Genomic DNA, 54,588 nt, shown 5'->3' with positions numbered 1-54,588 from the left:
CAGGAGAAGCCATTAACCGTTAGAACAGATAATGGCCCTCAGTTCATTAGCCATGCTTTCGGAACGTTCTGTGAGTCCAATCAGATTATTCATGAACGTACACCGAATCGAGCCCCCAACAAGAATGCCTATGTCGAGTCTTACCATAGCACCTTAGAGCGAGAGTGCTTTAAACGAAACATCTTTATGAGTTACAAGGAAGCATTTGCAGAAGTAGATCGGTTTGTCACTTTTTACAACGAGCGTCGAATTCATTCGAGCTTGTATGACTATTCTCCCAAAGAATTTCTCGAGAAGTTAAAGAAAAATGAAGTAAAGCCGTTTAAACTCGCAATTTAATAAGTAATCTGTTGCTTTAGTCGACTAGTGTCCAGTATTAGGGGGTTAGACCGAATTGTTGTACAGCATACAACATCTTCAGCTTTGCTTGCTCAAAACAAGGAAATTGTTGTACGTTGTACAACTTCCTTTCCGAATCCCCCACTTCTCCCATAAATCAGGACACAAAAATAACCATGCTAAATACGGGGGAATAATCGGGGGAATCTTCACTACCCCAAACCATAACCAAAGATAAATAAGGGGTAAGCGAAGCTTACCCCTAAACATATAAATTCTTATCTGTCAAAAAAACTCCCTTCTCAGGGAACTTCCTCTTCTTGTATTATTTGAAAAAAGCCGGTAAATACGCTTTATTCTTCTCCAGCATTTCTTCCATAAGCGTCTTAGCTACTGCCACTGACGGCACCAAGGGATGATGAACCAATGCTTGTAGAACGAGATCTCTACTGCCTGTAACGGCTGCTTCAATGGTGAGGCGTTCATATGTTTTGACTGCATGAATAAGGCCTTTGATATGTTCGGGAACTTTGGTCAAGCCCATTGGAATAGGTCCATTAGCTGTAATGACACAATTCACTTCAATACAAGCATCTTTCGGCAAAAAGTCGATGATGTTGTCGTTCATAACGTTCAGCGTTTGGATATCCCGCTTGTCATTGTAAATGGAATCCATGAGATTGACAGCTGCTTCGGAATAATAAGCGCCCCCGCGTTTCTCCAGCTGTTTTGGCTTCTCCTGCAAGTCAGGATCTTGATAAAGCTCGAACAATTCATCCTCAACGCGTTTCACAACTTCCGCCCGAGTACCGTTTTCTTTGAGCGATGCCAGCTGTTCTTCGAGCATGATATCCGTCATGTAAAAATATTTCAAATAATAGGAAGGCAGGGCTTGAAGCGAACGCAAGAAATCCGCATCCCATTCGCTTGCCGGGACGTTTTTGCCGCTATATTCTTCTTTGCGATCCAGCAATTCAGCTAATTTATCCTCGCCTCTGATTTCAGCGCGTGTTACCCAGTGAAGATGGTTTAACCCAACGAACTCGGTGTATATCTGTTCAGGAGCAGCATCATACTTGTTCATTAACCACTTCTGCAAGCCGATCGGCGCATTGCAAAGGCCTATGCTTTTCACGTTGGAGTACTTATGAATAGCCTCAGTCACCATACCTGCAGGATTCGTGAAGTTCAGCAGCCACGCTTTAGGGCTCAGTTCTTCGATGTCCTTACAAATATCAAGCAGTACAGGAATCGTGCGAAGTGCTTTCATCATCCCGCCCGGTCCGGTCGTTTCCTGACCAATAACGCCGTATTTATTAGGAATATGCTCATCCCATTTACGGGCTTCCAAAAGACCTACGCGCATTTGCGTACTTACGAAATCGGCATTTTCGATCGCTTTTCTGCGATCCAAGGTTAAGTGCACCTCGATCGGCAAACCGGACTTCTCGATCATTCTTTTCGCCAGATTACCGACGATTTCCAGCTTGTGCTTACCTTCTTCCACATCCACAAACCAAAGCTCTCTTACAGGCAGCTGGGCATATCTTAAAATAAAACCTTCTACGATTTCCGGCGTATAAGATGAACCTCCGCCAATGATGGCAATTTTTAATGCATCTCTCATTGCACTCACTTCCTAGTCTTGTCTAATAATTTGTATGGTTTGATAATCGGACACGGTCCGGAGTTTCTCGTAAACTTCTGTTGTAACGGGGCTGCCTGCGGCTTCCATCGCCATCCAAACAGCGCCAACCACAGGTTCGACGTTCAATTTCACAATTGTGGCTTTGGGGGCGACTTCGCTTACTGCCTTTTCAATATATGAGTGAATAAAGGGCCCATCACCTCTTGCAATGACACTGCCCGCAAGCACAACTTGAAAAGTCTCTTGCTCCATGTTTAAACGTTTAATTACAGCTGTGGCTGACTTGCCAAGCTCTTCGCCTTGCACCCTGAGAATGCGGCAGGCGACCTCATCTCCCTGCTCTGCAGCTTCAAACACCAGTTTGGTCGTATGAAGCGGTACGGATTTGTTGTTATCCAGAAAGTCATCAAACATATCCTCCACCGAATTGTAGCCAAGAAACTTGATCAGCAGCTCAGTCAGCATCGTCGGCTGCTCCCTGCCATCCCATGACCGAATGACAGAACGAAACGCCTCTACGGCGAGAGTGCCTCCTCCGCCAAAATCACCAAACTGATAGGTGAAGCCTCCACATTGAAAAAACTCACCCTGCCTGTTCCTGCCGGCACTGTTCGTTCCACTTCCGCAGATTAGAACAACGCCAAAAGGCTGGGATGTACCGGCACGCAAGGCAATCATGGTATCACAATCAATCCCATAATTCGTGAATCCCAGTCCGCTAATTAGCGGGTGAAGGATCGTATAATCAATCGGTCGATCTGCGCCAGCAAGGCCGAAAAAGGCATATTCAATGTCACTGTGCGTAAGCCCCGCCTGCTGTAGAGCCTTGGCTACGGAGCTTGTAATATTTCCGAGTGCTTGTTCTGCACCAAGCTGATGATTGCCATTGCCGCTGTGCCCTTTACCGAGGATATGTCCCTGTTCATCTGTTACGAGTGTGTAGGTTTTACTCCCGCCAGCGTCTACACCCAAATAATATTTCATGCTTTCAACTCCTGTTATATATCCGTCATCTCTAATTTCATATTCTTGTAGTGGATTCTCGAATGATTAATTCCGGCTCCAATTGCACCGTTATATTACGTTTAGCTGTACCATCAATCCACTTGAGCAAAATATCGACGCCGTGTTGCCCCATTTTGTCCGCCGGCTGACGAACGGTTGTTAACCTGGGGCGGAATTCCTCCGAGAAAATCTGATCATCAAATCCAACAATGGACATATCACGCGGTATTTTGTAGCCCTCATTTTTGAGTGCGTCCATCACACCAAAAGCCGTCAGATCATCTGCGGCAAATACCGCACTCGGAAGTTTCCCCGACTGAATCCAGCGACTTGCTGCTTGATAACCAGAGGTGATGCTGAAATTACCTTTTTCAATCCAAGAAGGATCCAGACCTGCCTCCTGCATCGCACTGACGAAACCGCGCCGCCGCTCGCTGCTGCTTAAGTAGGGTTCAAGCCCGGAAATATGGGCAATCTCCGTGTGGCCTAGGTCAATTAAATGTTTCGTGGCTTCGTAGCCACCTTTATAATTATCAATGATTACAGAGGAAATCGATGGATGGATATGCTGATTATCCAGCATGACGAAAGGAATCTTCTTCTTTTTCAATTCCATGACATAATCATCCTCATGAACCGGCGAGAGCATAATAACACCGTCCACACGGTCCTCTTGGAACATGGAATTATCGAAAGATGCGAACACGTCTGTTGATATCGAAAGCGCTAAGAAGTAACCTTTTTCAGCAAGCCGATCGTTAATCTCTTTGACTACTGCATCCAGAAAAGAATCATTTAATGTGGTAATGCCGAGTCCAATGATACCCGTCTTGCCACGAGCCAAGCTTCGTGCAGCTGCATTCGGATGATAATCTAGCTCTTTCATCGCTTGCAGCACTTTTTGGCGATTTTTTTCACGTACGGTGCCTGCTTGATTAATGACTCGCGAAACGGTGACAACAGACAAACCGCTTCTCTTGGCGACGTCAAAGATGCTTACTTTCATATCAAACAACTCCTGTAGCTCTATAATTGCAGTAATCAAGTCGATTTACAGCATGTTTCCAAAGTACCACAATTAGCATTTCAAATGCCATGATTTACCGTCAACTTTATAAATGTTCATCACATTATCCGGAACGTTATATTCGGAAGCTTTGAATCTATCCGCCTGCATGATCGAGCTAAGGTCAGCGAGCATCCCTTTGTTGTAATACTCCATAAATCCGCCATAACCCCAATGAGAGGTGAACTCAGGTGAATTATTTGCAGCAATAGAGGATTGAAGCTTGGAATCAAATTGCTCGTAAGGGGTTTTCGTCACTTTGACCTTAAAATGATCCAAGGTGAAACGAACAGATAGAAATATTTGCTTTCTCGACGACTTCCTCTGCTAGTGCCCAGCGAAACCGCTCCTTCCACTGTTTTCTTTGCAATGAGTTCTAAGTCCTAAAAGTTTAACCGCTTAAACTTTTAGAGTTTACTTCCCCCTTGTTTTAGAAATTGAATACAAATTAGGTTGGTTTCAAAAATGATTCCCTCAAAAGTTAAATCGCTTTAACTTTCATGAATTGATTATATACAATGATGTTCGGGTTAACAAGCGTAATTTTACAATATATTTAAAGAGAGACCATATCTATAGCTAGATACAGACTCTCCCTTTATTTGTTTCCACTATTCATTTTCACATCTCCAATAAGAGCATTTCTTGTCTCATTTCGATCAGCTTGGTTTTACTCTCCATGACCGCTTTGACATCGCCTGAAGCCATCGCATCATGCAGGGTAGCTAGTTCGTAATCCAGCTCCATACGCAAAATAGGAATCCGCTCATCTGTACGTTTGGATCGCAGCGCTTGCATGACTTCTTCTACTGTCACGGCAGGCTCCTTCTGATACAGCACTTTATGTTCGATACCGCTAATCTCGACCATTCGAATAATTTCACCGAACATAATATTCTCAATGAGAATTTGCCGATCCTTGAATCTTTTCACTACAGCGTGACCACGTGTATCACCAATCAGCTTCTCCATCATTTCGGCTAGCTTCTCATCTTTGAAGGAATAATTGCCTACGATTTTATACTTTTCACCGATTCGTTCGAATTTCAGCTTAATCAGCTTACGTCCTGTGCGAATGGAAATGATGAACTGCAGCTCGCTTTCGTTCCAATACAGAGAATAACCTTCCTGAATGAGTGCTTTAATGAAGTTCCGGATTAGCCGGCGATCAAATCGTAACTCTAGGTTGCAATACTCCACTTCATGACTCTTACTCACGGCAATCCCCTCCATAATTGGCGCATATTGTTTTGTTTAAATATTCAGACAACTTATCTGCTTACTCTTATCTTATTATGAATTCTATGTTTTAGCAACTTGGATTATTGACATTTTTTTAAGGAAAAACGTACAAAAAAAGCTGATGCCTGTATCCTAACGGCTTCAGCCCTAAACTGGAAGAAAACGGTCTCAGCCTATACAGTACTAATATAGGGGTCTTTGAGCGTAGCTCAAAGTCTCTCCGCTGTGTTAATGCCATCCCCAGAAAAATCCATCGCGCTCCCAGGCTGCTTTACCGCCATGAAGTTTTTTGAAAATTTTCTTCACATCTTTGGAAATTGCTTGATTCCCATTCTCGTTCACATATATGAAGGATTCCCCAAAATGTTGAATAATATAGTCCACTGCTTCTTTCTGATGTAAAATACCTGCGGATTTCAACTGCTCCATCATCCATTCCGCAACTTCATTTGCCGTAACGGCCATTTGCATTCTCTCCCTTTATTCGTATGTTTCTGGGGCCTGTGTACAGGCGAGTGACGCTATTGTACCATTGTAACACAATCTTTTCGAAATCATCGTGCGAATAGGTAGGGATAAACGAAAGGGCTATTCTGCAGAAAGCAGATAGCCCCTTTACTTTAGTTAACTAACCTCAGCATCTCCCGGTCTAAGAATAACCGAACCGACGCCCAAAAGAATGAGTCCAAACAAGGTCAGTACGCCCATGTGCATCCACATCTGCGACAGTGTCTGACCAGAAGCCATTCGCTGAATGGCCTCAATCACCCACTTTTGCGGAACGAAATTTGCAATTTTCTGCATCCAGTCCGGCATCAGGCTAATCGGCCAGAAGCATCCGCCTAGCATACACGTTGGGGTAACAACGAGAGAATTAATCACGCCCATATTCGACGCATTCTTAACCATACTAGCTACCGCGCTGGCAATTCCCATGCTGGCTAATAAGAAAAACTCCAATAAAATAAACTGCGATACAAACGGAAGTCCATATTCATAATTCGTTACGTATCGAGTAAACAAAAGGATAACAAGCACCTGCAGCGTCCCGACCAGGAAACTGCCTATGAAATTTCCAAGTACAATTTCGAAAGAATGAACCGGTGCTGAATACGTTCTAGCCATTGTGCGTTGTCTACGATCATCCATAATCACGGAAACCGTATTATTCATTAACCCCATCATGAACATCAGCATGAAACCTATTACCGTATGCATATTCGGATTCACGTACAAATTAAGATCAGTGACTTGCGACTTCACCTGATGCTTCTCCATCTGAGAAATGGTCTTCTCCACGGCTTCACGAAGCGCTGCTTCTTGGAGCCCTTGCTGGCTATGCAGTTCAATCGTTCCTTGATATCTAGATAGAATACTGTCCAGATTGATTTTGAGCGTTATCGAAGTCTCATTGATGTTTAGTTGGTACATATCTATTTGCGCAGAAGCGCCTTTCATCAACGTCTCGCTGAAACCTTCCGGAATCAGAAAGGCGCTGCTCACTTTTTGCTTCGTGATAACTTCTTTAAGCGCTGCTTCAGAAGCTTCTTCTTTGAGCCGATAATCTGGCAGCATCGAAAGTTCTTGCAAGAGATGGGAACCCATCGATCCTCGATCCAAATTGATATAAGCAATATCAACCCCGTGATCGCTCTGTTGACCAAGTACACCAATGATTAGCGAAACCACTGCTGCTGGAATGACTAAATACATCAGGAATCCTTTTTTCTGAAAAAGTGTACGACGCAGCATATTGAGCGCTATAAATAAGCTATTCATGATATCCCGCCTTCCGATAGACAATCAGGGAAAGGAGCAACAATCCCCCGCTAATACCCGCCAAGATCAATAGATGATGCCCTATGATTGCTGCGTCACTTCCGAGCATAATACGAAACATACTCTGCATGGCCCAGTGATTGAGCGTAAACTCCCCCATTCGCTGCAGAAGACCTTCTGGAAGAGGTGTGAAGCCTCCACTTAGGAAAGTCATGGCAAGAATGATCATTTGGAACGTCGTGCTGATTGCTTTTGACGATTTTGCTGCCAGCATAATCAATATCGCTAGACTCATCGAAGCTACGATAATCAATAAGCAAACCAGGAAGAGGTGGAAGAAGTCATTTCCCCAATCGACACCATAGAACAGAATGGTTGCACCAATGACGAGAGCGGCCTGGACGATCGAGCTGAAAATATTTCCTAGAATTTTACCCAATAAAATTTGATATTCATAAATGGGCATTGCATTTAATCGAGATAACGTGTGCCGTTCTTTCTCTCCTTGTAATCCCAATGCCGCCCCCATGCCCGAGTATAACAAAAACATGACTAGCATTGACGCTGTGTAATACTGCATTGCTGTATAGTTGGAATTAGAAGAAGTAAGCTTGCCTAGCCGTACATGTGAAGAAGCCTCCGCTGTCGGATTGAATGAACTGTCACTACCTTGTTTCTGCAAAAGCTCCGCAGCCCCAGGACCTGCTGAAATTATCGCGGATTGCATGTAATTAACCTGATCCAAGAAGGAGCGAAGCGTCATCTTAGCGGTCAAATTCTGCCCATAGTCTTGGCCAAGTATCATCTCCCACTCTGCTTCTTTTCCTTCAAGTACGCGGCTGCTAAAATCACTTGGAATGATGAGTGCAAACTCCGAATCCCCCGATTTGAGCCGTTTTACTGCTTCATCACGTGATTGAATGTTCGTAGGCTGTATGATCTTCATTAACTCCGGTGTGCTGAGAAAGCTTTTAAACCCTGCGCTTAAGACACCTAAGTCAGACTGCACCACATCTACCTTAACGGGCTTCAGCGTACGATCTTCCATTTTGAACGCGCCTGAAAGCGCCGACCCCAAAATGAATATAAGTAAAAGCGGCATCAAAAACTGAATGATGAGTACATAACGCATACGCATAAAACGCAATATTTCATACTTCGCAATGATCCAAATCGGCATGGTGACCTCCTCCTAATCCCGTAAGGTTCTTCCGGTCAACGACAGGAATAATGCCTCAAGATCAGGCTCCACCTGCGTGAGCGATTGGATTTTCACTTCATGTTTGGAAAGGATGAACAGGATATCCTGCAAATAGGCTTGGGAGGAACCTACCAGAAGCTCAAGTGTCTGCTCATGAATCGTAACTTGCTTAATCCGCGGATGATCCCGCAGCTCCTTTACGGCTTCTTCCTTCAGGTTAACTGCTTGAATGATAACTTTATTGTCCTGATCAACTTTACCGCGCAATTCTTCTTGCGTTCCACAAGTAATGAGATGCCCATGATCCATGATGCCGACCCGAGTGGATATGGCGGACACTTCCTCCATGTAATGTGAGGTATAAATGATCGTTGAACCCATACGGTTCAGCGTCCTAACTGATTCCAGAATATGGTTTCGGGACTGAGGATCGATGCCCACAGTTGGTTCATCCATAATAATCAACTTTGGACGATGCATAATTGCACATGCGATATTCAATCTCCGTTTCATCCCGCCCGAAAAGGAACTTGGTCTATCACGAGCGCGATCCAATAATCCAACAAATTCCAGCGCTTCCTCCACTCTGTCTTTCAGCAGCTTGCCTCTTAATCCATATAATTTCGCGAAAAAAGTGACATTTTCTCGTGCTGTTAGGTTTTCGAAGATCGCGAGATCTTGTGGAACAAGACCAATTCTCCGTTTCACTTCAATTGTATCTTTCGCGACCGAGAGCCCATCAACAAACATTTCACCCTGATCGATTTTGAGCAGGCCGCTCAGCATTTTGATCGTTGTGCTTTTCCCAGCACCATTGGGGCCTAACAATCCGAAAATTTCACCTTCTTGAATCGATAAATTCAAATGATCGACAGAAATTTGATTGTTATACTTTTTTACAACATTTTTTATTTGAACAAAGCTCACAAGATCCACTCCCTTATCCCTTTTTCCTTTTCCTTTTTTCAACTGGTCTCATTACAATCATTGTATCTCTAAGGGATCCCGTTAACAGGTAGAATAAGTCATTATTCAAAGGTGACAAAAGTCATTATCTGTTTATTAGACGTGTTAACCCACTTGGTTTATATGGTATACTTTGCTAATAATTGCCCTGCAAAGGAAGGAACTCGATTGACACAATTACGCTTGTTATCCCGTTATCTACTTATTCTCATTCCAGCGATTGCCTCGATGTATCTCGAAAACTATTCATCCAATGCTATGTATGTTTTCCTCATTCTCTTATTCATTTGGATCGCGGAACTGCGCAGAACGATATTCTCGAAATCAGCTTGGATGCTTTTACTTGAAATCGGATTCAGTGGATGGATTAGCTACCACTATGACGGTATTTTGTTCATCACCTTTTACTCGACGCTCTTGTCTTATATAACCACTGTAAATAGTCATATTCGTTACTATTTTGTGAGTATTCAGTTGATTCTGTTAAACATATCCTTAGATAGTCAACCAAGCAGCTATTATCTTATTGCCAATCTGATCTTCCTGTCTCTTACGCTGCTCCTGCTGCAGATGCTCCAGACGGAGCAAAACAAAGAGGAAGTTGAGCTGCTCTATGATAGGCTTCGGAGGCAGCATTACGAATTGGACGAAGCTCGCATTCAGTTAATGGATTACGCCCGAAAAGTCGAAAACATCGCACAAACGGACGAACGCAATCGAATTTCCCGAGATATTCATGATGAATTGGGACATAAGCTGATCCGGCTTAAAATGATGATGGAAGCATCCTTGCAGATCCTTCCAACTCAACAGAAGAAAGGCGTAGACATGTTAATGTCGGTCCGCGACCAGTTAACAGAAAGCATGGAACTGCTGCGCTCGACCGTACGTAGACTGAAACCAGATGAAGAAACGCTGCAAACTTACTCGCTAGGGAAGCTCATTGAAGGACTAACAGCAGATAAAGGAATATCTATTGAGGTTGAAATGCAGGGTATGCCCTACGTGCTGTATCCGAGTCTAGAGTTCATCCTATACCGTAATGCCCAAGAAGCCATCACGAATGCCATTCGTCACGGGTCTGCAACCCAAGTTCTAATTCAATTAACGTATGAATCCAAACAGATCACCATGTGTATTTCGAATAACGGTAAACTGCCTACTGAGCGCAGTGTGAACGGACTCGGAATGTCAGGCATGGAAGAACGAAGCAAGCTCATAGGCGGTCAGCTTAATGTGTCGATCCAGGATCGATTTACAGTGACGACTGTCCTGCCCACTTTTCGCCAAATAGAATCTACCTAAGAAAGGGTTGAACCCAGCATGATTCATGTGCTCATTACAGACGATGATCCATTCATCCGCGAAAGCTTACAGTTAATCATTGGACTTGACGAAAATATTAAGGTCGTTGGCACGTGTACACATGGAGACGAAGCTCTTGCTTTTATCCGGAACGGCGTCCAGGTTGACGTTGTCTTGATGGATATTCGGATGCCAATCTGTGACGGTGTGCAAGGCACTTTGAAGATTAAGCAAGCTTATCCGGATATTTCAGTGCTAATTCTGACCACATTCGACGATGATGAATTTATCGTTCAAGCCTTGCGAAACGGAGCCAGCGGTTATCTGCTCAAAAATATTTCGCCGGATCGTATTATTCAAGGAATCAAGACCGTAGAACAAGGCAATCTGCTTATTCATCCTGATATTGCTAAGAAATTAACGACCTTTATCAGCACTAGTCCGCCTTCAAACGTACCTGCACCCAAACCACTTAGTGGATATGGTTTAACTGCAAGCGAACAAGCTGTCGTAGCCAAAATCGCTGAAGGTCTATCCAATAAAGAAATCGCCCAGGAGCTATTCCTGAGCGAAGGTACCGTTAAGAATTATATTACGGAAATTCTCAGCAAGCTGAACCTCCGAGATCGTACGCAAATTGCCATTTTTTATTTAAAAAAGCATTCCGTCACCGGCAGTTAATTATTTCACTCTTGTCACCTGGATGTCCTCCTTAGAGGAGCTTCCAACCACATAATCAGGCTTATTATTATTGCCATTTATTTGCGTCAGTTTGAGAGTTGTGCGATAGAAATGCCCATTTTCCGTAAGTAAGTAGCTGTATGTATTCTCTTCAGGCAGCGCATCAATGATAATTGGATTCGTCATGTAAGGTACTTTATTGATCTCATAGTATCGGAAACCTTCCACGTACGCTCTAATTGTCTTGAGCTTGACTGGATCCTGCTCCCCTGTAATGACGATGGGTTCATTGATGAGATAGGAAATTTGCGGCGTTTCTTTCCAGCTCTTTTTCAATTCTTCTTCACTGACATAGATATCCTCTGAATACTTCTCCTTCGCTTTCCGCAATCCGCCCGTAGAGACACCCATTCGATCCAAATCTTTCAATCGGTAATACGTCTGATCCGTCGTATTAACAAGAACCGGGTAAGTCCCTCCTAAATAATCCAAGTACTGTGGATACGGGTACTGCAGCACAATTTCTGTATAATTCGTTTCGTTGCCTTCCGCAGGCTGCTGTGGATTAACACGGGAATTCAGATAGATTGTTTTCGTACTATCCTTCCAATTCACTACCGCTCCCAGGTAATTTCCTAGCTCCTTCACAGGCAAATAACTGGAACTATTATAAATTAAAGGTGGATTCGCCAGCTTCACTTCTTGTCCGTTCACGACGACTTTAAAATCATTTCTTAAGTAAGCATCAACGCGTTGCAGCACATCCTGTGCGTATACTCCTGCTGTGAAACAAGTTCCCATTAAAGTGCCCAGTACCGCGATTTTGGACCATTTTGACATCCTCATAAGGTTAAATTCTCCTGTCTTTCCTAAATGATAGTTATCACATATTTCGGCACGGTTCCACTTTTTTCCTGCTTTTCTGCCATAAAATCAGACCAATGGCCTACTTCCTTTCTACGAAACTCGTAATCATTGCGGGAATAGACGAATTGCTTTAGAATAATTGAAAACGTAATTGAAAAGAGGAATTAAACAGATGAGCTTTACTGGATTTGCACAGCATGATTTCGATACCTTTGCTATAGAAGGTCTTGATGGACGTATGGAAGCCATTCGAGAGCGCATTCAGCCTAAATTTAAAGCATTAGGTGATTCTTTGGCCCAGGATTTGTCCGTTCTTTCCGGTACAGAAATGTTCCTACATATCGCTAAACACTTAAGACGCAAAGTGAATCCCCCCGTTGATACTTGGCTGGCGATTTGTCCAAATAAGCGAGGGTATAAACAGGTGCCTCACTTTCAGGTCGGTTTATTTGATGATCGTGTATTTATTTGGTTGGCACTCATCTATGAGCTCCCGAATAAAAGCAATATCGCGACTACCTATATGAAAGAAATCGACCGTTTACAGAAGGAGATTCCATCCGATTTCGTACTTTCCTTCGACCATATGAAAAAAGACGTTACCCCCCTGTCTGATTTAGACCGCAGCGGCTGGAACGATGCATTAATTCGTTTCCGCGATGTCAAAAAAGCGGAGCTCCTGATTGGCCGCAACCTCAGTTTCAAGGATCCAGTCCTGGAGAAACCAATTGAACTTGAGCAGCTTATTAAACAAACCTTTGAAAAGCTGATCCCCCTTTACCAGATGGCTGTGAACGCAAAGTAAATCAGATTTATGGAAATTTTTATGTGGGACTAAGGTTCCTTTAAAGTAAAATTAACCCCTCCTGCACAGACTAAGCGCTGTAGTCCTAATCCAACAGGAAAGGAGGGATTAAAAAAGTATGAACCCTACGTATATGAAAAAGCTTATGGTGAGCTCAATTGCTCTCACGATCGCTCTTGGCTGCAGTACACTTCCCTCCAGAACGGCTGCCGCTCTATCTCCTTCCGAGGATCAGGAGCAAACGATTCGTTTGCAACAGTCCGATGAGAAGGAACAAGGTGGTCATCGCCGAAAATGGCCGATTGTCGATGAGTCTGCTACTGTCATCGGAGTTGACAAAGAAGTGCTCGTCAAAGCGCTGAAAAATGGCAAAAGCATCGTAGAAGCAGCCGCGGACAAAGGCATTAGTGAAGCCGACTTGACGGCCAAACTGCAGCAGCTTCGAACAGGCAAAATTGAAGCCGCCGTCAAAGATGGCAAGCTGACAGCCGATCAAGGCGAGCACATGAAGATGAAACTCAATGAGCATTTGAAGTTCATCCTCAACGAGAAAAACTTATTAGATGGCCATGATGGACATGGAAAGTGGCATAAGTTCGGACTGAAGCCGGATACGGAGAAGCTCGCTAAGACTCTCGGTCTGAGCAAGGACGAACTTCACGCCCAGCTCCGCTCCGGCAAATCGCTGGCTGAGATTGCCCAGTCAAAGGGCATTTCGAAGGACAAGCTTGTAGCGTCCATAAAGGACCAATTAACCCCATCTATTGAGCAATGGGTTGATCGTAAGAAAGACGCGAAAGTCAAAGACTGATGCATGCAGGTGACAGCAAAAAGGCATTCCTATGGGCGTCCTCTGGGATGCCTTTTTGTTTTTGGAGTAAGGCCACAAAGCTTAGGAATGAATCCATATTCTCAGTTGAATGATGTTGCAGAATGTATAACAATAGGGCCCTAATCAACTATTTTGTAACAAAAGGGTTGTTTGAATTGATGCATGTTCTAAGTATTGGCTGTGGTTGCCCGAATGGTGCGAGTACTCTGATTGGTGCGTGTCCGACTAATGATTATCCCTTACACACAGAACTATTGTACTTTGTGCAACAATACAGCGGTTTCTTTGGACAAATTGATATTTTGTTGTACCGCGTACAACATTTTGGTGAAATCGCTTAGAAATAGGCGTTTTAAGCTCGAATTGTTGTACGAAATGCAACAATAGCAGGCGACAAAAGGGTGAGGAAGGTTTATTGTTGCACAAAATACAACTTGGACTATCGTGCAATTGGCGGGTACCTCCCTTAAAAATATATTCGCAGAATGAGTGATTACTCACTTCACAATGATCATAAGATAGCGTATGATGAGTGGATCAACACAAATGAGTGATTACTCACTCCGAAAGAGGTGCAAGACTATGACTACGGACATATCTATTCAATTGCATGGAGTCAGCAAGCAATTTGACGAAAAGGTTGTGCTGGATGGCATTACCCTGGCTGTACCGAAAGCCCATATTTTCGGATTGCTAGGCCCTTCCGGATCGGGGAAAACAACGCTTGTACGTATGATTGCTGGCATAGATGTTCCCACTTCTGGTACCGTTCATGTGCTCGGGCAGCAGATGCCACAGTTAGCGATGCTATCGAAAATCGGTTACATGGCGCAATCGGATGCCCTTTATGCAGAATTAACCGCTCAGGAGAATTTGGAGTTTTTCGCATCTCTATATGGGTTAACGGGAACAAAGCGCAAGCAGCGCATCCATGACGTCATGGAGCTTGTTGATCTAGGTTCTCATTTGAAGAAGCAGATTTCCAATTATTCTGGAGGAATGAAGCGCCGCTTATCGCTCGCTATCTCTTTGCTGCATGAGCCAGGCATTCTTATTCTCGATGAGCCTACGGTGGGGATTGACCCCGTCTTACGGAAATCAATTTGGCAAGAGTTGACGAATCTCAGTAGGCAGGGTACAACGATTCTCGTGACCACTCACGTGATGGATGAAGCTGACAAATGTCATCAGCTTGGGATGATCCGGGACGGCAGACTCACGGCAGTAGGAACACCGGATGAGTTGAAACAGGCCACTTCCTCCGCAACGATTGAAGAAGCATTCTTATATTATGGAGGTGTCAAGCAATGAGAATTCGTGCGATTGTGATCCGTATTTTACGCCAGTTTTTTCACGATAAACGAACTTTAATGATGATGCTTGTAGCTCCAATGTTAATTCTTTTTATGATGTCATTAGTGTTTAACGGCAACACCTATGTCCCTAAAATAGGCGCTGTTAATGTCCCCGCTCCGCTCATTCAAAAACTGCAGGATCAAAATGCTGAAGTAATAGTCTACACGGCAGATGAAGCCCAAGCTGAGCTAGAAGCCGTGCATTTAGATGCCATCATTGCAATAAATGGGGCAGCGCCGCAAGTGACCTTAGAAGGAAGCGACCCCAGTAAAAATAGAGCTGTGCTGTTCTTGCTGCAAAAAGCACTGCAAAGCGCAGTTCCGGCGATCTCTAACGCTAACTCCAGCTCCAATTTACAAGCGCCAACCATCACCTATTTGCATGGCTCTGCCGATATGGCAGCCTTTGACAATTTCGGTCCTGTTCTCATAGGCTTTTTCGTCTTTTTCTTCGTCTTCCTGCTCTCCGGCGTTTCCTTCTTGAGGGAACGAACCGGCGGAACCTTAGAACGATTGCTGGCTACACCACTTCGCCGGTGGGAAATCGTGGTCGGCTATATTCTGGGCTTCGGTATATTTACAACACTCCAAGCAACGCTCATTGCATGGTTCGCCACTAGCGTGCTGGGTCTCATGCTGGTCGGCTCTTTCTGGTATGTTTTGCTGATTACGGTCCTGCTCGCGTTGGCTGCCCTATCACTAGGAACGCTGATATCAGCTTTTGCTAACAATGAATTCCAGATGATTCAGTTCATTCCGCTTATTATCGTGCCTCAGGTGTTCTTCTCAGGCTTATTCAGCCTCGATACGATGTCCGTATACCTTCGCTGGATTGGTGTCATCATGCCGCTTAAATACGGAGCAGATGCCCTACGGAATATTATGATCCGCGGTGCAGGTTGGGATCGCATTGGTTTGGATGTTCTCGTATTAGCAGCATTCACGATCTGCTTCATGATCTTAAACATAGTGGCACTCAGGAAGCACCGTAAGATATAATGTAAGGATGTCCTAATTTGCAACACCAGTTTTGCTAAATGAAGAGGTGAACACATTGTCTCAAGTCGAGCCATGGTTAACTGAGCTTCTCCGTCTAAATGACGAAGAAGAGAAAATGACCGATAAACAGCTGAAAATTGTTCAAGCGGCCGTAGAAATTTTTTCTGAGAAAGGGTTTGCAGGCTCCTCGACCAGTGAAATTGCCCAAAAAGCTGGCGTAGCGGAAGGTACCATATTCCGTCACTATAAAACGAAAAAAGAATTGCTGCTCTCAATCGTTGCTCCCATCATGACGAAGCTCATTGCACCGTTTGCAGTGAAGGATTTCACCAAGGTGTTGGAAGCTGATTATCCTGATGTCGAACAATTCTTGCGCGCCATCATTGTGAACCGATTAGAATTCGCCCGCAAAAATTTTCCTGTGATCAAAATTTTCATGCACGAAATCCCTTTCCATACCGAGCTCCGTGAACAGTTTAAGGAAACCGTCGCCGTATTAGTACTGGAAAAAGCTTATAAAGCTATTCGTCATTTTCAGGCTCAGGGTCAATTAATCGAACTCCCCGAAGCAGCGAGTATGCGGCTGATTGCCTCTACGATTATTGGCTTCCTGATTACTCGATTTTTGTTGGTGCCGGATGCGGAATGGGATGAATCCCAAGAAATCGAGCACACGATTAACTTCATCATGCACGGCTTATCGCCTCGCAAGCCATAGTTAGCCGCTGCACATAAAAAAGCTGCACACCAGTCTTCCCAATTTCGGGAAGCTAGTGTACAGCTTTTTTTTCATCTGTCAGGCAGTTTGCTGCTGCGCCCGTGTCTGACGATCTACGAGAACGAAGCGCTGCAGCAGTAAGATCGCTGCTAAGCAGAGCACGCCGCCGATAATGAACGGCAGTGAATGCGCGATGGCGAATACAGCACCTCCAAGGAGTGGGCCCGCAATGCGGCCCAGACTGTCCATAGAGGAGCTGAGGCCCGTCGCGACGCCCTGACCTACTTTCGTCCGCTGTGTAATCAGCGACGTCACACACGGGCGTATGAGGGCGTTACCTGCGCCGAAGACCGATAGGTAAATCGCAGCGGTCACCACGCTGCTCGAGTACAGCAGCAGGAAGAACCCTGCAGCGGATAGCAATAACCCAATGCCGATCACTCGCTGCTCGGCTCCTTGTTTGACCAACCGGCGAACAACGCCGCCTTGGATTAAGGCGCCAACAATACCGCTGGCTAAGAACATCATGCCGATATCGAATGGCGTTGCGCCAATCTTGTCCATTTGGTAATACTGAAGCGTCGCTTCTAGCCCTGCCAATGTGAAAGATACGAAGAATGATAACACATAAAGATACTTTGATGCCCCATCGAAAGCTGTCCATCTAGATGGAGCTTTCTCTTTCACAGAGGTGCGTTTGTCTACGGACAGTGATTCTTTCAGTATAGCAAATGCAAAAACAAAGGAAGCTAGTGCGAGTCCAGATGCTACAAAGAAAGGAAGGTACGTCCCCCAGCGGCTTAAAATCCCGCCGATTGCTGGACCGAAGATAAAGCCTAACCCAATTGACATCCCTACCATGCCCATGCCTTTTGTCCGATTCTCAGCGGTTGTAATATCAGCTACATAAGCCACAGCGCAAGCCGTTGCTGCTCCTGAGAATAAACCGCCTAGAATGCGGGATACATACATGATCCACAGATTGCCGTCAGCGAATCCAAATATCAAAAAGCTAACGCTAAACCCAAGGAGACCTATTAAGATAATCGGTCTGCGTCCGATGCGATCCGATAGTCCTCCCCAAATAGGAGACATGAGAAAAGAGGCTGCGGAATAGACCGATAATAGCAGCGCGTTATGATATTCAGCGCCTGCACCTTTAACAACTTCCGGCAGTACAGGAATGATGATCCCGAAACCTACGAATATAGTCATCAACAACAGCATGATGATTCCAATCTGTTTATTCATGATGCTTATAATCCTCCAAACGAAACATTTTCCCTTATCGTACCATACCTTTTTTGGGGATGGAAATGAACATTTGAAGAACAAGCAGCAGTACCAGCACTAGGCCGCTCATTAAGAATGGTGCATGATAGCCATATACATCCCAAAGCTTGCCGGAAACGATCGGTCCAACGATCATCCCAAGTCCCTCAATCGTTAGGAAGAAGCCCCAGACTGCGCCTCGTTTCTCAGGTGGGATGGCTGAAGCAATGAGCGCATTCCAAGAAGGAATAATGAATGAATAACCTGCCCCAAGCACTGCAACCAATGCATAAAGCAGCATCATTGATTTCGCGAAGGTAAACAGCAGAAGTGCAGAAGCGCTTAGCATACAACCTGCAATAAAAAATGGACGAATGCCTAGACGATCAACCAACTTCCCCATCGGAACTAAGAAAATGACAGTAACAGCTCCACCCGCAATTAGAAACATGCTGTACTGAAAAGAAGTAAGCTTCAATACCTCTTTGGCATAGAGTGTGAGAATGGGGGTCAATATACCAAGAGCGAACGTTTGCAGGAACATCGCAGGGAATAACAGCGGGCTAACAGACATAGAGCGCCGCACTTCACTTAGATATGTTTTTACCCGCTCCCAGAGTGGTTTTGCAGAAGCTCGGTTAGAAACCAGTGCTTTCTCCGCCCTGCCCTCTCCATCCGTTCTTACCACGCCATTCTTTCTAGGAAGCATTAGTGCAACAAGGACGACCACCGTCATACAGCCGATCAATAATCGAAAGCCGGTGCTGTAGTTATTTTCTCCAACGAAAAAGTTAATCGCTACCGGTCCCAGTCCAACGCCCGAGAGCCAAGCCATGTAGACAACGCTCATGATCGTGGCTTTACCATCGTCGCCGGCCACTTCCGTCGTTCCAGTGATCACACAGGGCCATAATGGCGCCGTACCAAAGCCAAGCAGCGCACATCCTACGATCATCCAAATATTCTGGGATGAGGTTGCAATTAGAATGACCGAAACGAATGTCAGGAGTACACCGGTAAGCATGGTTGTTCGGTAACCCAACTTGTCAATAATCCAGCCAACGGGTGTACGGAGCACATTATCACCAATATATTGAGCAGCAAGCGTCCAGCCAATAATAAATGTGGAAGCGCCTAATGTCGTTTTCATATAAACCGGTAAAATCGTTAAAAGTAAGGCTCCCTTCACAAATTCGACGACAAACATAATAATTAACAATTCGATCACAAATGGGGAAAACAAGCGATTATTCCGCCATTTTTGCATCCAAACCATAAGATTTCTCCTTATTTTGGCGTATTTTAACAGGTTGCTGTTAGTTTTACCTGAACTAGCACAAACTATTTCCAAAAAATTAGCTTGCATGAAATCTCTATTTTGATATACTCATTTTGTTTGTTGCATTGTTCGACAAGCAATCCACTACAGAAGGGAAGCGATAATCAGGTGGATCATACCCGTACCCCCCTGTTCACTGCACTGCTCACACATGCTGAGAAAAATCCAATTCAATTCCATATTCCAGGCCATAAAAAAGGAGTCGGCATGGACCCGGAGTTTCGTTCCTTTATTGGGGACAACGCGCTGTCTATCGACCTCATCAATATAGCACCGCTGGATGACCTTCATCAACCAATGGGCGTGATCGAAGAAGCTCAGAAGCTTGCTGCAGACGCTTATGGAGCGGATCACACATTCTTCTCCGTCCAAGGGACAAGCGGCGCCATTATGACGATGATTATGACCGTTTGTTCGGAAGGCGATAAAATAATCGTTCCGCGGAATGTACATAAATCTGTTTTGGCCGCGATTATTTTCGTGGGCGCTAAGCCCGTGTTCATCCAACCTGCCCGCGATAAAAACTTAGGTATTGATCACGGAATTCCGACGCGTTCTGTTCGCCGTGCACTCGAAAAGCATCCTGATGCCAAAGCTGTTCTAGTCATCAATCCGACCTACTATGGCGTATGTACCAATCTTAAAGAGATTGTAGACCTTGTCCATAGCTATAACATGCCTGTCCTTGTGGATGAAGCACATGGCGTGCTCATTCATTTCCATGATAAATTGCCCATGTCCGCGATGGAAGCGGGAGCCGATATGGCCGCGACTAGCGTGCATAAGCTAGGTGGTTCCATGACACAAAGCTCAGTCCTCAACGTGAAAGGGAATCGTGTTAATCCAAAGCGAATCCAAACCATTATTTCGATGCTTACAACAACTTCAACTTCCTATATATTGTTAGCCTCTTTAGATACTGCACGCAGACATCTGGCGTTAAATGGCTATGCCATGGCCGAGCGCACGATAGAGCTTGCTCAGTACACAAGAAAACAGATCAACGAAATCAGCAACCTCTACTGCTTCGGGGAAGAGATTTTGGGTGAAGAGGCTACTTACAACTATGATCCGACGAAAATATGCGTTCACGTGCGCAAGCTTGGCATCACCGGATTTGAAGTCGAGAACTGGCTGCGCGATCATTACAATATTGAAGTCGAAATGAGCGACATGTACAACATTCTCTGTCTCATAACGCCAGGGGATACCCAAGAGAACGTCGATACCCTATTGGAAGCCTTACGCGAGCTCTCACATATGAATGATGACGTTGTTGAAGTAAAGGAAGTTGTCATCAAAGTTCCTGCGATTCCACAATTAACTTTAACACCTCGGGACGCCTTCTATGGAGAAACCGAGATACTCCCGTTCAAAGACGCTGCAGACCGCATTATTGCCGAATTTATTTATGTGTACCCGCCTGGTATTCCCATTTTGCTTCCAGGTGAAGTGATAACCCAAGAGCTTATTGATTACATTGTTGAGCATGTGGAAGTTGGGTTGCCTGTAAAAGGACCTGAGGACCGCAGCGTTCAAAATGTGAAGGTTATCGTGGAGACACAAGCGATTTTCTAGTATCCGCCTCGAGCGGTGTATATATTGTAAAACCGTTTACATGATGCTATGATGTTGGTGATGTTTAGCGAATGAGGTGAACAAGGAATGGCTCAAAGCGCTTATATTAAATTCGTAACAGGATCCACAGTTGCCGCACTCACCTTAGATGAACTAAAGGAAAGGCTGCTGCATTACCGTGATCAGCTCAGTCAGACAGCCAAGCAGCTTGGCTGGGAGTATGACGAGGCCGGATTCCCTTATACCATTGAGACGAAGCCGGAAGGCGAAGGCAAATGGTTCTACCTGAAAGGTATCAATCCTCTATACAAATATATTGTGATTGGTGTTGGGAATGAGCAGAACCAAGAGAAAGAGCAGCATTATGTGCAAGTCGTGTTGCCCGACGACGCCACACATGGCGACAAAAGCAAGGGCAATGAATTCTGCAAATACCTTAGTAAGCTGCTGAAAGCTGAACTTCATCTATTCAACGGCAGAATCATGTATTTCAATCCTAGAAAATGAATGTATGCAAACAGAAACCCCCTAACAGATTATTCTGCTAGGGGGTTCTTATGTATAGCTCTTATTCTTCGCCTTCTTGAGCTACGATCTCATTGTAAATAGTCACTACACGTTCCCACTCTTCTTCATCTTCAATGTTGACAAGGAAGGCATCGTCGTCCTCTTCTTCAACACGGAAAATAACACCGTCAGCTTCAGGATCGTTACGATCGAGCAAAACAGCATAAGCCTGCTCTTGAGATTGGAAGGTGTACACCATCACCATCTCATGCTCTTCACCGTTCTCGTCCGTTACGATAAAAACATCTTCCCCTTGCTCGTGATCGTGGTCACAGTCCGGGCCGTGTACATGATCATGCTTATCATCGCTCACAGGCAGAACCTCATTTCGTCGAATAATTAGTTACCTAATTATCCTAACATTTTCATAATAAGAGGTCAAACCACTTTCGGGTTTGCTTTTCCTACTCGGATTGAATCTGCTTCTCGGATACGACTGAGTAGTCGTTAGAACCATCTTGTTTCATAGCAAATTTAACGACGTAAGTACCAGCCTCATTAAAGGAAACACCATACAAAGGTACTTTCAGCCAAAACGATTCTTTGGATTCTGAGATTGATTTCACAACTGGTGTAATAACACTCTTCCCACTTGGTGAAACAACAGAAACCCGTACAGAATTAATGCTTGTTTTCAAATTATCGACTTGAGCAAAAACGATAAAGTCTGCTTCTTTGCCGCGCTCTACAACACCAAAAGGAACGATGGCGGAGTCTTTACGCACCTCAGTCGTAAAGAACATGTGCACGTTTGGCTTGTATAAGTAGGCAGTCTTATTCGAGTTATCCCATTTCACCAATGCTTGAAGCGCATCGCTTACTGCGCGTAGCGGAAGAACGGTTTTACCATCAACAATAAGAGGCGGAACATCTGAATCCCCGAATTCCACTGTCTCTTCATTAACGATTAATCGGGCAATATTATTACCTTTAAAATCCCCCCATATCGATGAAGCCACCACTGCAGCCGTACTTAGAACAAAAAACATCAGCATCAACGCTAATATCCGTTGAACTTTCATTTGCCTAACCTCCTAGCTCTTGTTAGTAATCTTGTGTCTGCATCTTTATACTCCAATGATTAAGAAGAGTTGCGATGATTATTAAATTTTGATAAAAAATCCAGAACACGCTTTGTATAGGCTTCCGGCTGCATCTGATAGGATCCGACATGCCCCGCTTTTTGTGTGACCCAGAGTTCAAATACATCCGGATGGCGGCTCCACATTCCTTCACTATTGGACCAAGGAATAGCCTCATCATCTCGACTATGAATAAAAAGAATTGGTCTAGGATAAATGAGATCTACCGCGGCAAGCGCGTCAACGCGATGAGGGTTGATGCCGATTAATCTAGGTAAAATAAGTAGAATTAGGGGTGTAAAAGGAAACCGCGGGAGATTTGACCATACAGGCAAATTGTCTCTCAAGTAAGGACTGAGTTGACTAAAAGCGCTATCTGTTATGACCCCTAACACAGCCCTCTCTTCTGCTGCTGCTAAGATGGATGTACTGCCGCCCATTGAAAAGCCAATCAAGCTGATTTTACTTGGCTCACGCTCTTGAACCCAGTCGATAGCACCGAGTACATCTTGCTTTTCCAAAAAGCCAACCGTCGTTATTTCCCCCTCCGATCTCCCCGAGTTCCGAAAATCAAACATCAGCACATGATATCCTGCTTCGACAATGGATTTAGCCAAAGCCAACGCCGGAAGTCCTTTTTCCAGACGGGTTCCTGCATAACCATGAGACATAATAACAGTCATTGGAACAGTATCAGTTGGAGCAAAAGGAGACTTCAAAAACCATCCATCTAATCGAACATCTCTAGATCGGCTTGGGAATGTAACATTCTCCATATGCAAACCATACTCGTCAGGCAAGGCATCGACCGGCTTACGCTTAGGATGAGTGAGCTGCCAGCCCACATAGACCGATATACCTATTAGAGCAAGACAGACAAGAACGAACAAAATACTACTAAGGATCCAAATCATAAAGTAATCAACACCTTTTAATTAATGGTTGAAATTCCGCAACCTCCCATGCTACATTAGAAAAAGATGGTTTTTGTCGAACAATGGAGGCTGCTGAATGAGTTTGCAAATTCAAATGTTGGGAACCGGCAGTGCGTTTGCCAAAACATTTTACAATACTAGCGCATTAATCCGTTCTAATGAAATGAACATCCTAATCGACTGCGGGGCAACAACGCCTAGATCGCTGCATGACCTCGGTGTAGAGCCTGACCAAATTGATGGTATTATCATTTCGCACATTCATGCTGATCATGTGGGCGGATTAGAAGAAATTGCCTTTCGATTGTTATACCAATATAATCAGAAGAAAACCAAACTTTTCTTAACAGAATCGTTAGCTAGAGTCCTTTGGGAAAACACGCTTAAAGGCGGCATGTATAATCCCACAGATGGTTTCAACCATCTTGAGGATTATTTCGAAGTCATCCTTATCGAAGAAAATGTCACTGCTAACATCCTTCCCGGGCTAACCATTGAATTTATATCCACACTTCACATACCTCATAAGCTTAACTACTCACTATTTATCAATGGCCGAACGTTCTATAGTGCTGATACCCAATTTAATGAGGAACTTCTCGTTCAAGAAATTGTCAACAAAAGAAACTGTCACACTATACTACACGATTGTCAACTAAGCGGAAACGGGTTTATTCACGCTACATTGGAAGAACTGCTTACCTTGCCTGATTATGTACAACAGCGAATCTATCTGATGCATTATGGCGATGATATGATGAATTTTGTTGGGAAAACAGGCAGCATGACTTTCATCCATCAACATGAAGTGATTGAAATTCCAGAATAGTACGATCAAAACCTATGGATGAATTGTCCTTAAGGTTTTTTTTTGTGAAGAAGCGTGGTACTTTTCAATTTTGTTTACTATTGTTAGAAGGGATTTAGTTCATAGACAGAGAACTTGTCACAATAATGTGAGAAAGCTCTACGGAGGCCATTCAAAGATGAGTGATGGCGTTTAGTTACATTCAGGAGATGATATGGTGGTTATTAATTGGATTTTTTATGTCTATGCTCTTGTTTTTTGTCTATACACAACTATTTCGCATACTGCAATAAACATGCCCTTGCTTGGTATAGGATTGGTCCTTTACATCATCAGTTTAAGGGTTCAAATGCAGCATGCGGCTATCCCTTGGCTTCGCTTACTTTTCATTGGTTTTTTACATTACATCGGACATTCGAATTTTTCTCTTCTCTTGTACATACTAACACTTTCCTTCGATATTTATAAAGAAGAAAACCGCAAAAAATCTTGGTTCTTAGCTGCATCCTATGCTTTCATTTATATTTGCAATGTTTATCTCATTATTGGTTTTTCCAGTAAGAACTTGCTATGGATGTATGCTCTTAATAGCGTCCTTGGTTTTACCGCGGTAGCCTTATTCACACGAGCAGCTTATTCTAAAAATAGACAAGCAGATTCACTAAGAGATGATCGATATTTAAATGCGCAAAAGGATTCGCTTACAGGATTATATAATTACGAAGAGTCACATCGCAGATTGGAACAATACATACAGCAAAAGCAAAGTCTAGTCCTTATTCTTATTGATTGTACGGATCTGAAGGCAATGAATACAACTCGCGGGTTTCAAGCGGGGAATTTCATATTGAAGCAAATGGCTGACCTCCTGCAAATCTTGTTTAAAGACTCCCTCTTTATAGCAAGATACGGCGGCGATGAGTTCGCTGTCGTTATGCCGCTAAATCCAGATCATGATTCAACCACATCTTTTAAGCTAAAGCTTGATTCTGAACTCCCTAAATTGACTGGCATTCAAATTACGTATGGCATTGCTAGTTATCCGTTAGAGGGTTTGACGAAGGATGATCTTATTTTATTAGCCGAGCATAACTTATTTATTAAGAAGCGGGAATCATGGTTAAAGCGCGAAGAGCATATGCTCCGATCGGAAAAACTGAGAGTCGTCGGCGAGCTTGCTTCCGGGATGGCTCATGAAATTCGAAATCCGTTGACAACGGTAAAGGGATTTTTGCAAATCTCCAAGGCAAATGGTTACAATATTGAAAATTGGTATGCGATGATCATGGATGAAATTGATCGGATGAGTGATTTAACAGCTGAATTCCTCCAATTCTCAAAACCCCATCGCATTGATTTCCAGGTCGATTCTCTCCATGAGTGTGTACTCAAGGTCATTGCCTTGATGGAATCAGAAGCTACTCGTTTCGGCCACGAAATTCATTATCAAGAATGGATGGATCCTATCCTTGTATGGATGGACCAAGATAAAATGATACAGTTATTGCTTAATATTATTAAAAATGCTTGCGAAGCCATGGAAGAGAACGGCATTATCCGCATGCAATTAAGCCGCGATCCGAAGAACGCGACTTTAATTATTGCAGATAACGGCCCAGGCATTCCAAGTGAACAGTTGGAGAAAATCTTCCATCCCTTCTTCACGACAAAAGCTGCCGGTACCGGACTTGGTTTATCTATTTGCTACAAAATCGTTCAAGATCACCAAGGGACCTTGGAAGTTGAGAGCGAACTAGGAAAAGGCACTCGTTTTATCATAACCTTCCCATTAGTTGAAGAAAATTCACAGAATGAAAAAACCGCTTTTCTTTAAAGCGGTTTTTTCATTCTGACATGCAGGATGCCAGCATCATAAAAAGGCTCATCCGAGATGACTTTATAGCCAAGTTGGCTATAAAAGCCCTCTGCTTGACATTGTGCGTCGAGGATCGCAGATGTACAATGCTCTTCGCGAGCTTGCTGCTCCATGGCAAGAATCATTTGTTTACCCAGGGATCGACCCCTGTATTCTTTCAATACCGCTACCCGCTGCAGTTTAGCCGTATGAGGCTGATATTCATACCATCGAGCTGCTGCAACTGGCTGATCACCATCTACCATAAGAAAATGATGGCACGCTTCAGGTGATTCATCCTTTTCATCAATTTCCTCGTGCTCAGGTACTTGCTGTTCTTCAACGAACACTTTGAACCTTACTCCAAAACAGGCTTTTAATTGATCTTTCGTTGTGACTCGAATGATTTCCATGTGAACTTCTTCCTTTCTAAGAACATTTCTTGATCTTATCCCATTCAAGAAAAGTTGTCCACATGTACCGATCATACTATTTCTTGTTTTCCAGCATATAACTAAAAGCACCTATGGCAATACCCAGAAGCGCTCCTCCCACGACTTCTCTTGGCAAATGACCTAATCGTTCCTTAAGTGCTTTACGTCTTCTTGCATGGTACAAACCCGGATGCTGTTTAGCCAATCTCTCGACTTGCTCATCAAGGTCATTCACTTCAACCGCAATCTCTCCTGCAGCCCGCCGGATTCCCATTGCATCATACATGACGACCGCTCCGAAAACCGAGCTCACGGCAAAATCAATTGCAGAAAGGCCTCTTTTCATCGCTATATAGGTTGCAAGCGCTGATACCCCCGAGGAGTGCGAGCTTGGCATCCCTCCTGTTTGGGTCAGCTGCGACCAATCCCACTTTCCCGTTTTCAAATAGAAAAGCGGCAATTTCATTACTTGAGCAGTACCAATTCCTAGGACTGCTGTTGTCAATGCTCGATTCATAACTTTCACCTCACTTCTAGCATCCATCACAGGTTTAGATTCTATTCGAAAAGTTTGATACAATAGACATGTTAAAAAAGTTTTCCTACTGAAAACTCAGCTTATGCTTACGAAGAAAGTTTTCCTACTGAAAACTCTAAGGAGTGTTAATGAATGAATATTGCTTTTTTCCTTTTGCCTAAATCCGAAGTTATAACAACGACATTGCAAGCAACACTTCGTCAAACATTAGAACGTATGGAATATCACCGCTATACGGCTGTGCCTATTCTTTCCGATGATGGTCATTATGTAGGTACGGTTACCGAGGGAGATTTATTGTGGTTTCTTAAAAATTCAGATGGGGTTGGCTTCGAAAATGCTCACCGCCATGTGCTGGCCGAGGTTCCTCTGCGTGTGCAAAATAAACCGGTACATATTCATGCCGAAATGGTCGATCTTATCGATTTGGCCAAAGTGCAAAACTTCGTTCCGATCGTAGATGATTCCGATAAATTCATCGGGATCGTTCGTAGAAGCGAGATTATCGAATACTGCGCGAAGCAGCTCGTGTTCAAATCCCCCTCCGCTGCTGGAGAGAGGTAGTCCAAGCGCTATGAAGCATGTAGATGACTTGTGAAATCAAATAGGCACTGCCCAGCATTAGAAATGGAAGCATACCGTACACATAGCGATCCACCGGAATAAACACCATATGGACACCTAAGAACAAGAGAAATGCCACTGTTAAATATTGAATTGAAGGTTTGCGAAAGCTGAAAATGATCATCGATATGCTGCCTGCAGCAATTAAGAAAGTATGCAACTGTGTAAGTGCATTCGCATACCACGCTGGTACGGAAAAGGGATAAGGTCCCACCCACATCGTTTTAAAAAATACAAGCAATTTTCCTATTGTCATCCATTTCATCCATAACAACGGTTCCTGGGCCAAACCTTCTTTGATTCGTCTCACACCTTCAGCGAACTGATGATCTGTATCGATATGGTCCCAATCAATTGTTCCTCGGAAATAGGGGTCCGTTCCTCCAAGGAACGGATTGCCCGCTTCCCCTTTGGCGATAAAAATAAAAGAATGAAAAGTCATCCAATTCCGAATCCACCAAGGCATCATGATACAGGCAAAAGACGCAGCTGCTAGTAATCCATAGGCTGCGTCTATTTTCTTCGTTCTTACCCAGAGAAACATATAGGGAACAACAGCAAGGGGAAGTACATTCGGACGAATGAGGACGCAAAGCCCAAGTAAAGCCCCCATCCATAGATGATCCCGCCATTTGTTATCTTGTATGATGCGCACCTGCATGTAGAGCAGCCCCGTAAAAACAGTTAAAAACGGAACCTCTGTCAAGATCAGTGAAGTTGACCAGACGTAGGAAGGATATACCGCGGCAAAAGTGCCTGCGATTAGCCCTGTCATGGAATTAAACAGCCTTTTTCCAATCAGAAATAGGAATACAATCGCTCCCAGCGAAATAAAGCAGTTCATGATACGAACGACCATTAGTGCCTGCTCCAGTTGTTCATGACCTGTAAGGCTAAATACAGCCGCTAAGAGCAGCGGAAATCCGGGTGTCACGAGTGAGTTAGGCACGGTATCGCGATAGGCGAATATGCCTTTTTCGAGCAATTGAATCGCTGTCTTCGTGTACTCTAATTGATCCCACTCAAGTGGTGGGTATTCAGCTTCAAGCACATAGTGCAGGCGTATATACAAAGCTGCAGCCATAAGGAGCAACAAGCCAAGCCAAACTCCGCGTTTCATAAGATCCTACTCTCCTTATTAGAACGAACCTATCTAGCTAACAGAAAGGCGCCTCCAACTAAGAAGAGCAGCCCTACCCATTGCGATGATGTAAGCGTTTCTTTTAATACCAACCAACCGAACAACGCACCTAGTACATACGCGATCGATTGGAGCGGATAAACGCGACTTAGATCAAATCGGCTAAGAGCATAGAACCATATCAACGTAGCGATGCCATAAAGTAAGCACCCCACAAGAATATAAGGCTGCATCAGTACGGTGCCTAAATTTTGAATTCCTGTTAATGGCGTTCGATTGAGAGCTATTTTCCATACAATTTGACCACACACCAGTAAACATACATTTAGGAATACAATGAGAATCGGAGCCGTCATCCGTATCATTCAGATCCCTTCCCTCGTAATTGTTCCTGCAGCAGTGCGACTTCTTGAATAAGTCGGGTTAGTTTGCGGTGGAGCTTAGATATGACAAGCGTTAAATGCATGATAAATACTAGTGAGAATAACAATCCCACCAGAAAAAGCAACGAAGGTGCGTAGTAGATATGCATTCTGTGCGAAACCAAATCCAATAAGCTCGGAAACACACTAAACAATGCCATGATTAATCCTAGTACTAGCCAAAGAATGGCGTACTGCTCCTGTAGTTTTTGCCTACGAATAAGCTCTACGGAAATGAAAATAAACACCAAACAAAAAGAGATTGCCCAAACATATACATTCACGAATCATCAACTCACATTACGAATTCTTGTCATACATACAGCTAGAGATACTTTAACCATATAGTAAAGCGATTTTACTGGGGTAATGGACGATTGTCCCGCTTTCCTCGCATGCATTAAAACTGATACTTCTTTCACTCTGAATTGCTGCCGTTCCAGTAACACTACAGCCTCTACCTCCGGATAATCCTCCGGGTAATAGCGGGCGAAAAGCTCAATGATGGGACGGTTCACCGCTCTAAAACCCGATGTAGGATCAGTGAAGGTTTTGCCAATCATCCAACTAATCATCCAGGTGAAAAAGAGAATGCCTATTCTTCGATTCCATGCGGAACGATAAGCGGTCTTCAGCAGAAATCGAGAGCCGATGCAGCAATCAACATGCCCAGCCAAGATTGGCTCCATGATTTGAGTCAACGCTTCGGGATCATGTTGACCATCTGCGTCAATCTGAATAGCGATATCGTAGCCATTCCTTGCTGCGTACATGAATCCCGTTTGCATGGCGCCTCCAATGCCTAGATTGACAGGTAAATCGATTACAGCCGCATGTTGTAACGCACGGGCAATCGCTGAGGTACGATCCGTGGAACCATCATTGACAATAACAATATCCATTTCAGGCTGCTCTCGTTTTATAGAGGCCACCACGCCTGCTATTGTCTTTTCTTCGTTATAAGCCGGAATTATGGCAAGTGTCTTCATGAGGTCATTCCTTCCCTCCCTAAGTTCATCCATTCTTAACCATTTCTATTCCCAAGCATACCCCCTTCTCCATCTGATTAAACCAAATGGCAAGAACGCTAATGGATAGGTTCCGACGTAAAGAGACAAACTAAGAGGAAAATTTTGCTTGGAAAGGAAGGATATCCTTTGATCTCACGAGCCGGAACAAGCAGTGGCTTCTTGATAAGTTAGGACCATCCGATGATTTAGAACACCGAATCATGTAGTCCACTCATATGAAAGCTGGATTGGCTTAATCGTCGCAGAGATATACAACTCGTATCATGGCTTGCAGTAGGTAAACCTTCCGCTGAAGCTGTCCTAGATACCAGAATCTTGCATGAGCGATTGCCAGGCAACTCTCTCCTGCTCAGTTTCAGTAGAACGGGGGTAGAATCGGGGTATATCGTTTCGGAATATTTATTCGATTTTTACCGCAAAAAAAAAGAATGGGGTTTAGATCCCATCCATCCCATTATTGAAGCATCAACGATTCCATTTTTTTTGTTTCTGTGGACTGTATTAAATCCAAATATAAAGTCCTTACACCAACCAATGAACGACCCTATGTAGATATGAAGATAAAGCTGCGCGGTGTCATAGAAGAAACGTTGAAGCCACTTGACCCCGATAAAGTAAAAACCTATGAAGAAGCCGTTGCGAAAACAGGTGAAACCGCGATCATAAACTTGCTAAAGAAGTTCCAAAAAAAAATGTGGATCCGTTAGGCTTTGGGTTGGATTATAGAGCTCATCACTTTGGCACAGTAAAAGAAGAATGGAAAGCGTGGCAAGCCCTCTATCATGAGTTAGAGTTTAACGTGAATATCCAGGTGAAACTTGATGGCGTGGGAGTCATTAAGTAATTTAGGAAGTTTCCAGCGATGTGTCGATAACGCAATTACGTTCAACTTCCTCTTGTTGATCTTCTTGATCTCGCAGCTCTTGCCATTGTGATGGCTGAATTCCAAGCTGACTCATGACGTGATTAATATCGATTTCTCTCACGATTGCAACACCCCATCCAGGTTTGTCTCTTTCTTTTTGTCTACACTTTACTTTATCGGTCATTTTGCCATCTGTAAATATGGACATATTGTCGAATCGCCTAAAAAATCAACAAACCTTTCATTAAGTTCACTTAATGAATTAAGTTAGAATTCGACAAAAAAGACAAAAGAGCTGCTTTCTGCGGCCCTTTTGTCTTTTCATAGACAACTATTGTACTTGCCCATTCGACGATGCTCTGGATGAAACAAATTCGCTTGCCCAATCTACCATACCATTCATTAAAGTCAGTATAAGATTGACCGCATCTTTCTCATTTAATGTACCATTGGACTGACTGCTAACATATTGGGACGTTTTTTGTTCTAACTTTTCTACGAGATCCTTGATTTTCAATAAATCATTGGCTAAGTCCGTTACTTGCTGACCGTTCGCGTCACCTTGACCGGCCCTTTTACTTTGATTCTGATTCTGATCTTGGTCTTGGTCTTGACCCTGCGCTTGTTGATTAGAGTTAGAGGTTTGCTGATCACTGCTGCTATTATTAAATTGTTGCTGCCCTTGGCTTCCTTGTGAGCTTTGAGAGCTGTTAATCAACATCTTCTTTACTTGCTCTAGCTCGATGAGTACCATATCATTTTGTTTGGTTAGTTCATCCATTTGCAGCTTGAGATCCTGTGTTTTAATCATGTTGTCAGACAGCTCCTTCCATTATTTCACAGCACCGCATGCAATTCGATTACCCGAATTACCGGATGGATCCGTCTTCAGATCATCTTCTTTCTCATGGATGACCAGACTAGCTCCTCCTTGCTTCAACAATGAATTAGGCTTGTCTAGAAGCAGCACTGCCGACTTTGTAATGGCATTGAACTTCCCATTTCCCTGTGCATCCACGACCAAATTGGGGAGATCCCCTGCATGGAAACCTTTAGGATTGTGAAAGCCGTGTTCCTTCTTAAAAGGATTGAAGTGAGCGCCTGCCGATTCAAAGTTGGGGGCTTCACAGACTGCTTTTTCGTGAAAGTGTAAGCCATGTTTTCCTGGTGTCAAACCGCTAACTTGGAGATCAATTTGAACTCCATCCTGAACAGATGTTAAATGGGCAGTCCCTATGGGTTGGCCGCTCGAACCAATAAGTGAAACTTGCAGCTCTGAAGGTGGTGCTGCGGCTTCAGTCGTTACTGTGCTCTTCACACTTTGACAAGCGGTAAGTACAAGCAACCCCAGACTGGCAGTCATGATGATCTTAATTGATTTCATACTGGCGATATCCTCCCGAATACTTGGCTTTTACATAATCTACCCTTAGGATGCACAACTGCATTACACTGTAACCGCATTAAAAGAACAATTTTTTCATCATAAGCGTTCTATAGCAAAAAGCCCGTAATCTCTCGATTACAGGCTTGATTCATTTCATTATCTCATTATAAAATCGTCATAAGTTTCGCAATGATTTGCAGATTCTCTAGCTTCCTCTTGTAGAAATGGAACTCAACCTTCGTATGCTCGACGGCGTCTTCCATCCGCAAAACTTGCTGCTGTAAATCTTTGGTGTATGGCCACATCTCCGCTTGTCGGTGAAGCTCATTTTTCCCTGTAACCATTCCGTCCCCAATAACTTCACATTCTTTGGCTAGAAGCTGATGCTTTGCCCAGGACAGTTCCGATACCGCATCCACATAGATGGCTTCTGCTTGTTTAAGCAATTCCGGTACAAGTTGTAACTCCAAAATAACATCCGAGCGATTCATTCGGATTCCTCCTAAGAGTTTTCGTAAGAAAACTAACTTCGTAAGCATAAGCTCAACTTAGTAAATCATGAACTTTTACTGCTTCGACTCATGTATATTCATAGAAAAAATAAAACATGCTTAATCGTGCTATCAGGCGAAAACAAAGCATTTTCTCGTAGGATACGACTTATATTGCTATACGAATTCCACATGGAATGACAAACCGATTAAGGTTACATTAAATCTATTAAATCCCCCACTCCCCTACTTGTTTAGCTTGCTAGAAGCCGTTATGATGATACTATACGTATCAAAGGAGGTGACAATATATGAGCCAAGAGGAAGAAGTTGTACAAAATGAAGAAGAAACTGCTCCAGAGTCCACCGAAGAAGTGGTGAACGAAGAGGTGTTTGAAGAAGTTGCAGAAGCTACCCAAGAAGCTGCTGCTGCGGAAGAAAGCACGGAATCCGAAGAGGAATAATCATCCTAATTATATATTCTCCCCCTACCTACTGGTTGGGGGTTTATTGATGTTTGGAAGACGGTAAAAAAACTTGTAACTTTTTTTAAATTTCATGAATAAATAAACTGAACATTCAAATAATACTGGTGTACCAAAAAAAAGGAGATGATTATGAATGGCTAGAAACAACACTTTAGTCGTACAACAAGCAAAGGCAGCATTGGATCAACTGAAGTATGAAGTCGCTCAGGAAATTGGTGTCCCTCTCTCCCCTAATGGTTACAACGGTAATTTGGCAACACGTGATGCCGGTGCCATTGGTGGCAACATCACGAAGCGATTAGTGCAAATAGCTGAGCAACAACTTTCCAGCTTCAAACGCTAATCCTTTGATGTAGGAGCAAGCAAAAAAGACTGATTCACTCGATCCTCCTTAGAGTGAAAATCAGTCTTTTCTTTTTTTCCTTCGAAATGATCATATATTCCTTCAATTTCCTCACCAGTTTCCACGGAAGTATTCTATTCTGGAAATAGTTCTAGTATGATTACGTTGTCCGTTATCTGATAAAGGAGTGTTTACCTTGACTGAACAATATGAAATATTCCGTGATCCCTATCGCATGCTCATTCTTTTGGCTACATTAGTTAGCGAACAAAAAGGCGAAAAAGCTCTTCAATTTGACAATGTACCGTATTTCGAGAATGATACGTTCCTCATCCAGAACGAAAAGTTTGTATACAAAAAGATTCCCACCGAAATCACTTGGTATCAATTCCTAGGAAGAGACATTACCTGCAATAAAGACTATACCCGCGAAGAATATAACAAAATGTTCGTTGATTGCCTTGCTTCTCTATACAACATCACATAACACATACACGGAGGCTGTAAGAGCAGCCTCTTTTCATTGCATATGAAACCATAAAAAAACGCCATTCATCGGAATCATCCGACTAGAATAGCGCTTCACTTTGAATCCTTATTTCTTTTTCACTTCTTCAACAAATACGTCACTTGCATCACGGTTACTCCCAAGCTCAAGGATCGTATATTTCTTCTCACCAATCATGATGACATCTTCGATTTCTGGAAGCGGATCCCCTAAATATACAGTGCCCAAATATACATTACTGCTCTTCAAACGCAAATTCCATCGATGCTGTTGTTTCGTCATTTCCTTGTTCCTCCCAAGATCTACTGTCATCAAGTTACCATAAATCAAGCCAAGATGAAAGCCCCACTATCAAACAAGCTCCTAAATATGGTACAGTAGTGTCAGATTGTCCGGAAAGGTTGACTGCTACTATGACAGTACAAGGAGTCTCAAAGGAAGAACTTTCCACCCTGCTCCCCATAAAAGACGTAGGCCACGATTCATTGGCGAACATATCTTACATTCCCAGGTCCAAAAAGAAACGAGGAACGCTTCCGTTTTTCCAAAAGCTGTTCCGTAATTGGCGTAAATAAGAATGATAACCATCTGTTGACAATCACTTAAATCCTTGGTATATTACTAATTGTCTTCAAAAAACGACTTGTTAGCTCAGCTGGGAGAGCACTATCTTGACAGGGTAGGGGTCAGTGGTTCGAGCCCACTACAGGTCATACTAAGAAAGTCCTTACATTGTAAGGACTTTCTTTCGTTTTTCACCCCCTGCACACAAAGGTTTATCCTTTATTTACCAAGGTAATACTATCATATGCACTATCATTAGGTTGAATGGGAGATATGATCGTATATGGATATAAAAACAAAGAATCTATTCATCAATGCACTAATCCTAGGGTTAGGCTTTATGGGTGCCATTGATGGCATCCTTTTTCACCAGTTTTTGCAGTGGCACCATGTCGTTGACCATCATAATCATCGGATTGAGCTGTTCTCAGATGGTGTATTTAATTTATTTGTAACGATGCTGCTAGTGTTTGCCTGCATTAAGATATTTAAAGATGCTTCAAATGATCGTCTTAGTTTCAACTGGCGAAACTTTATCGGTTCAATGATTATTGGTGCCGGCGCTTTCAATTTACTAGAAGGTTTAATAGATCATCAACTCTTAGGCTTACATCATGTTAAACCTGCTAGTCCGAATTGGTTGCTCTATGATATTGGTTACTTAATCTCAGGGGTGATTTTAATAATCATCGGATGCAGTTATGTGAAGTTAAAGATTGACACTAGAAAAAAGGTACGATGAAACCGTACCTTCACGACTGCTCCTCACTCACCACAACGGAATCCCGAATCTGTTCAAAAGAAACAGGCGTATAATCCCAATGCTCCACACTCACATTAAAATAATGACGCCCCTCGTATTTCTGGCTGTGAATGTGGCCATGTACATTGACGTAGGGCATTTGTTTATTCATATACATCGGCTCATGTGAGAGGAAAAAGAAATTCTTATAAATGATCGGGTACTCGCTTACTTCATCAAAACCGACTTCAAGCCACCAGGTTCTCGACCTTCCCCGATCGTGATTGCCTAGGATGAGGATTTTGTAACCATTTAGCTCCGAAACAATGGCTTTGGTTCGCTCTTTATTCAAGAAGGAAAAATCCCCTAGATGAAATACTTTGTCTTCTTGCCTGACGACAGCATTCCATTTGGCAATCATCGTCGCGGTCATTTCGTCAGCATCGGCGAAGGGCCGAGCTTCGAAATCAATAATGGATGAATGACCAAAGTGATGGTCCGATATAAAATAGGTATTAGCCACCGAATCCCACTCCTCTTCTTCTACTTAAACTTCCACTTTTTCTCCAACATAAAGACCACAGCAAAGTACACACAGGCAAAGCCCAAAGAAAAGGCGCGTAGCCAATATACGCTAGCACGGGTACGCCTACTATTGTTCCACAGACGATGGCAAGCATGTTCCACGGAATCATAGCAGCTAGAATGAGGCTTGAATCAGCCACAACACGGGCAAGTTGACTGCGAGGAAATCGCTCTTCCCAAAAAGGCAGTAAACTCCGCCCCGTCATCATAATAGGCAATGTTTGTGTGCACGACACAAGTCCAAGCCCAAGGCCAAATAGGGATGTTCGTACAGTCGCTGAAAGGAGTGAAGCGGACGTCGACCCTAGCAGCTTTTGCATATAAGTCTCTAGGATACGATACTTTTCTAAAATGCCACTGTAAGCACCCGCGAGGGCGATAAGTGCAATTAGCTCGGTCATGTTAGAAAGCCCTTTGGTTTGCAGCGAGTTAAATAAGCTGGAATGGTAACCGAACCACATATCATGCAGCCATTCATTCCAAGTCACTTGTTGCAAGCTCATGCCAATTACGATTGCACAAGCAATCGACAAGAGGAAGCCAGTTCTTGTTTTCAACCTTAAAAGGATTGAAATCAATAGAACAAATACTGGCAGCAAGAGCCACAAGCTGTACCTAAAACCCGAAGCAAACTGCTGATTGTGTAACGTGATGTCACTCTGATGCCATTCTCCACGAAAATCGCAAACTAAGAAAAACCCCAGCGCGACACCAAGCGCACCTATTGTTGTGGGTAGTAAGGCTTTAAAAAGGACTTGCATGGATACGCCTGTTGAAGAAGCTACAAGTCTATTTGCACTGGAAAATGGTGAAGTCCGATCACCAACGAAAGCACCTGACACAAGTGCACCAGCAACCATAGGAAGCGGGATATGCAGCAGCAGCCCCAGACCAATTAATGGGATACCCACAGAACTGAGTGTACCGGTAGATGTGCCCAACACCATAGAGATGCAAACGCAAAGTACAAATGAAAAGGTTAGAAAAAAACTAGGATCAACGATACTAAGGCCCAAATCGATCATAAATGGGATCGTACCGCTCAATGTCCATGTAGGGATAACCACACCAACTAGGGCAAGAATCCAAATGACCTCTTTGGTATGCTTGACACCTTCCCACATGCTTTTCAAGATGTTCCAAAATGTTGTTTCCGCTCGCCAAATAAGGAAAGCCAAGGTCAAAAGCCCTACTGAAAATCCAATCACTAAAGGAATATGTAGAAAATAAGCGACAGCAAGCCCTATAATCGTTATCGTGATAACTGCACTAAGTTGTCTAATCGTTAACATCGTTTAGGCTAACATCCCTTGTATCGTTCTTTTGGTTTCATGAATTGCTTCCTTCAGAGGCTTCGTCTCCCCTTGATATGGATGAACAGAACCAAAGGTGTGGTTGCCCTCAGGAATTCTAATCCATGCAATGGCGGCATTTTGCTCAACAAGCCTCTTAGAACCTCGGATTCCTCTCTCTCCATCTTCCGTCCCCTGAATAAGGGCGATTGGGAAATTAGCACCGCTAATCCTTCCCACGATATCGAAACGCTCACGATTATGCTCCATATCTTCTAAAATTTCGAGGTCTAGCGGCATGTTTTGCTTCGTGCGACCGTTCATCGTGTACGTTCGTCCTGTTGCCCGCATCTCCGCTTTATTTTCCTCCGTAAACAAATCGACATTCGCAATCCCGTTCCAGCTAATCACACCGGCAATGTGTTCAAGATGATCAAGTGCATAGATCAAGCACACAGCTGCCCCCCTGCTATGACCTAAAAGAAGAATGGGTTTCTGAGTGGCTGAGCCTTCACGGTTATGAATATCATTCACAACAGCATCCAAATCTTCTATATCTTTGGAATAAGTTTCTCGAGCAAACTTCTCAAGCTCCGTAAACTCAAGTAGGTCAGCACCCACGCCGTTGTGCGAAAAATTGATTGAAATCACATCGACCTCATCGGCTAACGCCTGAGCCGCATGCGGAAACATTCCCCAATCTTTGAAACCTTTGTACCCGTGACAAATAATTAAAGTCCCTCTGGCCGGTTGTGACAATGCTTCATAAAAGTCACCTCTTACAACACGATCAGTCTCTATCCATAGTTCAAACGGTTTACCCGTGCTTGGTTTCATTCGTATTTCCTTCCTCTCCAAATCGTGTTCTAAATGCTGCATACTTCTGTTATTTTATCACAAATCTAAATAGATCAGCATTAGCAGGACTACTGTTCATAAATTTAAGACATTTAGTAAAAACTTGATTATGTGCTTTTAAAACTGAATGAGGAGGAAGCTAACCTATGCATCCACTCCGAGCAAACAGCTTGCTCCTAAAGCTGTTTTACTCACTGTTGCTTACAAACCTTCTTACAGCTGCAATAGGTATAAACACACGGGCTCACGGCTATATGCCACTGCTTGAAGAAACCGCGAGTTCCGGAGAGTTCCAGCTGGTCGTTAAAGTTTCACCTCATGCGGCTTATCAAACTGAAGCTATATTTGTAGATAAAAAATTGCAACGAGAGCTTGATGATGCAGGTATAGGTGCGCCATTCGTCGCACCGCTTCCCCCGGACACCACGCTTTCCTTTGACAAAAAAGGTGTGCCACAACGATATGGTGTCACCCCGAATGGAGAAGTGGTAGATCTCGCGGCGAGACTCACGTTAAACATCTCAAGCACCGCTCAAGAAACACTGCGTTCGCAAGTTCAAGTTGTTAGAGCCAAGCATTATGGCGAAATACTTCCCTGGGAGGAGGCTAGTGAAGTCCTCCCCAAATACAGTAAATTCACCATCGTAGACGTGGAGAGCGGTCTCAGCTTTGAGGGGCAGCGCCGCGCAGGCTCACATCATGCGGATGTACAGCCGCTGACCAAATCCGACTCTGCGACGCTCAAAACCATTTACGGCGGCGCCTGGAGCTGGGACCGCAAAGCAGTCCTCGTGAAGCTGAACGGCCGCACGCTGGCCGGTTCCATGCACGGCATGCCGCATGGTGGGGATGGTATACCGGGAAATGACTTCAACGGTCATTTCTGTATTCACTTCCTCGGGAGCGTGACGCACGGCTCCCGCTCCGTCGACCCGGCGCACCAGGTCATGGTGCACCGAGCGGCAGGCTTGCTGACGGAATACATCAGCAAGCTCTCGCCTTGGGCGCTGATCGACGTATGGATCAGCGCGGCGAACCAAGGTGACCTGCAGCTGCTGCAGGTCACCACAGGGCAAGAACAGGCGCTGCATGTGCGAAGCATGCGCCGCCTGTCCAAGTTCCCGGAGCGGGACGTGTCCCAGCTCCTGCAGCTTGACACCGCGGTCGACGTTTCGGCTACGCCGGTACGTCCTTCCGCGGTTGCGAACAGGCGCGTGCTCTTTCGCCTCGAAAGAGCTTCGCTGGGTGAGCGCTGGTATATTCGCAGCGCTGTCATGCAATAATAAAGCCCGGCATCTCAGGAACTAGTCGAGAGATGCCGGGCTTATCATTTTTATTTCACCGTAATTTTACCCTTCATGAAATTCTTATGAGGCTCACAGAAGTACGTATACTCGCCTGGCTTAGCAAACGTAACACTTTCCGATTCACCCGTCGCCAAAAGCGCTGTTTGGAAACTGCCATCATCCGCGACAGCGTTGTGTTTCACTTTATCCTTATTCGTAAAGATAACAGTCGAGCCTGCTTCAACGGTAATGTCCCCTTCTTTGAAAGCAAAGCCCTCAATATTCACGTAATATGTTTTAGCTACCTCTTCTCCGGATCCGGAAGCTCCTCCGCTAACGAGATTAACCGTCCGCGTTGCTTCATCATACAAGACCTTAATCCCGAACACTTCAGCCAAAAAACGGGAGTGAACGAAGGTTGAACTGTTAATCAACTGAGCAGGACCGACCATCGATACTTTGGCGCCGTCCACATTGGCTTCTGAGGATCCGATCATGAGTTTAACCGTTTTTGCGTCCTTCTTTACGGTAACCGTTTGGGTAGCGGCATCATAACCAACCTCTGATCCAATACCTTCTGCAAAGGCACGGTACGGCACAAACAAAGAGTTATCAATAAGGTAGGACTCATCAAGCTGCAAGGGTTTGCCATTCAAAGTGAGCTTCATATCGGATTTTACCTGCTGTTGTACCGCTGCTTTCATACTCATGTCAGCCGCCATGCTATCATGTCCAGGTTCATGTTCCTGAGCCGAAACTGATAAGATGCTTGTAGTGAGCAAACCGAAACCGAGTATAACCGCGTATACACTTTTTTTCATATTAAAAATCCTCCTTTGAATTTGTACATCTACTCTATAGAGTAAACGTATCAATGGAGGATTCGGTTTACTTTCGGGCGATTATTGTTCCGGTTGACCCGAAACTCTGCGCAGCTCATTGGCCAGTCGATGAAATTCTTCCCTGGCAGCAGTGGACGACGTTGCCTCATATCCGGCCGAAAGAAAAGGTATAATCACATTGGCATCTTTAGGAGACAGAGGATACGACACGGGAGGCTCAGGTACTGTTATCGTACTCCACCAACCTTCTTTCCCATACGATTCATCGTAATCCACGCCAATCCCATGCTCAACCACATCGTTCAAGTATTGATAAATGTTTATGAAACTAGACTTTTTACCTCCGCTCCAAGCATACGTTTGCCAAAAATGAGAGCAAGCTCCCACACTACGGACGGCTTCCATCACGGCATAAGAACCATATACACCGGTCGTATACTCGGGTGTCGCCTCACTTGCTGCCCGAATATAGGCAATAATCGTTGGCATTTGGGCACTTGAGGCATCAAAATCGACAGCAAAGTAAATACAGCTGCCAGGTGGTTGGCCCAGCTCATGAGCAACCTGCACAGCCGTTGCCCCATCAGCCAAACCAGCACTTCTTCCTCCGAGAGCGCGATTCGCCGTAGTTTCGAAAACGGATACGATTTGGAGTCCTGCCTCGCTGATCGTGTCTGCTTCACTTTTGGTTAATGCCTTGTAACCGCTCGGAACGAGATATCTGGCCACAAACAAGTAGCCATCATTGACGAAAGCAGCGGCCGTTTGTGCCGTTAAAGGCGTTGAACAATCAAAACCTTTGGTCACTTTCTATCACCTATTTTCTACTAGTTTTCATACAGGATATGCTTAACGAGGCTTGAACGCTACAAGGACAAGTTGAAAGCCTATCCAGGTAAACACAAATAAGGCTCTTTCCCGTAAAGAAAGAACCCGTAATTACTTCATCTAGGATGTCATTAACCTTCTTTTGTTCCGAACCTTTTTGCATTCCTAGCACGCGCACGTTCGACTTCGACCTCACGATTACGAGGCTCAGCATTGGTTACCAGCGAGTCCAACAGATTCCGGGCAACTAAACTAACCTCTTTGACAGCTTGATTGAAGGCCACCTCATTCGCCTTTGATGGCTCAGTAAAGCCCGAGATTTTTCTTACAAATTGCAGCGAGGCCGCCTGAATTTCATCATCAGTAGCCAAAGGATCGAAATTGAATAGTGTTTTAATATTTCGGCACATAGCTTTCTCCTTTTGATATCGTTATAAACTTAATTTTACAATAACATCCGAAATTAAGCACACTATCCATTCATCGCGGCAAAAAACCGACGCAGCTGGTGCATTTTCTCGATTATTGAAATAAACGAATAAAGGCCGACGAATATCGTCAGCCTCTCTCTTTTTCCAACTATTCATACTTGGTATTATTGATAACCTCGGTACGATGAACCATACGAATTACCATAGTTCGTTTGTTGTTGAGGTTGCTGCATATTTAAAGACTGAAAGCTGCTTTGAGCCGTTTGTTCAAGCTGTCTGCACAGCTGGGAAACGTGTTGTAATTGTTGAATAGCCATTTGGTGGCCTTGCAGCGCGGATTGAATGATTTGGACGGCTTTTTGTTCCCGTTGTGCTAGCTCTTCAAGCCTCAATGCGTTTTGCTGTTCTTGTTGAAGCATCTGTTGGTACATCTGTGAAGATTGTTGCGTTTGGTTTATGAGTTGTGCAATGATACCTTGTGTTTGTTGAAATTGGCTATTGATATTTTGGTCTTGATACATTGTAAATCCTCCTCAAATTTTGGATCTTAAGCTTCTACTAACTCAGGTCTTTTGATTTGTAGAGGCGGGGGCACAAGCCAGCCCTTTTCTTTACTTAGTCGAAGAGCCTTTAATCCGATAGCAGCCTTGGTGACATGGTACTTTGCAAAAAGAGCACCAACGTCTTCACGAATAGACTTGCCCATTACCTGACTGCAAGTGATCAGACCCGCCGCCAAATCAGCCGATACCATAGCTGCAATCTCGGGATCAGTGAATCTTGCCCCGATAGGTATCTCCTCTAGTTTCGCTTTCGGGCGATCAGGCTGTCCCGGATGAGGAACGATACCATTACTACTAAGAATTTCGTCGCACTCTTTAACTTCTAATTCGGCTTGGTTGATGACATCGCCGATGATTTCTTTTAAGTCCTTATCTCCAGCATGATAACTTAAAGCTCTATAACCCGAAATACATCCCTTCGCTGCCATGGAGAACTGCCAAACATCATAAACCTCCCCGTAATGCAAGGGCTCGTCCTTGGGTTTCCCACTTAAAATTCCCATTCAAACCTCTCCTTTCTTACCTTCTTTTTTGCAACCTTGTATAAGGTTTCTCTCCGGAGTGACTTTTATCCCAACAAAAACAAAAAAACCTGATTTCTCAGGTTTCCATCGATCTGCACTATTGGTTTGATTGACTAGGATTGGTTAAACCGCTCATTCTTTTGAACAATTCCTTATTGCATTGATATAACTCTCTAAAGAAAGCGTACTGCTCTTCGTAAACGGATCTGTTCTTCAAAATAGGCGTAATTGGCCTCTCAGCATGCTTCACCACGGTCTCACACGCTTCCTCAATTGAAGCATATACGCCTGCCCCTACTCCTGCCATCATAGCCGCGCCAATGCAGGCCTGCTCTTTCATAGTGGATGGAAATAACTCACAGTTTAGCACATCTGCAAGTATATGCAGCCATAAGGCACTTTTAGCTCCACCACCGGCCATCACGATTCGGTCAACTCTCACACCCAATGCCACCAATACCTCCAACCCATCGCGAAGCCCAAAAGCCACTCCCTCCATGACAGCCCGAACCAAATGGGCTTCATTGTGCTTTAGCGTTAAACCGAACATAGCTCCTTTGGCGAAAGGGTCCATATGCGGGGTTCGCTCCCCAGTCAAGTAAGGTAGGAAAATAAGCCCTTCTGATCCTGGGGGAACCTGAGCAGCACTTTCATCGAGTGATCTGCTATCCTTATTGTGGAGGATATTTTCTGTTAGCCATCTATGGGATAGGCCAGCATTCAGCATCGCCGCCATCATATACCATTTGCCTGGCGCTGCGTGGGTGAAGGTGTGAGTTCGCAGCAAGGGATCATAGGTAGGTGTTTTTACAGGGACAAACCATTGTCCACCTGTGCCCAACGTACACGAAGCCTGTCCCTGGTGTAAAATCCCATTGCCAATAGCCTGCATGGTTTGATCTGCGCCGCCAAAGACAACAACAGTACCTGCTGGAATGCCACAATCATTTGCTGCCTCCGTTGTCACCTTTCCTGCAACCTCCCAAGGCTCATGAACGGTTGGCAGCAGTTCCGGATCGATGCCGAGCTGTCCCAACAGCTCACTGGACCAACACTTATTGGCTACATCATAAGCTAATGTGCCTGATGCATCTGTTGACTCGGTTCCTACTTCGCCTGTAAGCCTATACCTGATATAATCCTTTGGCAGCATGACTTTCCAAATCTTTTCATATGTATCCGGTTCATTCTGCTTTAACCACAACAGCGATAAAAGCAGAAACCCGGTCGCAGCCCGGTTCTGTACTAGCTTGCCAATCTGCTCGATAGCATACATCGCCTCAAGCTGTTCTTTTTGTTTGATTGAACGCTGATCGCACCAAATAATCGCCGGCCGAAGTACTTGTCCGTCCATCCCTATCGCAACAAGCCCATGCATTTGTCCAGATAAGCCAATAGCGTAACGGTCGCTGCTACCTACTCCTGCTTGCCTGACAGATTCAGATAAGGTTTGTTGTACTGCCTCCCACCATAACTGAGGCTCTTGCTCCGCATAGCCGACCAAGGGCGAATGAATGTCATAACTTTGTTGAGATAAGCCTACCATCCGTCCCGAGGGGTCCATGGCAGCCGTCTTCACGCTGGAAGTCCCTAAATCTATTCCGAGAAGTGTTGTCATTATATATCCCCATCCATTTCTGAAAAGTTCAGCCTGTTTTTACTGACCAGTATGCTCATATCCCATCAGTGCCAGCATCTTGCATGAACAATTCTTCGACACTCAAGGTCGCTGTCCCTTTAGGAAAATTGGATAAGCGTGCGACATTTCGGTCTAAAACGTAAAAAAAGCCTCTCCATATCATCGAAAAGTGATGAGATCGAGAGGCTTTTTTGATGTTATAAAATAATAAAAACCCTTATACCAAGGGTTTCCGTGCTATGGGCCCAGAGGGACTCGAACCCCCGACCAATCGGTTATGAGCCGACCGCTCTAACCAACTGAGCTATAGGCCCAAAATAAAATTTGGTTGCGGGGGCAGGATTTGAACCTGCGGCCTTCGGGTTATGAGCCCGACGAGCTACCGGGCTGCTCCACCCCGCGTCATTAGCTGCCGCTCAACAGCGACAAAAATAAATATACACTAAATGCGCGGTCTAAGTCAAGCGTTAATTTCTAGGGTATTTCGTGTAAATTACGTGTTATAACGAACGCCAAATCGCCCTTTTTTGGACTTAAATACTTCCACTTCTTGTGGACATTCATAGCCGTAAATCCACCAATCCTCTTCCATTCTTTTCGCCAAGCAGCCCGCTTGAAACTTGGAATCGTATAATTTAGCCCAATATATCCAGTTCATTGCATTCACTCCGTTATGTTCATATCGTTAATCCTATCTTATCCAAAATAAGTCCAGCTTATGAGCACTCCTCCCCTAAGCAATGAGTTACCGCTCAATATAAAGCAAAAAAACTACTTGAAAGTGATCTAGAGATCAGGTCCAAGTAGCTTTTCGTTGAATTATCTATTGTTTGAAAGTAGTCAACAACCGTTTTACAGATTCACCATATTCGTTCGTGAATGTCTCAAATACTTTGACCTGAATCGGAAAGTCCAGTTGGTTGGATCTCGCATTTAGATTAATTGTGTTTGTTCCATTGTACAAACGTCCTTCGCCTGACAAGGCTTCAACTGATTTTCCAACCGGATTTCCAACATTATCGAATAATTCGAATGAGAGCTTGCTATTAAACTTATCTACGGTTACTTGCTTATCCGGTTTAATGTCCAGATCCAGCTTCAGTTTATAATCATACGTCATATTACCTTGGAAAATAGCTGAAATTGTCCAATCTTTAATAGTAATACCATACGGATACACGTTCAAAGTTTTGCTCGTTGGATCATTCTTCTGAACAGGTACTTTCGCCGTCGCAAGCAGTGATTTATAAGTCGTTTCTCCACTCACTTGTTGGCTGTAAAGGTTCATTTTCAGGCCTTCACCTTTTTCAGATGCTGGAAGTGCATACGAATAACTAACGACATACGAAGCATTAGGAACAACACTTAGTGCAGTAGCTTCCTGTCTTCTGCCTCCATATGCATAACCATCTTTACTAACAAGCTCCGTTTGGATTGCCGGAATTGGGATCGGACGGTCACTGTTGTTCGTCAGTTTAAACTTCGCCACTGCCGTATTAAAGCCATCGTCTTCATTACTTGTTACATGTAATTCAACCAGCGAAACATCGACATTAGAAGGAACGAATTTATTCGTAGAATCCAGTTTAACTGGTGTACCTAAGGTATATTCAGGGGCTGGAATGACTCCCTGCGTCACAGCTCCTGTAGGGAGAAGAATATTAACGCGTCCTACCCGATAGGTGTCTTCGCGGAACTTTCCATCACCCGTCGCAGTGGCAAAACTCTCTGGTGTCACTACATTCAAGCTAGTAAATTCCGTATCTAGATCTGTTGGAATGACAATATGAATATATTTCTTCTCACTTGGATCTAGTACGACGGAAGCTTCGGCGCGACTGCCGGAATAAACGTTATTTTCTGTTTTCCCATCAATCCCAAAGTTAGGTACGGTTTGACGTTCTTTGGTCGGATTCACAACTTGAATTTGGACAACTGTGGAAACGCCTTTGGCTGTGATTTCCTTATGAATGTCAACAGGTATGAATCCAAGGGATGAGCGCAAAGAAGGTAAGGTAAAAGCTTCTCCCCATTTAAGAATAGCGGTTGGTTTCGTTATGGTGCTGTCACTGCCATTCCATACGAAGCCAGAGTCAACTGCTACGGAAAGCAGTGTTGTTTCTTCTTTCGGGTACACTTCAAGATCTACATCTACAAAGCTGAGGTCTGTAAGAGCAACATCATCACTCCGCTCAACCGTCGTCAAGTAGCTGAGCTCCTGCTGGCTCTTGGGTTGTATGGATTTAGGGTTTTTGGCACTTGGCTGCAGCGTATATTCGATACCATCGGCCATCCGAACTCGCAGTTCATAGTCAGGTATACGAGAGATTTTACCACTCGTATTTTTAATTCGAATGACGGCACCCAATTTCGTTGAATCCGACTCGTGCTCATTGAGCATGCTTTTAATTTCGACCTCAATTTTATCCTTTAGTGTATAGCTTATACTTGTATTTGCTGCAACTGCTGCTGCCAAGTTCAGACCATCCGCAGCCCATGCAGGAAAAGATGCTGTAGTTAATAGTGCAGCTGATAGAACAATGGTTGCTAGTGATCTCTTCATCGTCTTGTTCACTTTTTTCTCCTCCAATTATAGGGATCTTTGAGCAGGAGCTCAGAGTCTCTCCTTTTTAAGCTTCTGTTAGTTACCAACTTTTATTTTATCTTGATCTTTTAGTTGATGTTGACCGGATATAACAAGAATTTCGTCTTCTTTGACTCCGGAAATAACTTCCTGATTGGTTTCATTCAATCGACCAAGTTCAACTTTACGTTTCTGTACCGTTTCACCATTCACAACAAAGACAAAATTATTACCGCCTTCGCGAACGATGCTAAGACTTGGAACGACAGGTACATTTTGCTCATCATCCTTGGTGAGTTCCACTTGTGCCTTTGAGCCTGGTTTCAGCTTGCCATCAGGATTCGGAACCTCCAATTCCAAATCATAAGCTTTGGATTGTCCGTTAATCACATCCGATAAGTAAATCACTTTGGCTCCGGCTTTCGTCGTTACCCCTGGTATGTAGAAAGTCAATTCGCTTTTGCCTCTAACAAGGTTAGCCGATGCTTCGGTAAGCTGGGATTTGATTTTGACCGGATTCGTCTGTTGAACTTCCCCTACGCGGCCACCTGGCGCTAACGTTTGACCGACAGTAATATTAAGATCCGTTAACACGCCGGAAGCAGGTGCTTTTACCTCAAGATTGCTAAGGGTCCTCTCAATATTCCGAGCATTTACTTGCGCTGTTTCTAAACTAGTCTCTACTTGTGCGAGTGAATTCGTCTCTTGCAATGTTTTCAGTGATCTACGTGCGCTTGCTAAATCTTTCTTTTTATTACTAAGCGCCGTTTCCGCCTGCTCTAGTTGAGATTTCGTTGCTGTGCCTAGATCATATTCATTGCGAACCGTGTTGTAGGCTTTCTCTAGATCACTAACGGCGGTCTCCAACTTAGAAACGCCATCCTTGGCATCTTCAATCCCGTTCGAATTCCTCTGTTTAGCCTCTGTAAGTCCTGCTTGCGCACCTTTTATATTAACAGAATTCAAATCCTTCTGTATCAAAACATCCGTTGGATCCAAACGGAAAAGCACATCGCCCTTCTCTACGATATCTCCGCGTTTCTTCACGATTTCAATGACTTCGCCACCAGACTTCGCGACAATATCTAATTGAACGGATGATACTACGTCTCCGACTTGTTCAACAGGCTCACCAATCTTTTGCTTGACAATTTTGGCCGTTTTTACTACCTTAACCCCTTGCTCTGCTGCAGCAGTTGTTGCTGCTGGGCTTGCTGCTGGTGATGCGGAACATCCTGCGGCTATCGCCGCGCTGAGCGCGACGACACCGAATAATTTAGTACTCTGTTTAATCATAAACAACTGACGTTTCATATTCGTTTTCTCCTTTTCCCCTGTTTAGCTTATTGGAGGGCAGATGTTGCTTGCTCCGATTGAATAGAATTCGACTTTCCTTTTTTCTTGAAGAGGCGGCCTTCTCTTTTCTTAAATAAGATCTCATACATAATAGGCACAATTACGAGTGTTAGCAGCGTTGAAGTTGTAAGACCACCAATAACAACGACAGCCAAACCTTTGGAAATAATCGTTCCTTTGGATAATCCAAGTCCAAGAGGCAATAATGCAATGATTGTTGCTCCAGCCGTCATGATAATAGGTCTTAACCGCGTAATTCCCGCTTCAATAAGGGAGTCACGAATCGAATAATTTTGTTCTCTAAGCTGTTGTACGCGGTCTACGAGTACAATCGCGTTCGTTACAACGATACCGATCAGCATGAGGAAACCGATGAGCGAAGTTACATTGATCGATTCGCCCGTTACTAGGAGTCCCAAAAGGCCACCAATTGCTGCAAGCGGCAGTGAAAACAGAATGGCAAGCGGTGCTCTAGCGTTTCCAAAGGCAATAACCATAACCATGTAAACAATAAAGATGGAAGCGATGATGGCCATAAACATCTGCATAAAGCTTTTATTAATATCATCGGATACGCCCTTCACTTCCCTAGTAACGCCTGAAGGAAGTTCTAACTTGGCTAACTCTTCCGTAATTTTCTTGCTGACGCCGCCTTTATCCGTGGCATCAATTTTCGCTTTTACACTGACGATTTGCTCTTGGTCTTCACGACTAATGTTATTTGGCGCTTCAATCTGTTTGACTCGTGCGACTTCATTTAACTGAATCGTTTGACCTGTAGGAGTCTTAACTAGGAAAGTACCCAGTTTATCCACAGAGTTTTTGTAAGCAGGATTCAACATAACTTTGGTAGCATAGGTGACGTTATTAAATTTAAGATCGCCAAGCTTCTCTTCCGCAATCCAAGCGTTGACCGATTGTAAGATTTGAGCACTCGAGAGTCCATACAACCGTGCTTTGTTTTGATCTACTGTAATCTCTACTTCGGTTTTGGAATCACTCAAGCTATCTTTAATATCGTTAAGCTCAGGGAACTCCTTCAACTTGTCTTTAACCAACTGCGATGCTTGCTTGAGATAAAGCTGGTCATCCCCTTTAAGGGAGTAAGAGAAATCGGATCCAGTTGAGGTAGGAGGTCCACCGGTAAACAATTGTATATTCGCATCGGATCCTGGAGGCATCAGTTTCAACATATCTTCCTTGTACTTTTTGACACCTTCCGTCGCATCAGTTTCTGCTGTTAGCTCGAAAAACATCATCGCTCTATAAGCATATCGGTCACTGCTCTGGTTGTAACCTACAAGGGATTCAATATACTTGAATGCGGGTTTGCCAGCTTTGTCCGTATGTAATTTCAAGTCTTTTTCAAGTTCTTTGGCCTTCTCATTCATCATTTCGATGGATGTTTCTCGCGGCATTTTAATCTCGATAACCCCTTGTTTAACGGCTTCACTATTGGGCATGAAAGCCACCGCTAAATTAGGAACTGTAATGATGATCGAGAGTATAAGGGCAACACCAGCCATCAATAATGTTTTGATGCGGTTATTTAGTGACCATATAATCGCTTTTTTGTATTTCTCGGCCATAGGTCCCACGTGATTATCATCGTGATTGGTAAGCTTCTTGCTTCGAAGTACCATTAGCTTCGCAAGCATCGGGATCACCGTTAATGCAACGATCAATGAAGACATCAAGGCAACGACAAGTGTAATTGCAAAAGGACGGAATACTTCACCAACTACCCCGCTAACAAATCCGATGGGACCAAATACAGCCACTGTTGTAATTGTAGAGGAAGTAATCGCACTAGAAACCTGTTTTGTCGCTAATTTAATAACAGATTCGTTACGCTCTTGAGCTCTTTGCAATTGACTGTAGATATTCTCAATAACGACGATACTGTCGTCCACGACCCGCCCGACGGCAATGGCCATTCCTCCTAACGTCATGATATTAAGGGAAATGCCTAGAGGTCCCATGACGAGTAACGTAACAAGAATCGAAAGAGGAATCGAAACAAGTACGATGATCGTCATACGTATATTACGCAGGAAGAGCAAGATCATTAATGAGGCAAGCACTGCGCCTAATCCGCCTTCTTGCACCATACCGTGGATGGAGTCTTTAATATCGTTGGCTGAATTATAAATTTTGTGGAATTTCACGCCAGGCAGCGTTTGTCCCCAATCTGTCATCAGCTTATCTGCACTATCTGCAAACTCTACAGCATTCGCTGCTTTCGTTTTGTAAAGCAGTACGCCAATGGCTGGTTGATCATCTAATCTTGCAATGAACTTGGACTCGCTGATAGCTTCAACTTTAGCAATTTGTTTGAGAAGAAGCGTATCGCCTGTTTTCGTTGTGATTTTCAAATTATCCAAATTGTAAATCGTATCCATTTCACCTTTGACTCGAACCATCTGCGTGTTTCCATTGAAATCTACCGTACCCGCAGGGCTAGATACCAATGAGGCTTTGATCAAACCCGAAACATCTGCTGGCGTTAGACCATAATTATTTATTGCAGGCGCATCCAGCTTAATGGTAAGTACGGCATCCTGATTGCCTACAGAATCGATATGATCGATCCCTTTAAGCCCATTAAAGCCAGGAAGAATCGTATCTTTGTAGGCTTTATCCAGCTCGGTTTGGTTCATTCCCGCCTCACCATAAACCGCTAAGTAATAGACCGGTTCGGAAGAAAAGCCTGCTGTTAACACTTTAGGCTTCTCAGAGCCTTGAGGCAGCTTAACATTGGAGATCAGGCTCTCCACATCTTTCTTAACATCTTCAGGCTTCTTGTCTTGGTCTAACTCCAGGATAATCTGTGAATAATTGTCCTGTGATCCGGAGCTCAGGGTTTTGAGTCCATCCAGCCCTGCGACAGCCTTCTCTAGCGGCTTTGTAATTTCATCCAGCACATCCTTCGGAGGTGCTACATATGTAGTGCTAATAATGACGACCGGAAATGTAATATCTGGCATACTTTCTACCTTTAATGTGGTTGTAGAAAACGTTCCTCCTACGACCAACAGCAGCATGACGATGAAAACCGCTGCCACATTTTTCATTGAAAACTCGGTTAACTTGGACATTCTCACTTCTCCCCTATCACCAGCTTTAATACCTACATCCTTCGTGCTCACTCAATTATCATACTTGGAATTTCTTAACAAAACATAAACTAGAATTGAAAATTTTATGTTTTTTCCCGGTCAGCATTTATTATAGCTCTTCATTTTGATAAAAACAGGTGAGTGAAGTCATATTCCAGTCATATATTGGTCATATGAGCAGCTAAACACTTATGACTTCTTGTGACCAAAATGAAAAAAGCGAAGGCTGAATGCCCTCGCTTCAAATAATGAATTAGTCCGTTGTGATAAACCAATCAGCTTTCTGTGTGGCCAGCAGCTTTCTCTGACCTTGAAACTCGTCATAAATACTGAGTGTATACTTCTCTAAGAATTTGGTGTTATAAATGAGACCCGGATCTGGATTTGTAATCTTGAAATTCTCTCGCTTACCGAGACGCATCTTCGTATCTTCATCAGCGGTTGAGTCCCCGTTGATAACGTCGAAATCTTTGAAATCAAACTTTTTCTCAAATCGTTTAATCCCACCGCCATCTTCAAAAACAAGCAGCAAGTTATGGCCTTCGGTATTAATTTCTGTCAGTTTTTCTTTGGTCAACTCGTAGTTGAATTTTATCGTAAATACTTTATCCTCAATCGATGTCCCAATTTTATCAATCGTAATGGTGTAGGGGAATAATTCGACATTTTTAAGCGTTGTCGCAACATTCGTCTTCTCATCAGGCAGCCAGTAGGAAACTGGGTTCACATAGGAATCCGCGACGGCTTTCTCCCCTTCTGACAACTTCCCTTCTGTCACTGCTTCTCCAAGAAGTAAGCTCAAATTTGCTGTCGTGTAACCTTTTGGCACAGAAGCCCATACATTTAATAACGCTTTTCCAGTTGGACTAATCTTGTTCTTTACTTCAGCAACAGTTGCCGGGAAAACCGTTCCATCCGATGATCGGAAATTGGCGACGAATTTAGATACATTCGTGAAACGCTTCTCCAAATTGGTTGCTTCCACCATAGCGGAGTACATGATATTCGTTTTATCCTCATAAGTGGATACACTTCGAACTACATACTTCGCTTTACGCCCAATATCATTGGATGTATAGGACTGTCCCATACCAATGAAAGGAATGGCCTGAAGCTCCGCCTGTGTGGAAAACTCCAGCACATCCGTTGCTGCAGTACTGCTTGTACCAGTACCCGTTCCTGTTGGAGGCGTTTCTCCTTCATTCTCTTGAAGAACTAATTTAATTTGAGAAAATTCATACGTATATGGCACTTTACCAGCAATTTGCAAATTAACGCTCGCTCCTGCTCCCAATCCGATTACTTTAGCCGTCTGAATGAGCTTGGCATCGATTTTCACAGCGCCATCAAGAAGGAAATACCCTGATAATTTCGGGATAGGAAGTGACTCCTCACCTTTATTACTTAGTGTCAAATCGGCCGTTAACAGATCTTGATCTTCCCAAGGCAGTCGGTGCAATCCATTAAGCTGCGTTGTATAAATACCTGATTTACTTGTGAAGGAATACTCCTTACCTACAGAGCCGCCTTCTTGCTGCGTAACGGCAGGCAGCCCAAAATTCGCAACGGAAACATTCAATTTCAAGTCAGGAATTGTTTCTGCAACTGCCAATTGCCAAGCTTCCGCGGAAACGGCTACCGGAATAGAACCGGATAGCTGAATTTCTTTGCTTTCCTTCGGATTGATCTTCAAATCTTTCAATCCTTTGGCTTCCAGCGGATAAAGCAGACCTTCTTTCGTGCGAATCGAGAAGAGGTATGAAGGAATCGTAACGGTATGATTGCCAACGTTCTCTAAAGTCAAATATACGGTGGGAACGTGATATTTTTCATTCTTGTTGCTGACAAACTTTTTAATTGAAGCTTTCACGTTGGTTCCATTGACAGAAATTGCTGCAGCACCATCTGAAGGCGTAACATCTGTATAGGTATCCGGTACAGCGACTTCACCCAGGACACGTTCAAAATTGGACTGGCTAAAATCCCATTTGATAAATTGGACAACGAGATCTTGCAAGTTCGTGCTAGTATTAACGGTCGCATAGAACGTTAAATCTGTTGTTGAACCGGGAGCAATCCGGTTCTTATCCTTATCTGCAGGCAGCAAGCGTGCTGAAAATTGATTGCCGGATTTGCTTTTCAAACGAACCCAATAATCAATAAATTGCAGCTCACTGCTCCCTTCGTTATGAATCGTAATGGTAAATGTCGCGAGCTTGCCGCTTTGATCAGGCAAAACATGGATCTGTTTCAATTCAAAATAACTGCTGCCTGTGATGGAAACTTTTCCGATGGTCGTAGATATAGCGTATGGACTGCTATCCGCCAAAACGGGCGTTACAGCTCCGAGCGCCAATGCGGCAGACAAGGCAATGGTTGCCAAGCGATAGCGTTTCTTGATGTACATGATAATGAGCTTCCTCCTTCATAATATGATCCTATTTGAAATTCCAGCCTGCCTTAGCCAGCAGGTACAGCCTGTTGTATCATCGGGTTCATAGGCGTATTCGGATTTTCCTTCATTTGTTTGAGCATCGCATCCCCCTGGGTTTGCCATTGCTTAAGTGCTTCGCGAGCAGTCGTTTTCCCTTGAATGACACTCATAAACTGAGTATGACCAATTTCTTGTACCTGATAAATGTTAGGATTAGTGCGATAAATTTTCATGTTATTATCCATTGGAGCAGGTGTCACATTGTAGAAAGCTTCCATATGGAAGTCCAATCCATCTTTGGGCTTCAAATATTTGGAGCGGGCAACTAAGTTATAGGAGCTATGAGATTTCAATTTTGCCCAATCTTCGCCATTAATGAATTTTATGAATTTCCAAGCATCATCAGGGTTTTGCGCTTTGGCATT

The 54,588-nt window shown here is 43.9% G+C and carries 60 protein-coding genes, 3 tRNA genes and 1 pseudogene (1 of these 64 only partly in view); 21 read left to right on the top strand and 43 right to left on the bottom strand.

What is annotated here, in order from left to right; genetic code table 11:
- Positions 1 to 339: transposase (locus AC58U0_RS18410; protein WP_497380420.1), on the top strand; the 339-nt coding region annotated here is incomplete at its 5' end.
- A gap of 325 nt (positions 340 to 664) precedes the next feature.
- Here the strand turns inward: AC58U0_RS18410 and AC58U0_RS18405 are convergent.
- From AC58U0_RS18405 to AC58U0_RS18365, 9 genes are all read right to left on the bottom strand, one after another.
- Positions 665 to 1,966 (bottom strand): 6-phospho-beta-glucosidase, encoded by a 1,302-nt coding sequence (locus tag AC58U0_RS18405; RefSeq protein WP_497380419.1) that lies wholly within the window; start codon positions 1,964 to 1,966, stop codon positions 665 to 667.
- A gap of 12 nt (positions 1,967 to 1,978) precedes the next feature.
- Complete coding sequence (locus AC58U0_RS18400; protein WP_497380417.1) at positions 1,979 to 2,971, bottom strand: N-acetylglucosamine kinase; 993 nt, start codon at positions 2,969 to 2,971, stop codon at positions 1,979 to 1,981.
- 37 nt (positions 2,972 to 3,008) lie between these two features.
- The gene (locus tag AC58U0_RS18395) at positions 3,009 to 3,998 is read right to left on the bottom strand and encodes a LacI family DNA-binding transcriptional regulator (RefSeq protein WP_497380416.1); all 990 of its coding nucleotides are present in this window, start codon (positions 3,996 to 3,998) and stop codon (positions 3,009 to 3,011) included.
- Positions 3,999 to 4,070: 72 nt separating this feature from the next.
- Positions 4,071 to 4,316: a hypothetical protein gene (locus tag AC58U0_RS18390; protein WP_497380415.1), complete on the bottom strand. Its 246-nt coding sequence runs from the start codon at positions 4,314 to 4,316 to the stop codon at positions 4,071 to 4,073.
- A gap of 363 nt (positions 4,317 to 4,679) precedes the next feature.
- A complete protein-coding gene (locus tag AC58U0_RS18385; protein ID WP_497380414.1) occupies positions 4,680 to 5,276 on the bottom strand; it encodes a YkzI domain-containing protein in 597 nt (198 codons plus the stop codon).
- A gap of 252 nt (positions 5,277 to 5,528) precedes the next feature.
- Complete coding sequence (locus AC58U0_RS18380) at positions 5,529 to 5,765, bottom strand: DUF6953 family protein (protein ID WP_056833181.1); 237 nt, start codon at positions 5,763 to 5,765, stop codon at positions 5,529 to 5,531.
- Positions 5,766 to 5,924: 159 nt separating this feature from the next.
- On the bottom strand, positions 5,925 to 7,079 hold the full coding sequence (locus AC58U0_RS18375) for an ABC transporter permease (protein ID WP_497380412.1): 1,155 nt from the start codon (positions 7,077 to 7,079) through the stop codon (positions 5,925 to 5,927).
- A complete protein-coding gene (locus AC58U0_RS18370; protein ID WP_497380411.1) occupies positions 7,072 to 8,259 on the bottom strand; it encodes an ABC transporter permease in 1,188 nt (395 codons plus the stop codon). The genes AC58U0_RS18375 and AC58U0_RS18370 overlap by 8 nt, the downstream gene beginning before the upstream one ends.
- A 12-nt stretch (positions 8,260 to 8,271) precedes the next feature.
- Positions 8,272 to 9,207, bottom strand: a complete 936-nt coding sequence (locus AC58U0_RS18365) for an ABC transporter ATP-binding protein (RefSeq protein WP_497380409.1) — start codon at positions 9,205 to 9,207, stop codon at positions 8,272 to 8,274.
- A 207-nt stretch (positions 9,208 to 9,414) separates the two neighbouring features.
- On the opposite strand from AC58U0_RS18365, the gene AC58U0_RS18360 reads away from it, so the two are divergent.
- Together AC58U0_RS18360 and AC58U0_RS18355 are read left to right on the top strand one after the other, a co-directional pair.
- Positions 9,415 to 10,551, top strand: coding sequence for a sensor histidine kinase (locus tag AC58U0_RS18360; protein WP_497380408.1), 1,137 nt, complete (start codon positions 9,415 to 9,417; stop codon positions 10,549 to 10,551).
- Between the two features lie 18 nt (positions 10,552 to 10,569).
- Entirely contained in the window at positions 10,570 to 11,232 is a 663-nt protein-coding gene (locus AC58U0_RS18355; protein ID WP_497380407.1) for a response regulator transcription factor, read from the top strand.
- Here the strand turns inward: AC58U0_RS18355 and AC58U0_RS18350 are convergent, their stop codons facing one another.
- Positions 11,233 to 12,078: a stalk domain-containing protein gene (locus AC58U0_RS18350; RefSeq protein ID WP_497380406.1), complete on the bottom strand. Its 846-nt coding sequence runs from the start codon at positions 12,076 to 12,078 to the stop codon at positions 11,233 to 11,235.
- Between the two features lie 193 nt (positions 12,079 to 12,271).
- On the opposite strand from AC58U0_RS18350, the gene AC58U0_RS18345 reads away from it, so the two are divergent.
- The 5 genes from AC58U0_RS18345 to AC58U0_RS18325 all read left to right on the top strand — a co-directional run bounded on the left by AC58U0_RS18345 (position 12,272) and on the right by AC58U0_RS18325 (position 16,808).
- On the top strand, positions 12,272 to 12,904 hold the full coding sequence (locus tag AC58U0_RS18345) for a YktB family protein (RefSeq protein ID WP_497380405.1): 633 nt from the start codon (positions 12,272 to 12,274) through the stop codon (positions 12,902 to 12,904).
- A gap of 118 nt (positions 12,905 to 13,022) precedes the next feature.
- Positions 13,023 to 13,715 carry a hypothetical protein gene (locus tag AC58U0_RS18340; protein ID WP_497380404.1) on the top strand — a complete coding sequence of 231 codons (693 nt, stop codon included), beginning with the start codon at positions 13,023 to 13,025 and terminating at the stop codon, positions 13,713 to 13,715.
- A 603-nt stretch (positions 13,716 to 14,318) separates the two neighbouring features.
- Positions 14,319 to 15,047: an ABC transporter ATP-binding protein gene (locus tag AC58U0_RS18335; protein WP_497380403.1), complete on the top strand. Its 729-nt coding sequence runs from the start codon at positions 14,319 to 14,321 to the stop codon at positions 15,045 to 15,047.
- On the top strand, positions 15,044 to 16,090 hold the full coding sequence (locus AC58U0_RS18330; protein WP_497380402.1) for an ABC transporter permease: 1,047 nt from the start codon (positions 15,044 to 15,046) through the stop codon (positions 16,088 to 16,090). The genes AC58U0_RS18335 and AC58U0_RS18330 overlap by 4 nt, the downstream gene beginning before the upstream one ends.
- 115 nt (positions 16,091 to 16,205) lie before the next feature.
- Positions 16,206 to 16,808, top strand: a complete 603-nt coding sequence (locus tag AC58U0_RS18325) for a TetR/AcrR family transcriptional regulator (RefSeq protein WP_497380428.1) — start codon at positions 16,206 to 16,208, stop codon at positions 16,806 to 16,808.
- Positions 16,809 to 16,886: 78 nt separating this feature from the next.
- Here the strand turns inward: AC58U0_RS18325 and AC58U0_RS18320 are convergent, their stop codons facing one another.
- Together AC58U0_RS18320 and AC58U0_RS18315 are read right to left on the bottom strand one after the other, a co-directional pair.
- Positions 16,887 to 18,059, bottom strand: a complete 1,173-nt coding sequence (locus AC58U0_RS18320; protein ID WP_497380401.1) for an MFS transporter — start codon at positions 18,057 to 18,059, stop codon at positions 16,887 to 16,889.
- A 34-nt stretch (positions 18,060 to 18,093) separates the two neighbouring features.
- On the bottom strand, positions 18,094 to 19,356 hold the full coding sequence (locus AC58U0_RS18315; RefSeq protein WP_497380400.1) for an MFS transporter: 1,263 nt from the start codon (positions 19,354 to 19,356) through the stop codon (positions 18,094 to 18,096).
- A gap of 171 nt (positions 19,357 to 19,527) precedes the next feature.
- On the opposite strand from AC58U0_RS18315, the gene AC58U0_RS18310 reads away from it, so the two are divergent.
- Together AC58U0_RS18310 and AC58U0_RS18305 are read left to right on the top strand one after the other, a co-directional pair.
- Complete coding sequence (locus AC58U0_RS18310; RefSeq protein WP_497380399.1) at positions 19,528 to 20,997, top strand: aminotransferase class I/II-fold pyridoxal phosphate-dependent enzyme; 1,470 nt, start codon at positions 19,528 to 19,530, stop codon at positions 20,995 to 20,997.
- Positions 20,998 to 21,084: 87 nt separating this feature from the next.
- Positions 21,085 to 21,504, top strand: coding sequence for a DUF1885 family protein (locus AC58U0_RS18305; RefSeq protein ID WP_261305843.1), 420 nt, complete (start codon positions 21,085 to 21,087; stop codon positions 21,502 to 21,504).
- Positions 21,505 to 21,565: 61 nt separating this feature from the next.
- On the opposite strand, the gene AC58U0_RS18300 is transcribed toward AC58U0_RS18305, so the two are convergent.
- The 3 genes from AC58U0_RS18300 to AC58U0_RS18290 form a co-directional block, all read right to left on the bottom strand.
- A complete protein-coding gene (locus AC58U0_RS18300; RefSeq protein WP_047672482.1) occupies positions 21,566 to 21,877 on the bottom strand; it encodes a DUF1292 domain-containing protein in 312 nt (103 codons plus the stop codon).
- Between the two features lie 91 nt (positions 21,878 to 21,968).
- A complete protein-coding gene (locus AC58U0_RS18295) occupies positions 21,969 to 22,586 on the bottom strand; it encodes a stalk domain-containing protein (protein WP_057302976.1) in 618 nt (205 codons plus the stop codon).
- A 59-nt stretch (positions 22,587 to 22,645) separates the two neighbouring features.
- Positions 22,646 to 23,560 carry an alpha/beta hydrolase gene (locus AC58U0_RS18290; RefSeq protein WP_497380397.1) on the bottom strand — a complete coding sequence of 305 codons (915 nt, stop codon included), beginning with the start codon at positions 23,558 to 23,560 and terminating at the stop codon, positions 22,646 to 22,648.
- Positions 23,561 to 23,657: 97 nt separating this feature from the next.
- Between AC58U0_RS18290 and AC58U0_RS18285 the strand changes: the two genes are divergently transcribed.
- Positions 23,658 to 24,410 carry an MBL fold metallo-hydrolase gene (locus tag AC58U0_RS18285; protein WP_497380396.1) on the top strand — a complete coding sequence of 251 codons (753 nt, stop codon included), beginning with the start codon at positions 23,658 to 23,660 and terminating at the stop codon, positions 24,408 to 24,410.
- Between the two features lie 196 nt (positions 24,411 to 24,606).
- A complete protein-coding gene (locus AC58U0_RS18280) occupies positions 24,607 to 26,223 on the top strand; it encodes an ATP-binding protein (protein WP_497380395.1) in 1,617 nt (538 codons plus the stop codon).
- Here the strand turns inward: AC58U0_RS18280 and AC58U0_RS18275 are convergent.
- The gene (locus tag AC58U0_RS18275) at positions 26,220 to 26,657 is read right to left on the bottom strand and encodes a GNAT family N-acetyltransferase (protein WP_057302980.1); all 438 of its coding nucleotides are present in this window, start codon (positions 26,655 to 26,657) and stop codon (positions 26,220 to 26,222) included. The two genes, AC58U0_RS18280 and AC58U0_RS18275, sit on opposite strands and share 4 nt — an antisense overlap.
- Before the next feature lie 76 nt (positions 26,658 to 26,733).
- Positions 26,734 to 27,195 (bottom strand): divergent PAP2 family protein, encoded by a 462-nt coding sequence (locus AC58U0_RS18270; RefSeq protein ID WP_057302981.1) that lies wholly within the window; start codon positions 27,193 to 27,195, stop codon positions 26,734 to 26,736.
- Between the two features lie 153 nt (positions 27,196 to 27,348).
- On the opposite strand from AC58U0_RS18270, the gene AC58U0_RS18265 reads away from it, so the two are divergent.
- Positions 27,349 to 27,780, top strand: a complete 432-nt coding sequence (locus AC58U0_RS18265; RefSeq protein ID WP_057302982.1) for a CBS domain-containing protein — start codon at positions 27,349 to 27,351, stop codon at positions 27,778 to 27,780.
- Here AC58U0_RS18265 and AC58U0_RS18260 read toward each other — a convergent pair.
- From AC58U0_RS18260 to AC58U0_RS18245, 4 genes are read right to left on the bottom strand one after another with little or no spacing between them, the layout of a single operon-like run.
- Positions 27,749 to 28,960, bottom strand: coding sequence for an ArnT family glycosyltransferase (locus AC58U0_RS18260; protein ID WP_497380394.1), 1,212 nt, complete (start codon positions 28,958 to 28,960; stop codon positions 27,749 to 27,751). The genes AC58U0_RS18265 and AC58U0_RS18260 overlap by 32 nt on opposite strands.
- A gap of 29 nt (positions 28,961 to 28,989) precedes the next feature.
- Positions 28,990 to 29,346, bottom strand: coding sequence for an EamA family transporter (locus AC58U0_RS18255; protein ID WP_497380392.1), 357 nt, complete (start codon positions 29,344 to 29,346; stop codon positions 28,990 to 28,992).
- Positions 29,343 to 29,687, bottom strand: coding sequence for a DUF2304 domain-containing protein (locus tag AC58U0_RS18250; RefSeq protein WP_057302985.1), 345 nt, complete (start codon positions 29,685 to 29,687; stop codon positions 29,343 to 29,345). Before AC58U0_RS18250 ends, AC58U0_RS18255 begins: the two co-directional genes overlap by 4 nt.
- Before the next feature lie 6 nt (positions 29,688 to 29,693).
- Positions 29,694 to 30,392 carry a glycosyltransferase family 2 protein gene (locus tag AC58U0_RS18245; RefSeq protein WP_497380391.1) on the bottom strand — a complete coding sequence of 233 codons (699 nt, stop codon included), beginning with the start codon at positions 30,390 to 30,392 and terminating at the stop codon, positions 29,694 to 29,696.
- Between the two features lie 264 nt (positions 30,393 to 30,656).
- Between AC58U0_RS18245 and AC58U0_RS18240 the strand changes: the two genes are divergently transcribed.
- A complete protein-coding gene (locus AC58U0_RS18240) occupies positions 30,657 to 30,986 on the top strand; it encodes a Ger(x)C family spore germination protein (RefSeq protein ID WP_497380427.1) in 330 nt (109 codons plus the stop codon).
- A pseudogene (locus AC58U0_RS18235) lies at positions 30,926 to 31,278 on the top strand (Ger(x)C family spore germination C-terminal domain-containing protein). Before AC58U0_RS18240 ends, AC58U0_RS18235 begins: the two are co-directional and overlap by 61 nt.
- Before the next feature lies 1 nt (position 31,279).
- Here AC58U0_RS18235 and AC58U0_RS18230 read toward each other — a convergent pair.
- The 4 genes from AC58U0_RS18230 to AC58U0_RS18215 all read right to left on the bottom strand — a co-directional run bounded on the left by AC58U0_RS18230 (position 31,280) and on the right by AC58U0_RS18215 (position 33,177).
- Complete coding sequence (locus AC58U0_RS18230; RefSeq protein ID WP_497380390.1) at positions 31,280 to 31,507, bottom strand: hypothetical protein; 228 nt, start codon at positions 31,505 to 31,507, stop codon at positions 31,280 to 31,282.
- Positions 31,508 to 31,630: 123 nt separating this feature from the next.
- Positions 31,631 to 32,110 (bottom strand): hypothetical protein, encoded by a 480-nt coding sequence (locus AC58U0_RS18225; protein WP_057302989.1) that lies wholly within the window; start codon positions 32,108 to 32,110, stop codon positions 31,631 to 31,633.
- 21 nt (positions 32,111 to 32,131) lie between these two features.
- Complete coding sequence (locus AC58U0_RS18220; protein WP_497380389.1) at positions 32,132 to 32,683, bottom strand: superoxide dismutase family protein; 552 nt, start codon at positions 32,681 to 32,683, stop codon at positions 32,132 to 32,134.
- 167 nt (positions 32,684 to 32,850) lie between these two features.
- The gene (locus AC58U0_RS18215) at positions 32,851 to 33,177 is read right to left on the bottom strand and encodes a hypothetical protein (protein WP_497380387.1); all 327 of its coding nucleotides are present in this window, start codon (positions 33,175 to 33,177) and stop codon (positions 32,851 to 32,853) included.
- Between the two features lie 311 nt (positions 33,178 to 33,488).
- Here AC58U0_RS18215 and AC58U0_RS18210 point away from each other — a divergent pair, with 311 nt between their 5' ends.
- The 3 genes from AC58U0_RS18210 to AC58U0_RS18200 all read left to right on the top strand — a co-directional run bounded on the left by AC58U0_RS18210 (position 33,489) and on the right by AC58U0_RS18200 (position 34,495).
- The gene (locus tag AC58U0_RS18210) at positions 33,489 to 33,641 is read left to right on the top strand and encodes a hypothetical protein (protein WP_497380386.1); all 153 of its coding nucleotides are present in this window, start codon (positions 33,489 to 33,491) and stop codon (positions 33,639 to 33,641) included.
- A gap of 157 nt (positions 33,642 to 33,798) precedes the next feature.
- Positions 33,799 to 34,008: an alpha/beta-type small acid-soluble spore protein gene (locus AC58U0_RS18205; protein WP_057302991.1), complete on the top strand. Its 210-nt coding sequence runs from the start codon at positions 33,799 to 33,801 to the stop codon at positions 34,006 to 34,008.
- 196 nt (positions 34,009 to 34,204) lie between these two features.
- Complete coding sequence (locus AC58U0_RS18200; RefSeq protein WP_497380385.1) at positions 34,205 to 34,495, top strand: hypothetical protein; 291 nt, start codon at positions 34,205 to 34,207, stop codon at positions 34,493 to 34,495.
- A 108-nt stretch (positions 34,496 to 34,603) separates the two neighbouring features.
- Here the strand turns inward: AC58U0_RS18200 and AC58U0_RS18195 are convergent, their stop codons facing one another.
- Positions 34,604 to 34,798 (bottom strand): hypothetical protein, encoded by a 195-nt coding sequence (locus tag AC58U0_RS18195; RefSeq protein WP_057302992.1) that lies wholly within the window; start codon positions 34,796 to 34,798, stop codon positions 34,604 to 34,606.
- 358 nt (positions 34,799 to 35,156) lie between these two features.
- On the opposite strand from AC58U0_RS18195, the gene AC58U0_RS18190 reads away from it, so the two are divergent.
- Together AC58U0_RS18190 and AC58U0_RS18185 are read left to right on the top strand one after the other, a co-directional pair.
- Positions 35,157 to 35,229 (top strand) — tRNA-Val (locus AC58U0_RS18190).
- A gap of 134 nt (positions 35,230 to 35,363) precedes the next feature.
- The gene (locus tag AC58U0_RS18185; RefSeq protein ID WP_497380384.1) at positions 35,364 to 35,822 is read left to right on the top strand and encodes a DUF2243 domain-containing protein; all 459 of its coding nucleotides are present in this window, start codon (positions 35,364 to 35,366) and stop codon (positions 35,820 to 35,822) included.
- 10 nt (positions 35,823 to 35,832) lie between these two features.
- On the opposite strand, the gene AC58U0_RS18180 is transcribed toward AC58U0_RS18185, so the two are convergent.
- From AC58U0_RS18180 to AC58U0_RS18170, 3 genes are read right to left on the bottom strand one after another with little or no spacing between them, the layout of a single operon-like run.
- The gene (locus tag AC58U0_RS18180) at positions 35,833 to 36,345 is read right to left on the bottom strand and encodes a metallophosphoesterase (RefSeq protein ID WP_497380383.1); all 513 of its coding nucleotides are present in this window, start codon (positions 36,343 to 36,345) and stop codon (positions 35,833 to 35,835) included.
- Positions 36,338 to 37,699, bottom strand: a complete 1,362-nt coding sequence (locus tag AC58U0_RS18175) for a Na+/H+ antiporter NhaC family protein (RefSeq protein ID WP_497380381.1) — start codon at positions 37,697 to 37,699, stop codon at positions 36,338 to 36,340. Before AC58U0_RS18175 ends, AC58U0_RS18180 begins: the two co-directional genes overlap by 8 nt.
- A 3-nt stretch (positions 37,700 to 37,702) precedes the next feature.
- Positions 37,703 to 38,536 carry an alpha/beta hydrolase family protein gene (locus AC58U0_RS18170; protein WP_497380380.1) on the bottom strand — a complete coding sequence of 278 codons (834 nt, stop codon included), beginning with the start codon at positions 38,534 to 38,536 and terminating at the stop codon, positions 37,703 to 37,705.
- 167 nt (positions 38,537 to 38,703) lie between these two features.
- Between AC58U0_RS18170 and AC58U0_RS18165 the strand changes: the two genes are divergently transcribed.
- On the top strand, positions 38,704 to 39,840 hold the full coding sequence (locus AC58U0_RS18165; protein ID WP_497380379.1) for a hypothetical protein: 1,137 nt from the start codon (positions 38,704 to 38,706) through the stop codon (positions 39,838 to 39,840).
- Between the two features lie 50 nt (positions 39,841 to 39,890).
- Here the strand turns inward: AC58U0_RS18165 and AC58U0_RS18160 are convergent, their stop codons facing one another.
- The 14 genes from AC58U0_RS18160 to AC58U0_RS18095 all read right to left on the bottom strand — a co-directional run.
- On the bottom strand, positions 39,891 to 40,664 hold the full coding sequence (locus tag AC58U0_RS18160; protein ID WP_497380378.1) for a stalk domain-containing protein: 774 nt from the start codon (positions 40,662 to 40,664) through the stop codon (positions 39,891 to 39,893).
- 81 nt (positions 40,665 to 40,745) lie between these two features.
- Positions 40,746 to 41,492, bottom strand: coding sequence for a DUF1906 domain-containing protein (locus AC58U0_RS18155; protein ID WP_497380376.1), 747 nt, complete (start codon positions 41,490 to 41,492; stop codon positions 40,746 to 40,748).
- Positions 41,493 to 41,644: 152 nt separating this feature from the next.
- A complete protein-coding gene (locus AC58U0_RS18150; protein ID WP_057303000.1) occupies positions 41,645 to 41,923 on the bottom strand; it encodes a DUF2277 domain-containing protein in 279 nt (92 codons plus the stop codon).
- A gap of 185 nt (positions 41,924 to 42,108) precedes the next feature.
- On the bottom strand, positions 42,109 to 42,465 hold the full coding sequence (locus tag AC58U0_RS18145) for a hypothetical protein (RefSeq protein WP_497380375.1): 357 nt from the start codon (positions 42,463 to 42,465) through the stop codon (positions 42,109 to 42,111).
- 26 nt (positions 42,466 to 42,491) lie between these two features.
- Positions 42,492 to 43,010, bottom strand: a complete 519-nt coding sequence (locus tag AC58U0_RS18140; RefSeq protein WP_497380374.1) for a DUF3231 family protein — start codon at positions 43,008 to 43,010, stop codon at positions 42,492 to 42,494.
- Positions 43,011 to 43,128: 118 nt separating this feature from the next.
- The gene (gene xylB / locus AC58U0_RS18135; protein WP_497380373.1) at positions 43,129 to 44,649 is read right to left on the bottom strand and encodes a xylulokinase; all 1,521 of its coding nucleotides are present in this window, start codon (positions 44,647 to 44,649) and stop codon (positions 43,129 to 43,131) included.
- A gap of 261 nt (positions 44,650 to 44,910) precedes the next feature.
- Positions 44,911 to 44,984 (bottom strand) — tRNA-Ile (locus tag AC58U0_RS18130).
- Between the two features lie 11 nt (positions 44,985 to 44,995).
- A tRNA-Met gene (locus tag AC58U0_RS18125) sits at positions 44,996 to 45,072 on the bottom strand.
- 91 nt (positions 45,073 to 45,163) lie between these two features.
- The gene (locus tag AC58U0_RS18120) at positions 45,164 to 45,328 is read right to left on the bottom strand and encodes a hypothetical protein (protein WP_164484139.1); all 165 of its coding nucleotides are present in this window, start codon (positions 45,326 to 45,328) and stop codon (positions 45,164 to 45,166) included.
- A gap of 165 nt (positions 45,329 to 45,493) precedes the next feature.
- On the bottom strand, positions 45,494 to 47,245 hold the full coding sequence (locus tag AC58U0_RS18115; protein WP_497380372.1) for a hypothetical protein: 1,752 nt from the start codon (positions 47,243 to 47,245) through the stop codon (positions 45,494 to 45,496).
- 66 nt (positions 47,246 to 47,311) lie between these two features.
- The gene (locus AC58U0_RS18110) at positions 47,312 to 48,568 is read right to left on the bottom strand and encodes an efflux RND transporter periplasmic adaptor subunit (protein WP_497380371.1); all 1,257 of its coding nucleotides are present in this window, start codon (positions 48,566 to 48,568) and stop codon (positions 47,312 to 47,314) included.
- A 29-nt stretch (positions 48,569 to 48,597) separates the two neighbouring features.
- On the bottom strand, positions 48,598 to 51,708 hold the full coding sequence (locus AC58U0_RS18105; RefSeq protein WP_497380370.1) for an efflux RND transporter permease subunit: 3,111 nt from the start codon (positions 51,706 to 51,708) through the stop codon (positions 48,598 to 48,600).
- Between the two features lie 274 nt (positions 51,709 to 51,982).
- On the bottom strand, positions 51,983 to 54,136 hold the full coding sequence (locus tag AC58U0_RS18100) for a hypothetical protein (RefSeq protein WP_497380369.1): 2,154 nt from the start codon (positions 54,134 to 54,136) through the stop codon (positions 51,983 to 51,985).
- 53 nt (positions 54,137 to 54,189) lie between these two features.
- Positions 54,190 to 54,588: the 3' portion of an ABC transporter substrate-binding protein gene (locus AC58U0_RS18095; RefSeq protein ID WP_497380367.1), read on the bottom strand. 1,080 nt of this gene lie beyond the right edge of the window; the window shows 399 of its 1,479 coding nt (coding positions 1,081–1,479); its start codon lies beyond the right edge, outside the window — the gene reads right to left on this strand; its stop codon occupies positions 54,190 to 54,192.

Source organism: Paenibacillus sp. J31P190, assembly GCF_059692075.1.
Note: the sequence above shows the minus strand (reverse complement) of the source record. Positions and strands in the feature narration are given on the sequence as shown.

Coding starts and splice junctions, on each gene's coding strand:
- AC58U0_RS18405 (WP_497380419.1), bottom strand. CDS start 1,966: ATGAGAGATGCATTAAAAATTGCCATCATTGGCGGAGGTTCATCTTAT.
- AC58U0_RS18400 (WP_497380417.1), bottom strand. CDS start 2,971: ATGAAATATTATTTGGGTGTAGACGCTGGCGGGAGTAAAACCTACACA.
- AC58U0_RS18395 (WP_497380416.1), bottom strand. CDS start 3,998: ATGAAAGTAAGCATCTTTGACGTCGCCAAGAGAAGCGGTTTGTCTGTT.
- AC58U0_RS18380 (WP_056833181.1), bottom strand. CDS start 5,765: ATGGCCGTTACGGCAAATGAAGTTGCGGAATGGATGATGGAGCAGTTG.
- AC58U0_RS18375 (WP_497380412.1), bottom strand. CDS start 7,079: ATGAATAGCTTATTTATAGCGCTCAATATGCTGCGTCGTACACTTTTT.
- AC58U0_RS18370 (WP_497380411.1), bottom strand. CDS start 8,259: ATGCCGATTTGGATCATTGCGAAGTATGAAATATTGCGTTTTATGCGT.
- AC58U0_RS18355 (WP_497380407.1), top strand. CDS start 10,570: ATGATTCATGTGCTCATTACAGACGATGATCCATTCATCCGCGAAAGC.
- AC58U0_RS18350 (WP_497380406.1), bottom strand. CDS start 12,078: ATGAGGATGTCAAAATGGTCCAAAATCGCGGTACTGGGCACTTTAATG.
- AC58U0_RS18345 (WP_497380405.1), top strand. CDS start 12,272: ATGAGCTTTACTGGATTTGCACAGCATGATTTCGATACCTTTGCTATA.
- AC58U0_RS18340 (WP_497380404.1), top strand. CDS start 13,023: ATGAACCCTACGTATATGAAAAAGCTTATGGTGAGCTCAATTGCTCTC.
- AC58U0_RS18335 (WP_497380403.1), top strand. CDS start 14,319: ATGACTACGGACATATCTATTCAATTGCATGGAGTCAGCAAGCAATTT.
- AC58U0_RS18330 (WP_497380402.1), top strand. CDS start 15,044: ATGAGAATTCGTGCGATTGTGATCCGTATTTTACGCCAGTTTTTTCAC.
- AC58U0_RS18325 (WP_497380428.1), top strand. CDS start 16,206: ATGACCGATAAACAGCTGAAAATTGTTCAAGCGGCCGTAGAAATTTTT.
- AC58U0_RS18320 (WP_497380401.1), bottom strand. CDS start 18,059: ATGAATAAACAGATTGGAATCATCATGCTGTTGTTGATGACTATATTC.
- AC58U0_RS18315 (WP_497380400.1), bottom strand. CDS start 19,356: ATGGTTTGGATGCAAAAATGGCGGAATAATCGCTTGTTTTCCCCATTT.
- AC58U0_RS18305 (WP_261305843.1), top strand. CDS start 21,085: ATGGCTCAAAGCGCTTATATTAAATTCGTAACAGGATCCACAGTTGCC.
- AC58U0_RS18295 (WP_057302976.1), bottom strand. CDS start 22,586: ATGAAAGTTCAACGGATATTAGCGTTGATGCTGATGTTTTTTGTTCTA.
- AC58U0_RS18290 (WP_497380397.1), bottom strand. CDS start 23,560: ATGATTTGGATCCTTAGTAGTATTTTGTTCGTTCTTGTCTGTCTTGCT.
- AC58U0_RS18285 (WP_497380396.1), top strand. CDS start 23,658: ATGAGTTTGCAAATTCAAATGTTGGGAACCGGCAGTGCGTTTGCCAAA.
- AC58U0_RS18275 (WP_057302980.1), bottom strand. CDS start 26,657: ATGGAAATCATTCGAGTCACAACGAAAGATCAATTAAAAGCCTGTTTT.
- AC58U0_RS18270 (WP_057302981.1), bottom strand. CDS start 27,195: ATGAATCGAGCATTGACAACAGCAGTCCTAGGAATTGGTACTGCTCAA.
- AC58U0_RS18265 (WP_057302982.1), top strand. CDS start 27,349: ATGAATATTGCTTTTTTCCTTTTGCCTAAATCCGAAGTTATAACAACG.
- AC58U0_RS18260 (WP_497380394.1), bottom strand. CDS start 28,960: ATGAAACGCGGAGTTTGGCTTGGCTTGTTGCTCCTTATGGCTGCAGCT.
- AC58U0_RS18255 (WP_497380392.1), bottom strand. CDS start 29,346: ATGATACGGATGACGGCTCCGATTCTCATTGTATTCCTAAATGTATGT.
- AC58U0_RS18245 (WP_497380391.1), bottom strand. CDS start 30,392: ATGAAGACACTTGCCATAATTCCGGCTTATAACGAAGAAAAGACAATA.
- AC58U0_RS18230 (WP_497380390.1), bottom strand. CDS start 31,507: ATGTCCATATTTACAGATGGCAAAATGACCGATAAAGTAAAGTGTAGA.
- AC58U0_RS18225 (WP_057302989.1), bottom strand. CDS start 32,110: ATGATTAAAACACAGGATCTCAAGCTGCAAATGGATGAACTAACCAAA.
- AC58U0_RS18220 (WP_497380389.1), bottom strand. CDS start 32,683: ATGAAATCAATTAAGATCATCATGACTGCCAGTCTGGGGTTGCTTGTA.
- AC58U0_RS18215 (WP_497380387.1), bottom strand. CDS start 33,177: ATGAATCGCTCGGATGTTATTTTGGAGTTACAACTTGTACCGGAATTG.
- AC58U0_RS18210 (WP_497380386.1), top strand. CDS start 33,489: ATGAGCCAAGAGGAAGAAGTTGTACAAAATGAAGAAGAAACTGCTCCA.
- AC58U0_RS18205 (WP_057302991.1), top strand. CDS start 33,799: ATGGCTAGAAACAACACTTTAGTCGTACAACAAGCAAAGGCAGCATTG.
- AC58U0_RS18195 (WP_057302992.1), bottom strand. CDS start 34,798: ATGACGAAACAACAGCATCGATGGAATTTGCGTTTGAAGAGCAGTAAT.
- AC58U0_RS18185 (WP_497380384.1), top strand. CDS start 35,364: ATGGATATAAAAACAAAGAATCTATTCATCAATGCACTAATCCTAGGG.
- AC58U0_RS18175 (WP_497380381.1), bottom strand. CDS start 37,699: ATGTTAACGATTAGACAACTTAGTGCAGTTATCACGATAACGATTATA.
- AC58U0_RS18170 (WP_497380380.1), bottom strand. CDS start 38,536: ATGAAACCAAGCACGGGTAAACCGTTTGAACTATGGATAGAGACTGAT.
- AC58U0_RS18165 (WP_497380379.1), top strand. CDS start 38,704: ATGCATCCACTCCGAGCAAACAGCTTGCTCCTAAAGCTGTTTTACTCA.
- AC58U0_RS18160 (WP_497380378.1), bottom strand. CDS start 40,664: ATGAAAAAAAGTGTATACGCGGTTATACTCGGTTTCGGTTTGCTCACT.
- AC58U0_RS18150 (WP_057303000.1), bottom strand. CDS start 41,923: ATGTGCCGAAATATTAAAACACTATTCAATTTCGATCCTTTGGCTACT.
- AC58U0_RS18145 (WP_497380375.1), bottom strand. CDS start 42,465: ATGTATCAAGACCAAAATATCAATAGCCAATTTCAACAAACACAAGGT.
- AC58U0_RS18140 (WP_497380374.1), bottom strand. CDS start 43,010: ATGGGAATTTTAAGTGGGAAACCCAAGGACGAGCCCTTGCATTACGGG.
- xylB (WP_497380373.1), bottom strand. CDS start 44,649: ATGACAACACTTCTCGGAATAGATTTAGGGACTTCCAGCGTGAAGACG.
- AC58U0_RS18120 (WP_164484139.1), bottom strand. CDS start 45,328: ATGAACTGGATATATTGGGCTAAATTATACGATTCCAAGTTTCAAGCG.
- AC58U0_RS18110 (WP_497380371.1), bottom strand. CDS start 48,568: ATGAAACGTCAGTTGTTTATGATTAAACAGAGTACTAAATTATTCGGT.
- AC58U0_RS18105 (WP_497380370.1), bottom strand. CDS start 51,708: ATGTCCAAGTTAACCGAGTTTTCAATGAAAAATGTGGCAGCGGTTTTC.
- AC58U0_RS18100 (WP_497380369.1), bottom strand. CDS start 54,136: ATGTACATCAAGAAACGCTATCGCTTGGCAACCATTGCCTTGTCTGCC.